A 52,467-nucleotide genomic window follows, 5' to 3' on the forward strand; every position below is an offset into this window, starting at 1 on the left:
GCGGTCGAGGCCACCGTGCGCGCCGCCATCGCGGCGCGCGCCGCCCTGCCCGTGGCGGCCTGAGCGGAACCCGCGCTCCACGAGGCGGGTGCCGCTCAGGGCGCCCGCCGGCGCGCGCCGAAGCGCTCGGCGACGACGATGCCGCCGAGGACGAGGCCGAGCGCGGCGGCATTGTCCAGGCGGAACGGCTCGCCGACCAGGGCCACGGCCAGGATCGCGCCGAAGACCGGGATCAGGTTCACGAACAGGCCGGCCCGGTTGGGACCGATCAGCTCCACGCCGCGCATGAAGCAGAGCTGCGAGACCAGCGAGGGACCGAGCCCGACATAGGCGACGATCATCCACCCCTGCGCGGTCGGCCAGATCAGACGGCCGCTGGCCCATTCGGCCGCCAGGAGCGGCAGCGAGGTCAGGAAGGCGGCCGCGGCCATCGCGGCGAAGACCGTGATCCCCGAAACCTGCGGCCGCGCCCGCAGGGCCACCGTGTAGCCGGCATAGAACAGGCAGGCGACCAGGATGAACAGGTCGCCCCGGTTGAAGGCCAGCGTGCGCAGAACCTCCAGATCGCCGTGGGTGGCCGCCACGGCGACGCCGAGGAGCGTGACCAGCACGCCCACGGCCTGCATCGGCCCGACGGGCGTGCGGTAGACGAGGAAGCTGCAGACGAGGACGATGACCGGGATCGCGCCCTGAATCAGCGCGAGGTTGGTCGCGCTGGTATAGGTGCCCGCCACGTAGAACAGGGCGTTGAAGGCCGTGTAGCCGCAGCCGCCCATGAGCAGGATCAGGCGCCAGCGCGGCAGCAGGCGGCGCCACTCGCGCGCCACCGGCCGCGCGGCCAGCGGTGCGAGGGCGAGGCAGGCGATCAGCCAGCGCAGGCTCGTCAGCGCGAGGGGCGACACCTGGCCGACCGCCCACTTGCCCGCGACGGCATTGCCGGCCCAGATCAGCGCGGTGAAAGTCAACAGAGCGTAGGCGCGCGTCACCGACCCTGCGGCCGGCTCTCTGGAAACGGTCGCGGGTGATTGTGTCTGCACCATGCCGGCACCCTACAGCCGGACCGTCCCGGGGACTCGGCCAAACCGCGCCCCACGCGTCCGATCGCCTGAGGGCGACGCCCGCACGCTGCGTGGCCGCGAGGCCGGATGCGCGGGGGGAGGGGGCAAACAAAAACCCCGCCAGATGCTGAGCGGGGTGTGATGAAATTGTGGTAGCGAGGGAGGGATTTGAACCCCCGACACAAGGATTATGATTCCTCGTGACGGGCGGTTTTGGGCTCCATCCGGGCGCATCGACATGCACGGGAAAACGACGAAGCCCAGGTATTTATCGTATTCGATCAAGGATCTGGCAAGGGAAGCTTGGTAGCGGAGGGGATGAGCCCGGGCGGCGATCCGCCCGAGAACGTCCGCCCGAGATCCGCCCGAGCCGCTCGCATGCCCGTCAAACTCACCGAGGCCCTGGTCAAGCAGGGGATCGCCGACGCCGTCCCCAAGGGCCGGGCGTACGACCTGATCGACGCCGGCTGCCCCGGGCTGCTGATGCGCGTCGGGCCCCGTGGGGTGAAGTACGCATTCAAGTTCGAATCCGGACATCGGACGCACAGGCTGACTCTCGGCTCGACCGACATGCTCCGGCTCGCCGATGCGCGCGCGATCGCCACGGAGGCCAGGCGCCGGCTCGTCGACCGGCTCGGGGTCCCGGACGACCGCTGGCTGGAGGGCCGGCTCCGGCAGATGCACAAGCTCCCCCCGAAGGAGCCGAACCCGGCGCCTCGGGACCCCGCCCTCGTCGAGGCTTGGGAGGACCAGATCCAGCGAGCCGGCGAGTGGACCTGGGAGGAGGCCCTTGCGGCGTTCCTGGCGGAGGTCGCGCGCACCAGGCGGTCGGCCACGTACACGGACTACCGGAAGCTGCTCCACTCGCCCGAGCTCGCGACCTTTGCCGGACGGCGGGTCCGGCGCATCACGATCGAGGACCTCGCGACGGTCGTCCACGCGGTGCATGCCAGCGGCCGAGAGCGACACGCCGAGCACTTGGCGTCCGTCCTGAGACCAATGTGGAGCTACCTGGCGCGGCATGAGCACCGAAAGCGCTCCGGCGTCGAGGCCGGTATCCCCACCCTGCGGGCGCCCGAGCGGACGCCGGGCGACAAGCTGCGGGCGAACGGTAAGGTCCCGGGCGGGTATACGGCCAAGCCCGGCGAGATCGGGCGCATCCTGGCGGTGGCCCGGACCGGCGTCCTCAATCCGACGGTCGCCTCGGCCCTTCAGCTTCTCGTCCTGACCGGGCAGCGGCGGCGTCCCGTCGTCGAGGCCCTGGTCAAGGATTTCGTCCCGTGGGAGGAAGTGCCCGGCTGGGGCGTTTGGTCGATGGGACCTGCGCACCGGAAGACCGCGGCCAAGCGCGGGGACAAGCATAGGCACGCCCTGCCGCTGCCCCCGGCCCTGTGGGATCTCGTGCAGCAGCAGATGGCTCGGGCCACGGCCGCCGGGAGCGCTTTCCTATTCCCGCAGGTCCGGGCGGCCCGGATCGGCGCCGCTTTCGGTGGCCACCTTTCCGATGCGGCGATCAATCACAGGATCCTCGACATGGGCATCGCCGCCTCACCGCACGACCTCCGCCGCGGGCTGTCGACGGTCTGTCAGGCGACGCTCAGGATCCCGCGCGACACGGTCAAGATGATCCTTGACCACAATGAGGGCTACAGGAGCGACGACGTCCTGGAGCGCCATTACACCGATGACGATCGTCTCGACATCAAGCAGCCCCTCATGGCGCGTTGGTGCGCGTGGGCGGATGAGCAGGCCGCGGCCGCCGCCTCGGCGCTCCCCCCGGCCATCGAGCTCGGCGCCGAGTTAGCCCGTCGGCGCCGGGAGCGCGAGCTCGCCGGCAAGGGCAAGCGGAGCAAGCCCGAGGCGGGGGAGGAGGACATACCCGAGGAGCTCGCCACCGCCGCGTAGCCCAGGGATAACCCCTATCCTGCCGGTCGCCCCCCCCTTGCCCGGCCGGTCCAGATGCCCGAGTTTGCCGCCATGAACACGCTCCTCCGCATAGGCAAACGCCCCTTGGCCTGAGGCCAGCCACCGCCGCCGGGACGCCCCGGCCGGCACGCGTTCCCCTATGCCCGGAGGCCGCCATGACGGTCTGGTTCACGTCCGATACCTATTTCGGCCACGTCGGTATCCTCGGATCGAGGATGGCCCGGCCCCGCCCCTTCAAGTCGATCGAGGAGCACGACGAGGTCCTCGTGGCGCGCTGGAACGGCCGCGTCCGCCCGGGCGACCAAGTCTGGCATCTCGGCGACTTCGCCTACGGCGCGTCAGCCGAGAGGTGCCGGGACATCTTCTCGCGCCTCGCCGGCAAGAAGCACCTGGTGTGGGGCAACCACGACAACGCGCGGGAGAAGGCACTGTCTTGGGCAAGCCAGCAGGAGCGGGCTCTCGTCACGGTCGACGGCGTCTCAATGGTCCTGGGGCACTACGCGCAGCGCGTGTGGTACGGCATGCACCGAGGCGACCTGCACCTCTACGGGCACTCGCACGGCAGCCTGCCCGGTACGTCGGCGAGCCTGGACGTCGGGGTCGATTGCTGGGCCTGGGCCCCCGTCCAGCTCAGCGAAATCCGGGAGGCCCTGGCGGAGACGGCCGCCCGGAAGGCGGGGGCAAAGGCGGCCGCCGCCCTTGCCGAAGCGGCGTAGATGAGGCGGTAAGGTCAGGCTGCCACGATGGGGCATGCCCTGGCGCACCCGCACCGCCCGACCCATCAGCCACCGGTTCCACGAGGCCGATCCCGACGGACGGCCGCCGATGAAGTTCGTCGCCCGCCGGATCCCGGCTGGGGAGAAATTTTACGACCGGCCGCTCTGGAAGCACGTCAAGCTCCCCCCGTTTGACAAGAAAACGCTGGTCGTCCTGGCGTCCACCTGCGATGCCTGGGAGGCCCGGCTGCCCGAGGAGACGGAGGTCTCGGCCTTCGTCCTCAATTTCTTTGCCTGGCCGGACGACATCGAGATCCGGCTGTCCGACGACAAGATGCACGGGGCAATCAACAGGTGCTTCTCCGTCGTCGCGCTCACGCGGCACACCGCATCGGCTGTGTGGGGCGGCTCCGAGAAGAACGGATTCGAGCAGCTCGCCGACGACATCTACGCCTGCCGAGAGGTCCGGGCCGCCCCGGACATCGACGCGCTCCACTCCCTGACGCCCCAGGCGCAAGAGCTCCGCTAGGGCCCGGGGCGGCCCGTCAGACTCGGGCGGGCAGGCGGATGAGCGCGAGCTGGAAGATCTCGCCCAGGGTGTAGTGCGGCCCCGCCACGGCCCGCTGCACGTCCTCGGCTAGGCGAGGGATTTCGGGCATTGTGGACGCAGAGACCTGCACCATCAGCCGGGCCCGGCGCCGGCGCAGATCGCGACGCTCGGGCACGCCATGGATGCGCGCCTTACGGAGCTGGCGGTCGAACTCGTCGATGATGATCCTGGTGGTCATGGGCCATCCTACGTCGTCGAGGTTGCGTGTAGGTGAATGGGTCAGTCCACGCCCTCGGCCAGCTCCTCGACGTCGGGCACGAACAGCCGGACGTCGGTGACGCCGGTGTAGCCCATGACGAGCGCCTTCTCGTAGACCTTCCGGGGGGTGTCGTGGATCACGACGGTTGCGCTGACGATCGTCTTCCAGTTCGCCCGGGATCCTCCGGACGTGACGTTCCCGGACAGGAGCACGATGCCGTCGCCCAGCTTGGCTCCGGAGTCGCGATCGAAGGCGCGGGCGATGAGGCGGCCCGCTACCTCGACCGGCGACCGCCAGCTGTCCTTGTCGATGTCGCACTGCATGGACACGGTGTCCGGCTCCCCGTGCCATCCCACCCGTAAGACCTCTTCAGGGCGGCTCGGACGATGGCCTCGTTGCGAGCGTCGACCCGCCATGCGCTGGCTTCCCACCGGCCGCCCATGTCCTTGATCCGGCGGTTAAAGTTGAGGTTCGCGTGCGGGGTCTGGACGATGAGGTTGATACCGTCATGCGTGATCTGAATGGCCATGTCGGCGTGCTCCGAGATCTGCCCGCGAGGTCGGGCGGTGGGTAGGCCCCTCGACGGGTCGCCCCGGATTGAGGCGGCCGGTGGAGGGGCCGGAGGCGTGGGCCTCCGGCGGTGCTCAGCTGCTGCAGGCGCAGTCGATGCAGACGAACAACCGCTCGGGGTGCCGTTCCAGGAAGACGCCCTCGCCTAGATCGAGGGCCTCGTTGCACCAGGGGCAGAGGAACTCGCGCACCTGTCCGTCGTCGTCGTCTCGATTGCGATCAAGGTCCTCGACGTAGCGGGGCATCACTCGTCCTCCCCGTCGTCGTAGGGCCCGTACATCCCCCAGATCTCCGCCACGTCATCCTCGGGCAGCATGTCGATGGCGGCCTTGAGGGCGGGCACTCCCTCCAGGATCCGGAGCTTGTCCACGGCCGCGTCGCTCTCGGCCCAAAGCTCCTCGTGTGAGCTCTCGTGTGTGTGCCGGACGTCGTGGTCGACCCTGGCGGTCGTCGCCCGGAGTTCCTGCCCGAGGTGGGCGGCGAATCGGGCGACCTGCTCGGCGAGGGGACCCTGCCCGGCGGCGACGGCGGCAGCATGGGCGTTCACCAGGGCCTGGGGATCGTCGATGTTGATGAGGCCCTGCATCAGGGCGGGGATGGCGGTGTCGGAGGCGGGCTCGATCATGGGGGCGATCTCCTGTGACGGGGGATCCGGGGCGACCGGGCGGCCGCTCCGGCGGGGGTCAGGCGGCCTTCTTGCGAGCCGGCTTCGGCGCGGGGGCCGCCTCGGCCGCCGGGGCCACCGCGTAGCCGACGGGCCGGATCTCGGGCGGCAGCCAGCCGGTCGGGACGACCCGGGCCAGCGCGACCGCGGCAATCTCGAGCTTCGTCGATCCGGCGATCCGGTCCGCCTCGGGCTGCCCCAGGGCCTCCGCGACGGCGCGCAGCGCCACGGCCTTGGGCGCCGACTTGAAGAAGTTGGCCGCGTCCCAGCGCTCCCGAGTCGCCTCCGCCATCCGCGTGGCGTCGAGGCGGGCCTCCAGGGCCTTGGCCCCCTTGGCGCTGGACGGGACGGCGCCGACCGAGTGGATCTGCAGGTCGAGCGCCTTCCCGGCCACGCCGGCGGCGACCGTCAGCAGCGCATCGAGCGGCAGGTCCGCCAGCCTCTGGAAGGCCGCCTCATACTTCTCAGCGTCGGAGGCTTGGCCGCCGGGCGCCTCGTTGTAGCCGTTGAGGGTGATGCGGACCGGAGAGCTGTAGGAGTCCTGGGAGATCGCCGTGGCGAGCAGCGCGGCGAGGGCGACCTGCGGCGAGGCCAGCATCGCGTCGCGCATCGCGAGCGTGCGCTGCTGCGACAGCCGGAGCGTCAGAGCCGCCGAGATCGCCACGGATTCGGGCTGCTCGGCCTGCGCCTGCTGCAGAGCCTTGGCGGCGTCCCCGCCCTCGATCTTGGCGAAAGCCTTCGCGACGGCAGCCGTTGCCGGGCGGACGACGCCAAAGGTCATGTCGATCTTGCCGTCCCGGCCGATCCGGAGGATCACGCCTGAGCGAGCCTTCTGCTCCGGCGTGTAGCCGTCCTGCTTCATGTCCGTCTCGATGTCCTCGGCCTCCTGCTCGGCCGCGGCGACGCCGACGGGGTCGCCGTCGGCGTCGATGATCGCCTGGAGCTCCTCAAGGCGGGCGGTCTCTGCGTCGGTGGCCGCGCGAGGCTCGGCGCGGATGACCTGCCAGGACCAGCGGCAGTTGTCCGGCAGGTGCTCGTCACTGGCCGCCCAAGACCACCCGTCGGCGACGAGCCACGTGACCTCGGCCGCGATCTTCTCGTCGACCAGCCGCTTCAGCAGCGCAGGATCTTGGACCCGGTGGTTCTCGCCGAACAGGTCTTCGACGATCCCGCCGCCCGCCGCGACGTAGGCGTCCCGGCCGACGAAGCCGAGGTTGCGGCTCAGGTCATGGTCCCCCACGCCGAGCTCTGTCCGCACGCAGTGAGCGTAGAGCCGGCCGGCGCCGCGCAGCCTCTCCAGGACTGCGCGCTGCTCGTCGAGCGACGACGCGAGCGTGAAAGCCCTCACGGTGTCGACAGGGTCCCGGCCGAAGTCGCCGGCACGCCAGGCATCCAGCACTTCGTCGGCGAGCTTGCCCAGGGCCAACATCCTCCGGACACGGACGGCGTCGATGCCGAAGCGGGCCGAGATGGTCGCTTCATCCATTCCCTCCTGCTGGAGGGCGTGGAATGCCCGGTACTCGTCGGCCTGGTGCATGCGGGACTGGGTGATGTTCGCGCTGAGCCCGCGCTCGCGGGCAGTCTCGGCGTCGCACTCGATGACGGCCACCGGCGCGTCCGTGCGGATTCGGCCGTCGCAGGCGAGCGTCCGGAGGGCCGCGAGACGGCGGTTGCCGTCGACGACGTAGTGGGCCTGGCCGGCGCCGGGGACGACCGTGAGCGGCAGGAGCAGGCCAAGGGCGTGGATCGAGGCGGCGAGCTGGTCGATGCCATCCTCGCGGCCGGCGAGGCGCACGTTGACGACGCCCTCGGGCGCCGAGGTGTCGTGGCCGTGCATGAGGATGTGGAGGGGGAGCGTCTTGAACATGATGCAGCACCATCAGTTTCGGGGCGGGTAGCGGGGTGGGGCGCCCTTGTCGCCGGGCGCGTCGGCGGGGGAGCCGGTCAGCTAGGCGGCTCCTCTCGGCCGAGGGCGGCCGACGCGAGGGCGATCGCGGCCGTCACGCCGGCAACGCCGGTCGCCTGCACGACGAGGATCTGCACCCGCGCCGGGCCGGGGTCGCCGACAAGGCGGACGTCGCCCTGGTCGTCCCGCCACATGCCCGCGGCGGCGAGGAGCGAATCCGGGACGTGGGCCCCGGACCGCAGGCTCTTCGAGACGCGGCTCTCGCTCATGCCGGCGGCGGTGGCCAAGGCTTTGGAGGTCCCGGCTTCCTGAGCGGCCGCAGCGATGCGGGCGCGGATCTGGCGAGCGGTCAGCTGCAAGGCGCGGCCTCCGGAGCGGGGACCGGGCGGGCGGGGGAGGCAGGCGTCCAGAGCGTCCGCATCGGATCCCCGACGAGGACGAGGTGCCGCTCGACGCCGACGAAATGCATCGCGCGCTCGCTCGGGAGCCGGCGGAGCTTGAGCCATTGGCCCAGGTCTCCCTCGTGGATCCCGCAGGCCTGCGCAAACGCGCGCTGGCTCCCGGCCTCGGCCACGCCAGCGCGCAGCAAGGCGACGATGTGCTCGTAGCTCACGACGGGCACGAGGCTCCCTGCACCTGAGAAGGGTGCGGCATTCATTCAAGTCATCCCTGATAAATTTATTGATATTCCTCTTATTAAGCCACTTGCGAATTTGCGCGCAAGAGCGAAAATGAGGGTACGCGCAGTTTTTTTCGGTTCGAGAAGCGAACTGCCGCTCGGTATCATTTGCAAAAGATCGGGGACGCCGATGCTTCAAAGGATAGATTGCCCGATCCTTGGCGCGAAGACCGCGTCAACTCTTGCGGAAACGCCCGAGTTGCTTGACCTCTCGTGGCGCCGGGCGGGCCACGGGCGCTGGATCGCTGGGCGCACCGAGCTGTCCGATCACCTCCTGCGCCGGTTCCCCAACGCCACCGCCAAGGCCGGCCTGCGCATCGAGGACCGCGTCGTCGTGTGGGACCTCGCATCCGCCGCGGGGGTGCCCGACCTCGCAAAGAGGATCTCCAGGTGGGAGCAGGACGTTCGGCAGGACCTAGCCCACCACGCCCGCGTCGCGCAGGCGAACCGCGGCGTGGAGGAGGACGCCCTCTCCGCCGTTCAAGACGCCCTCGCAGACGAGCTCGCCAGGCACGCGTGGGCATTCAGATCGAAGGGTCCCCTGGCTTGGGGGCTGGCCGGGGCCCGGCGGCTCACGCCCGGGCAGGTTCGCCTCGCTCACGCGCTCCTCGCCGAGGCCCGGGACGTCGTCGCGGCGGTGGATCGCCGGCTCGCCCAGCCTGCCGCGCCGGAGGACGTCGCCGCCGTCAGGGATCCTGACGTCCGGGCCGACCTGCTCGTGGCGTGCCGGCACCTGTCAGGGCTGGATGGGGACCAGGCCCGGGAGCGGAATGGGGTGGGCTGGAGCGCCGTGGCGTTGGCAGAGGGGCACCGCCTCGCCAGCACTGATTCGCTCGACGTCGTCGAGGCCGCGCATGCCCGGGCGCTCGTCTACGCGCACCGGAGGCAGCTCCCCCCGGCGCTGCGCGCCTGCCTTTTCGGAGAGTGACAATGACCACGCTGCGAAAGATCTTCGTCGCTATCCTTCGCTGGTACGGCCTGATGGCGCCGGCAGCCGTGCCTGAGCCGCCCCCACCGGCTGCGCCCCCACGGCAGCCGCTCAGGTCGACGGCCGCCCCGTTGGGCTACCTAATTCGCCGGCACGTGCGCACGATCCAGCGAGACCAGTACGAGCTGGCACTCGGGCCGCCGCCCCCGCTGCCGCCCGAGGTCCGGGCGTGGCTCGCGAAGATGGACGACAGCCAGCTGCGCCGCATCATCCGGACGGCCGACTGGCAAATCCAGGACCACGTCCTCGCCGGCACAGCTGGCCAATGCCACGACCTCGGATACGTCGTACCGCTCCGGCTCTCCTCGCTCACGGAGGGATCCGACGGTCGGGAAGGCCGGTCCGGCAAGGGTGGCCCGGGCCGGGCATGGGAGCAGCACGTCGAGGCCATCATGACGGAGGTTAACGCGCGCGGGTACGGCGGTCCGCGGCGCTGAGGCGTGACTTGTCCTGGTAACTTTCATGCCGCGGGGGGAGGCTCCGTTCGCGGCACAGGCCGTGATGGAGGTTGAGATGTCCGTTTCTGACAGGTTCGCCCGGATCGCCCGGGCCATCGCCGCGATGATCATGGCCGCGCTGCGCGCCATCTTCGGCGGCGTGAAAGAGGCCGGTGCCGCGATCGCGGCCGACGTCCGCATGGTCGGCCGAGGCGTGAGGGACGGCGCCAGCCACGTCGCCCACGTCGCCGGCCGGGGGCTGTCCGGTCCGGCGCAGGTGCTGGACTACGCAGCCGGCGCCTTCGGTGCGACGCTCGGCGCGCTACTGCCCCGCCGGCCCGTCGGACCCCGGGACGTCGCGGACGCTGCCGTCGGCCGGGACGACAGCATGGCGGCGCAGACGTTGACCCAGGTGCCTCCCGCCGCCCGAGCCGAGCTCCATGCCGCCGCCATGCTCGGCAACGCCGTACAGGCCTCCGCCGGGGCCCGGGCAGCCGGCGACGTCCGGATGATCCCGCTCCACGATGCCGACCTGCCGCCGCACTTGGTCCAGTGGCTGGGTGGCCTCTCGCCGAACCAGCTGCGTCACCTCGGTGAGTTGACCACGTGGGTCGTCGCCGCCCACGTCCAGGGCCGCACCCCGATCCCCGGGATTCCGCCGGCTCCAGCCGCGCCCGTGGCTGCCCCGGCCCGGGACGACATGCGGGCGATGCTGGCCCAGATCCGCAGGGCCGCGGCCAACGACCGGGCGGAGGTGGCGGCCATGGCGACGCGCGGCCCCCGCCCGGCGGTTCTGCCGACCGAGGACGACGACGAGGCCTATGACCGCCGCCGTGGGGGGGCGCGTCCCGCCTTCGGCTGAGGTCTGCGACAAGAACGGAAAGGGCCGCCGGCGATCCCGGCGGCCCCTCGCATCTCAGCGGGCGTCCTCAGGCGCCGATGATGTCGCGCAGGCCGGCCGAGAACTCCCGCTCCACGCTCAGAGCCTCACGCAGCGCGGCCGCTTCTGCAACGGCCCGGGCGAGGGCCCGCTCCACGACCTCGATGCGGGCCTCGGCAGCCACCGCGCGGACCTCGGCCTCGCGCTGGTCGGCGCGGGCGTCCTGCAGCCTGTAGGCCAGCCGGGTCACCGAATCGACTGCCTCGTCCCGCCGGGCCCTCCGCTCAGCCGCAGCGAGCTGCACGCCGAGGTGGATCGCGCTGCCGATCGAGGCGAGCCTCCCCCCGCAGTCCATCATGACCTCGGCGGCGATCGCGTTCATGGGGGCCTCCTTGGCGGCGGTGTGTACCCTCAAGATGGGCCTGGGCGGACTCCCTCGTCCAGAGGGCCGGCCCGCCTTTCGAGCGGTATCCCTGGCCTCCGGTTAACCGGGACGTGTCCAGCGAGCGGTTTTGGGGCCGAGGGGCTGTCCTACCGTTACTCCATTCCACGGAATCGGCTGTCGCGATCTTGGTAACGCGGATTTCGAGGGATCCTAGGCGGCCTTTGCAGGTCCTGGTGCGCCCCGTGGCGGGGTCAGCAGGCGGTCCTGGATCGCTGCGAGGACGGCCTCGGAGCGGTAGCGGACCGGCTCCCGGCCAGCCTCCTCCGCCCGCACGGACCGTAAGAGGAGATGCTCCTGCGTGAGCCTAAGCAGCGCCGCTGGAGTGACCGGGCGCGTCAAGGCGTCCCCGCCCCGGGATAGGATCGACCGGACGGCGTCCCCGAGGGCCCTGTCCAGCGTCGCCGCGTCGGGCCGCCCCATGTCGCGCAAGCGCTCCCGCTCACCGGCCTTCCGGCGCCGGCCGAGGTCTCGCTCGTGTGCGACGCGCTGGGCCTCGGACAGGGTGGAGATCTTCATGCGCATGGGGTGGCTCCTCGATGCTGGAGGATGCCCCGGGGCGATGCATACGTCCAAGACATGTCACGCCAGGATGCCCCCGAAACGTGAAATGTCCGCCAAACCTGAACATTTGTTAATTTTGAAGGGCGCACAGGGGGCGCACAGCGCCCGACGGTGGGCGCACGTCGGACTACGCTTCGGCGCGAACTCGCGGCCGGAGGGTCACGACGACTTCGTGGTCCAGCGAGGCCGCGGCGGCGCAGAGGCGGTCCCACCCCCAACCGGCGATGTCACCGGCCCGAAGCTGCGTGCGCGCGTGGCTGTCCCGCATGCCCTCGGGGAAGCCGGTCGCTCGGGTGAGGCGGCACGGCTTGGCTGAGGGGACAGCCGGCATGAGCCGGTCGAGGAATGCCTGGAGGGGGCCGGCGTGGGCCGCCGCGACCTGCGCGGCAAGGCCGTCCTTGGCTCGGGCGGCGTCGGCCTGGCCCCGGGGGCGTCGTAGCTGGCCATCAACTGGTTGCCGCGGATTCCTATCGCAAGCCGGCTGCCAAAAGCGGCCATTCCGCCTAGCGCCCAACACGGCCGTTCAGAACGCTCCGGCACCTTCTTCAAAGCGGACCATCCAGCAATTTCGTTTGTAGCTCTACGGGATACCCAGCTACCATTCACAATGCCGCTTTCACTGTCCTGGATGATAGCCTCATCATTCCGCGGATCTCACCCGCAGCCACGTCGCCAGGGGATTTGACGTCTTCGTATCAGGGGACGCCATTGTGGCCCGGTGCAAGCTCCAAGCTTGGCAAGCCGGATCAGAGCTGGTTTGAGCTCCACAACTTATCCTTAAGCTTGACTTAAGCTACAGGGTCCAACGGCGACGTCTCCGTCCGGCGTAAAAGGAAGGCGATTTCGATGCCTCAAATCAGGTTTCTCAGCCTTGCTTTGGGTTGCTGTTTACTTGTAGTTCAAGCCTCCCCGAGCCACGCGATCGATTCCCACGTAGGCCGGCTTCCCCCATGGCAAGCTGGGGCCAACAACCCTGCAGTCGACAAGGGGTTGGAATTCACGGTTAAGGAGGCCGACAACCTCGCCGACTTCCATGGCGACCTGACCAACGCGCGCCTCGTGCTCTACGTGGGCGGCAATTACTTCTTCGCGATGGCGCCGCTGGTGGCGGCCTTCGAGGCGAAGCACCCTGAGCTCAAGGGCCGGATCTACTACGAGACGATTCCGCCGGGTCTGCTCGTCCGCCAAATGAAGGCCGGCGGGCGCATTACCGTCGGCAACATGACTTGGACGGCCAAGCCCGATGCGTACTTCTCGGGCCTCATGGCGGTAAATCGGCTCATTGAGGCGGGCGATCTTCTCGGCCCCCCGACGATCTACGCGACAAATCAGCTTGCGATCATGGTGCCCAAGGGCAACCCGGCGGGCATCAAGGGCTTGGCCGATCTTGCGCGGCCGGGGCTGACCCTCGCCATGCCCAATCCCGAATTCGAAGGTGTCGCTCGCCAGATCAAGGCCTCCCTGGCCAAGGCGGGGGACGATGATTTGGTGAAGGCCGTCTACGAGACAAAGGTCGCCGACGGGACGACGCTTCTGACGCGGATGCATCATCGCCAGACGCCGGTCTGGCTAATGCAGGGACGCGCACAGGCCGGGGTCACGTGGCGTTCGGAAACCTTGTTCGAAGAGCAGGTTGGATTACCGACCGAGCGCATCGACATCCCGGACGAGCAGAACGCCACCGGCATCTATGCCGGAGCGGTCGTGAAGGACGCCGCGCATCCGGCCGAGGCGAAGCTCTGGCTGGATTTCCTCATGGGCGACGACGCGCGAGCGGTCTTCTCCCGTTATGGTTTTGGCCAATACCGGCCGTGAGGACTGCGGACTATCGTCGTGACGCCGGGCCGCTTCGCCTCATCGGCGGACCGGCGAGGCCTTCGGGCTGCGGGACAGGGCGCGGTTGAGCTTGCGCAAGGCGCGGTCGTCGCGGGTGCAGAGATCGTGGGCGAAGGCCTCCTCCAGATAGGCCGCCTCCGCCGATCGTTTCGTCCGGCCGGCGGCCTCGACCGCCGTCACCGCGCTGAGGACAAGGATTCCGACGAGACATCCGACACTCAGACCCTGCACTGTCGGCCTCACTTCGCGTAATGAAAGCCGGCCTGCTGCAACTCGGGCAGCGTGCCGACGGCGCCGGGGGTCAGGACGACGCCCGGAATGAGATGGTTCGTCAGCTCCGCCAGCGCATCGTGCGAGAGCTTGTCCGGGTTCAGATCGCGCCGGATGAGCGTCCCCGCCTGTTCCCAGATTGCGTTGTGACACGAGAGGAATACGACGCCCCGGGCCATCAGCGCCGGGATCGTGTTGTTCTCCGGCGAGAACATCCCCGCCGGGTCCTGGTAGTTCGCGGCCCCCGCCTGAGCCGCTTTCTTCCGCACGATCAGCGTGTTGGTCTTGAACGCCTCGCCCGCGAGCTTGGTGAGTTGGTACTTGTCCCACATCGCCTGGTCGTAGAGGGCGACATTCGCCGATCCGTGGGTCGCCGAGGCGGCCAGAAAATCGGGATGCTTGAATGACCAGACCTGATTGTTCAGGGCGTTGCGCATGAGGTTCAGCCACGGCCCGCCGATGTCGGTGTTGTCCCAGACCTGGCGGGGGCCTCCCTTGTAGGCGATCACCTCTGACAGGGCCTCGTGGTCCCAGAAATCTGGTCGGTCGAGGATCATCGGCACGATCTTAAAATCCCGCCGGCGCGGGGCCCTCGCCAGACGGTCTGTGAGGTCCCGCAGATTTCGGCTGCCCTCGGGTAGGTCGGCGGCGGTGGTCGCCCCGGCCGGGCGCGCGTCCGCCAAGCCTGCGGCGAGGCCGGCGCCCAGGGCAAGCAGGCTGCGGCGTTCGAGGGTCATGATCGTGCTCCCAGGGGGCCAGTTGCTGTTCAGTGCGGCACGGTCCCGGCAGGAGGTGCCCCCTCACCGAGCGTCACGCCGTCCACGGCCTGACCGTAGAAATCGTAAGGGCTGTCGTGATGGGCCTTGCGGGTCGCCGCGAGATCGCCGGTGAAGCGTGGGTCCTGCGGTCGCTCGCGACTGTCGATATAGGCGGCGACGTCCCAGGCTTCGGCATCGGTGAGGCTGTTGCCCTGGCTCAGCGGCATATTGGCCTTGATGAAGCCTGCCGCGTTGACGACCGAACTCATCCCCGCGCCCCAATTGTAGGAGCGGGCTCCCCACAGTGGCGGGAACACGATCGTCCCGTCCGGGCTCGCCTGCCCGGCACCGTCGCCACCGTGACAGAGGGCGCATTTCGCGGCGTAGACTTCTCGCCCATGGGCCAGATCGAGGCCTTTGGGCTTGGCGAGCTTCGGGTACCCCTGCCCGGGAAGCTTCATGCCTACGGGAGCCCCGTGGGCGAGGAAGGCGGCATAGGTCTCCAGCGCGACCAGGACGGGATCGCCCAGCGGGGGCGCCTTGCCGTTCATGCTGTAGCGGAAGCATCCCTGAAGCCGCTCCGCGAAGGTATTCACGTGACGGTTCTTCGCCCGGTAGGCCGGGTAGACGAGATAGGCCGCCCAGAGGGGAGCGGAATGGCCGAGGCGGCCCCGGTCGAGGTGACAGTTCGTGCAGCGCAGATCGTTGCCGACGAAGGCCCGCGCCTCGGCGCCCGTATCGCGAAAGATGCGCTCGCCCAGGCGAATGACTTGGCCGAAGTCGTCGTCGGAGATGGCGGAATCGGGCTGAGGCACGAAGGGCGGCGCGGTTGTCTCGGCCCCTACGGAACCGAGGGGCGTCAGGACCGCGAGGCCCCCCATCGCCGTTGCCAGCGCGAGGCGGGCTGCGGACCGTCCGGTGAAGCGCGTCATAAGGTTCATCGGCCGCCTCCAATCGCCGTGACAGGAAGAGCGGCGTAGTAGGCAGCGACGGCGGTGGCGTCGTCATCGCTCAGCCGGTCGGCGATCCCCTTCATCAGCCCGAGGGGATCGTTGTGGCGTGTCCCGGCTTTCCAGGCGGAGAGCTGCGCCGCGAGATAGGCGGCCGGCTGGCCGGCCAGCGGCGGGAAGGCGGCGCCGACGCCCTGCCCAGCTGGGCCGTGGCATTGTGCGCAAGCGGGCAATGCCTTCGTCCACTCACCAGTCTGCGCCAGCATTCGGCCGCGGTCGTATGCCGTGTCGTCCGGCTGGGGTGTCCCGTCGGGCGGCGGGGCGCGGAGCCCGGCATAAAAGACGGCCAACGCCCGCCGCTCCTCCGGTGCTAGGCCTTGGGCAATCGGACCCATGATCTCATGGTCCCGGCTGCCGTCGGCGAAGCTGTCGAGCTCGTGTGCGAGGTAGTCCTCCGCGAGGCCTGAAAGACGGGGAAAGCCGCCCTCGGCATTTCCGCCCCCGGAATCCCCGTGGCACGAGGCACAGGCCGGCACGCCGGCCTGTGTTCCGTTACGGGCGATTTCACCACCGTCCATGGCTCGTGCTGGGCAGACAGAAGCACACATCAACAGTCCGCCGAACGCGATGCGGACACTCCTGCTCGCCGCCAGAGCCAACCTGCGACTCATCGGAAGCACAGCGACGAGCGCAGAAAAGGCAAGGTGAGAAACTTTGACCGACGGTGCATGCATTCCGCCATCCTTGCCGTCCTGCTTAAGCCAGGCTTAAGGGGGGCTGCCCCCCGCCGAACAATGGAAAGGCACTCAGCACAAATATCCGTCATCGCGGCGGCGCGCTGGCATCCCGGGCTGGAGGATGCACTGTCGAGAACGTCGGCACGAACATTCCTCTGGTCGAACGCGCCAACGTCCGCTCGACCTTTTCCGGGAGCGCGACAGCCGCCGAACCGGCAGTGGCTCCGGCTTCGCTATGGCAAAGGTAGGTCTCGGCCCGACCTCGCAAGGGGACTTACCAAGGACCGAAGCATCCTGAAGGGGTGGCGTGCAGGATCACGGTTGCAATGGGCAGACCGACACCCTTCACACCCCCTTGAGTAGCCACCGCAGCGGCAGGGCGACAGCCGTGAGGCTCGCCACGCTCATCGCCCAGATCAGCACGAACCAGCCGAACCTGCGCATCAGTGGTACCCCGCTTCCGCCGTGACCTTGCCGCGGAACAGCCAGTACACGTAGGCTGTGTAGGCCAGGACCAGGGGCACCAGCACCGCCGCGCCGTAGAGCAGGAAGCCCTGCGATTTCGGATGCGTCGCCGCCTGCCAGATCGTGACGCTCGGCGGCACGATGTACGGCCACATGCTGATGCCGAGCCCGACATAGGACAGCAGGAAGAAACCGAGCGCGCAGAGGAAGGGCGTGACCTCCTCCCGCCGCCCTAGGGCCTGGGCGAAGCGCCACGCCAGGAGCCCGACCAGGATCGGCACCGGCGCGCCGACGAACAGGCCGGGCAGGCCGAGCCAGCGGGCGCGAAAGGGCGCGCTGATCGCCAGCGTCGTCGCCGAGACCACGGCGATGAGGACCAGCGTCGCCACCGCCAAGGGCTTGGCGAGGTTATACGCCCGGATCTGCAATTCGCCGCTGGTCTTCCAAATCAGCCAGCAGGCCCCGAGCAGGCCGTAGCCTACGACGAGCGCGAAGCCGGTCAGCACAGAGAACGGCGTCAGCCAGTCCCACCAGCCGCCCGCATAGGCCCGGCCCTCGATCCTGATGCCCTGGACGAAGGCGCCGAGCGCGATCCCCTGGCAGAAGGCGGCGACGAAGCTGCCCCAGGAGAAGGCACGGTCCCACCACAGCTGCCCGCGCGGCGTCGCCATGCGGAAGCGCATCTCGAAGGCGACGCCCCGGAACACCAGCGCCAGCAGCATCAGGATCAGTGGCATGTACAGGGCGGGCAGGATCGTGGCGTAGGCCAGCGGAAACACCGCAAACAACCCGCCGCCGCCCAGCACGAGCCAAGTCTCGTTGCCGTCCCAGACGGGGGCGACCGAGTTCACCATCACGTCCCGCTCGGCCTTGCCGCGCACCGCCGGGAACAGGATGCCGAGCCCGAGATCGAACCCGTCCATCGCCACGTAGAGAAACACGGCGGTGGCGATGAGGATCGCCCAGATGAGGGTTAGATCGAGGTCCATGACAGCCTCCCCTCACTCGGCCGGTTGCAGGTGCGCGTCACCGGCGAGTGCCGGCGCCGGAGTAATGCCCGCCGTGCGGACCGGCTGGCCGACGGGCGGGCCGGATTCGTGCGGTCGCGGGGTCTGGTTGAACAGGTGGAACAGGTACCAGATGCCCGCCCCGAACACCGCGAAGTAGACCAGCGCGAAGGCCGCGAGGGAGGCCGCCACGGCGGGGGCGGCGATGGGTGAGACGCTGTCGGCGGTGCGCAGCAGGCCGTAGACCGTGAAGGGCTGGCGGCCGGTTTCCGTCACCACCCAGCCCGCCGTCACCGCGATCAGCCCCGAGGGGCCCATCGCCACGGCGAAGCGGTGCAGCCAGGGCGTCTCGAACAGGCGGCCCTTGTACCGCAGAAACAGCGACCACAGGCCGAGGCCGATCATCAGCATGCCGAGCCCGACCATCACCCGGAAGGCCCAGAACACCAGCGGCAGGTTGGTCGGCCACGTGTCGCGCGGCAGGTCCTTCAGGCCCGTGACCTTCGCGTTCAGATCATGCGCGAGATAGAGGCTGGCGAGGCCCGGGATGCCGATCTCGTATTTGGTCTCGGCGGCCTGCGCGTCCGGCCAGCCGAACAGAATCGAGGGCGCGCGGGTCACGCTGTCGAAGTGGCCCTCCATCGCCGCGACCTTGGCGGGCTGGTGGTGGTAGCTGTTCCCGCCGTGCAGGTCGCCGAGCACCAGTTGCACCGGGGCGACGATCGCCGCCATCCACATCGCCATGGAGAACATCAGCCGGGCGCGGGGATTGGTCCGGTCGCGCAGCAGGTGCCACGCGCCGACCGCGCCGACGATCATCGCCGTCGTCAGATAGGCCGCCGTCACGGTGTGGGCGAAGCGGTAGGGGAAGGACGGGTTGAAGATCACCGCCGTCCAGCTCTCCGGCACGAACCGGCCGTCGGCATCGAGCGAGTAGCCCGCGGGCGTCTGCATCCAGGAATTGGCGGACAATATCCAGAAGGCCGAGAGCAGCGTGCCGCCCGCGACGAGGCAGGTCGCCAGGAAGTGCAGGCGGGGGCCCACCCGCTCCATCCCGAACAGCATCACCCCGAGGAAGCCCGCCTCCAGGAAGAAGGCGGTCAGCACCTCATAGCCGAGCAGCGGCCCGAGCACGGGAGCGGTCTTGTCCGAGAAGACCGACCAGTTGGTGCCGAACTGGTAGCTCATCACCAGCCCCGACACGACGCCCATGGCGAAGGCTACGGCGAAGACCTTCAGCCAGTAGCGGTAGGTGTCGAGATAGACTGGCTTGTCGGTGGCGAGCCAGAAGGCTTCCAGCACCGCGAGATAGCTCGCCAGCCCGATGGTGAAAGCCGGGAACAGGAAGTGCCAGACGACCGTGAAGGCGAACTGACTGCGGGCGAGGTCGAGCGCGCTCGGGAGATGGTTGGCCAGCATCCGTGGGCGCTGCCTTTGGCGGGAATGGGGACATCCGGGAGGCCCGCCATGGACCGTACCGAACCAAGCATGCCGCCGGAATGTCGCCCCGCCTTCATATGCCACAGCTCGGGCGTGTCAATACAAGTTTATGATGCGAAGACCTACTCGATATGAATTTGCATATTGACCGGCATCGTAGCGAGGTCCACGGTGCTGACCACACTGTTGAAACGTCGAGAGTTGTTCCATGAGTATCGAAACCGACACCGATCCGCCCGTGCCGCCGCCCGCCTGCCCGCCGATCATCGGCGACGTCGCGCCGAACTTTCGCGCGCGGACGACGATGGGCCCGCGGACGCTCGCCTCGTATCGCGGACGCTGGCTGGTGTTCTTCTCCCACCCGGCCGACTTCACCCCCGTCTGCACCAGCGAGTTCGTCGCGTTCGCCCAGGCCTACGAGGCCTTTCGGGACACCGACTGCGACCTGCTCGCCCTGTCCGTCGACAGCCTTTCCTCCCACTTGGCCTGGAAGCACAGCATCGAGCAGCGTTTCGGCGTGCGGGTGCCATTCCCTATCGTCGAAGATCCCGCCATGGGCATCGCCCGGGCCTACGGCATGCTGCCGGCTGGCTCGACGTCGAGCGCCACCGTCCGGACCACGTTCGTCATCGATCCTGAAGGCATCGTGCGGGCGCTGGTCGCCTACCCGCTGACGGTGGGCCGCAGCATCGCCGAGATCCTTCGGCTGGTGCAGGCGCTCCAAGCCTGCGACGCATCGGACGTCTCGACGCCGGAGGGATGGCAACCCGGCGACCAGGTGCTTGTGAACCCGCCTCTGACGAGCGACGAGATCGCCCAGCCAGGCGCTGCGGGGCAGGACTGGTACTACCGCTTGGGAAGCCTGTGATGGCCTCCGGCACGGACGAGGCGACGGCGATCCTGATCGCCGACCTGCTCAAGGTCGCCGCCAACCCGAACCGGCTGCGCATCCTGTATCTCCTGGCGGAGGGAGAGCGATCCGTCTCTGAGATCGAGCAGCAGCTCGGCATCCGCCAACCAACGCTGTCGCAGCAGCTCGGGGAGCTGCGCAACGCTGAGGTCGTGGCCACGCGGCGCGAGCACAAGGTGGTGTTCTACAGCCTGAGCGACGCCCGCATGCAGGCCCTCCTCGACGCGTTCGACGACATCCTGATCGCGGGTCGACCGCGGAGAAGCTTGCCTGCGCGCAGCCCGGATGCGCGAGCGCGGGCGCTCGGCCAAGCGGCGATGTTCGGTCAGGTCGGAGAACCTTGACGGACGCTGTCGCTCCGTTCCTAGCGCCGCTCGCTGGCGCTGGCGCGCCGCTCCGAACACGTGCCTCACGGTCCGGAACCCTAGCTGTCGGCTGAGGGCATGCGATTGAGCCCGCATCGTCGACGCACAGCGAGCGGCGCCGGGACAAAGCCGGCGCCGCTTAGCTTCAGGCGGCTGCCTTCTCCGGCTTAGCCATCCATTCGCGTCCCTTGAGCATGGCCTTCCAGTAGATTGGAGGCAGCATCCGCTCCTTCAGGAGCCATGCGAGGTGGCTCGGCTTCGTCCCGTCGATCAGCCATGCGGGGAAGCTCGGCATGAGCTTGCCGCCGTAGCCGAACTCCGCGAGCAGGATCTTACCTCGCTCGACCGTGAGCGGACACGAGCCGTAGCCGTCGTAGGCGACCTCGGCCCCGCGCAGGTGGCCCATCTCGACGAGGAGGTTGTGGGCCACCACGGGCGCCTGCTTGCGCGCGGCGGCGGCGGTCTTGGCGTTGGGCGCGTTGCAGGCGTCGCCGAGCGCGTAGACCTCGGGGAAGCGACGGTGTCGCAGGCTCCCGGGGTCCACATCGACCCAGCCGGCGGCATCGGCCAGGGGCGAGACGCGGACGAAGTCGGGCGCCTGCTGCGGCGGGACGACGTGGATCATGTCGAAGCCGGTCTCAACCGTCTCGCTGCCGCCCTCCTCCGTCTTGCGCGAGAACCACGCGCGCCGAGCCGGACCGTCGATCCGGGTCAGGGTGTGATTGAAATTCAGGTTCGCGTCGTAGCGCTTCACGTAATTCATCAGGGCCGGGACGTATTCCTTCACGCCGAACAGGACTGGACCGGCATTGTAGAGCTCGACCGCGATGTCCCCGAGCCGCCCCTGCCGCAGCCAGTGGTCGGCGGAAAGGTACATCGCCTTCTGCGGGGCGCCGGCGCACTTGATCGGCATCGGCGGCTGCGTGAAGACGGCGCGGCCCGCCCGCAGGTTCCGCACGAGGTCCCAGGTGTAGGGGGCGAGGTCGTAGCGGTAGTTCGAGGTGACCCCGTTCCGCCCGAGGGTTTCGGCGAGCCCCTCGATGCCGGCCCAGTTCAGCTTGAGGCCGGGCGCGACCACGAGGCGGTCGTAGCGCACCACCCGGCACCCTTCCAAGATTACCGCCTTGCGCTCGGGCTCGAAGGCCGCAACCGCCGCCTTGATCCAGCGCACGCCGTTCGGGATCAGGGAAGCCATGGTCCTGGCCGTGGCGGCGGGCTCGAACACTCCGCCGCCGACCATCGTCCAGCCCGGCTGGTAATAGTGCACGTCCGCCGGATCGATGACGGCGATGTCGAGGTCGGGTTTGCGCGCCTTCAGGCTCGCCGCGACGGCGATGCCGCCGGCCCCGCCGCCGACGACGACCACACTGTGGAACTGGTCGGCGTGCTCAGTAGGAACCCGGCCGCCTGCCGCGATGCGCCGGACGACGCCGCTCAGTTCGTATCCGGCCGCCTTGGTGGCAGCCAGGATGTCCGGAAGCGGCCGCGCAGCTGCCGCCTCGCCGAGCGCCCACAGCGTCGCGGAGCGGGTTCCGGTGCGGCAGAAGGCGAGCACCGGCTTCGGCAGGGCCGCGAGCTCGCCGCGGAAGGCCATCACATCCCCATCCGTCACCTTGCCCGACGTGACGGGTAGGTACCGCGCCTCCAGGCCGGCCGCACGCGCGGCGGCCTCCAACTCCGAGAAGCCCGGCTGGTCGCCGCCCTCGCCATCGGGGCGGTTGCAGATCACCGCCCGGAAGCCCGACTCGGCCGCCGCCGCGAGATCGGAGGGAGCGAGCTGACCCGTCACCGACAGGTCCGGGGAGAGGCGTTTGACGTCCATGGCTAGATCCTCATCTGATAGATTTATATTATGAGTTGCGATTTCTATAAATCATACGTTGACCTCCACCGCAAGAAGGTCCACCAGTGACGAAAGCGACGATCCTTTCATTTTGTTTTTTTATTAAATGAATGACAGTCGGGATCGGGGCTTGCCGGCCGCCGACCGGCTCGACCGGTCGTCGACAAGGCCCCTGGACGCGGAGGTCACCGCCGATGAATGCGCTTCCCGCCATCTTGTCCGGCTCAGGGGTCGGCTTCACGCTCGGACTCATCGGCGGCGGCGGCTCGATCCTGGCGACGCCGCTTCTGCTGTACGTGGTCGGCATGGCCCAGCCGCACCTCGCCATTGGAACCGGCGCTCTGGCGGTCGCGGCCAACGCGTTCCTGACCCTCGTCGGGCACGCCAGGTCCGGCAACGTGCGTTGGCGCTGCGCCGTCGTGTTCGCCGGAGTCGGCATCCTTGGCGCCCTCGTCGGCTCGACGTTCGGCAAGGCGGTCGACGGCCAGCGCCTGCTCTTCCTCTTCGCGATGCTGATGGTCGTCGTGGGCATCCACATGCTGCGGGGTCGCAAGGTTCAGAGTGGAACCTCGGAGCCTGTCGGATGCGGTCCGGTACCGAGTTGGAAGGTCGTGGCCGTCGCCTTCGCGGTCGGGGTCCTGTCGGGCTTCTTCGGGATCGGCGGCGGGTTCCTGATCGTGCCGGGCCTCGTCTTCGCCACCGGCATGCCGCTGATCACTGCGGTCGGCACCTCGCTGCTCGCCGTTGGTGCCTTCGGCCTCGCCACAGCAACGAATTACGCCCTGTCCGGAATGGTCGATTGGGCCGTCGCCGGGGAATTCATCGCCGGCGGCCTCGTCGGCGGTTTCTTGGGTATGCGGCTGGCCAACCGGCTCTCTGGCTACAAGGGCGCGCTCGACACGGTATTCGCCACCGTCATCTTCGGTGTCGCCGGCTACATGCTCTACCGCAACGCCGGCGCTTTCGCCGCGACGCCTTGACCGTCGCCGAGGCGGGCGCCCGGTGCCGCACCCGCTTCGATGACCACCGGACGGCACCTTTCAGGAAAACCGCCATGACCCCCAATGTCGGTAGCATCGATCGCATCCTGCGCCTCGTCGTCGGCCTTCTGATCGCAGGCCTGGGCTACACGATGCTCGCCGGAGTCTGGGCCCTTGCCGCCGTCGGCATCGGCGCCGTGATGGCGTTGACCGCCCTCGTCGGGTTCTGCCCAGCCTACACGATCCTAGGGATCAACACCTGCCGACGCCGGCTTCCCGGCGCGTGACCCCACCCGTCCAAGGACGACCGACAGGAGACAAGCAATGACCGAAGCCCGTGGCCCCGAACCCGTCATCCAAGCCTTCTTCGACGAGCCCACCAACACGGTGAGCTACATCGTGGCCGATCCCGAGACGAAGCAGGCGGCCTTCATCGATCCGGTGCTCGACTACGATCACAACGGCGGCAGCGTCGACACTCGCTCCGTTGAGGCGATGCTGACGGCCGCCGACGAGGCGGGCTACACGGTGGTCTGGACGCTGGAAACCCACGCGCACGCCGACCACCTCTCCGGCTCGCCCTACGTGAAGGCCAAGACCGGCACGAAGATCGGCATCGGCGAGCACATCAAGGAGGTCCAGAAGATCTTCCGCCCGGTCTTCAACGCCACCGACCTAAAGACCGACGGCAGCGATTTCGACCACCTCTTCGTGGACGGCGAGACGTTTGCCATCGGCAATCTCGCCGTCGAGGTGCTGTACACGCCAGGCCATACGCCGGCTGACATCTGCTACCGCATCGGCGGCCACGTCTTCGTCGGCGATACGCTGTTCATGCCCGATTTCGGTACCGCGCGGGCCGACTTCCCCGGCGGCGACGTGCGCACCCTCTATCGCTCGATCCGCAAGTTGCTGGCCCTGCCTCCGGCGACGGTGCTTCACCTCTGCCACGACTACAAGGCGCCGGGCCGCGACGTGTACGCCTGGGAGACCACGGTCGGCGAGCAGCGCGAGCGCAACGTTCATGTGAAGGAGGGCGTGAGCGAGGAGGAGTTCACCGCCATGCGCACCGCCCGGGACGCGACGCTGGCTGCGCCGCGCCTTCTGCTGCCGTCGATCCAGGTCAATATCCGCGCCGGCAAGTTCCCCCCGGCCGAGGCGAACGGCGTTCGTTACCTGACCATTCCGGTCAAACTGAAAGGCGGAGCGGAATTGGGCGTTTGACAGGGCTCATCGGTATTGGGCGTACCTGAGCCGATGATGGACCTCCTGCCTGCGCATCTCCTCCGGGCGGCCCTCGGCCTCGTGCTGGGTGCCGTGCTCGGGATGGTCGCGCGCCGGGGGCGGTTCTGCACGTTGGGCGCCATCGAAGATGCCGTCTATGCGCGCGACACGCGCCGCGCCCGGGCATGGTTGCTGGCCACCGGCATCGCCGTGGTGGGCACGCAGCTTTTGGAATCCGAATTCGGTCTCGACCTCGCCCGGTCGATCTATGCGGGGCCGCGCTTCGAATGGGGCGCGATGATCCTCGGCGGAACGATGTTCGGCTTCGGCATGGCGCTCGTCGGCACCTGCAGCTTCGGCGCGTTGCTGCGGCTCGGCGGGGGAGATCTGCGCGCCCTCCTCGTCCTCCTCGTGCTCGGCCTCTCGGCCTACATGGCGATCAGCGGCGTGACAGCCTTTCTGCGCGTGACGCTCACCGCACCGCTCAGCCTCGATCTCGGTAGCCAGCGGCTCGGGGCCTTGTTGAAGCTGGATCAGACCGGCCGCGTGGCCTTCAGCGTCATTGCAGGCATCGGCTTCTGCCTCGTGGCGCTGACGGGCAAAGACTTCCGTCGGACTCAGCGGCTCCTCATCGGCGCCATCGCCATCGGGCTCGTCATCGTCGCCGGGTGGTGGACGAACGGGAGCGCGGGTTTCGACGAGTTCGAAACCCGGGCGGTCGGCTCCTTCAGCTTCGCACGGCCGGTCGGCGATACCCTCCTCTATGCCATGCTCGCGAGCGGCACGCGGATCGATTTCGGCGTGGCCTCGGTCCTCGGCGTCGTGCTCGGGTCCTTCGCGGCGGCGCGCGCTGCGGGTGAATTTCACTGGGAGGCGCCCGATGATGCCCGCGAGGTGAAGCGCCACCTGCTCGGCGCCTTCCTGATGGGCACCGGCGGCGTCACGGCGCTGGGCTGCACCATCGGCCAGGGATTGAGCGGGCTTTCGACGCTGTCGGTCGGCTCGATTCTCGCCCTCGGCGCGATCCTCGTCGGGGCTCGCGCGGGGCTCTACTACCTCGTGGACCGGCACACTTGAGGGTTTCGCCGGTTACGGTGTCCGTCCGTTGCAGAATGCGCGGTGCAGGGCGGCGATGATCTCGCGAACCTCGGGCCGGGCCAGCGCATAATAGATGTTCTTGCCGTCACGGCGGGCCTCGACGAGATCGTCGGCCCGTAACCGAGCCAGTTGCTGGGACACGGCCGGTTGCCGCAGATTCAGCAATTGCTCCAGTTCCGAGACCGAGCGCTCGCCCTCGACCAGCAGACAGAGGATGACGAGGCGCGCCTCGTGCCCGAGGGCTTTGAGCAGTTCGCTGGCATCGCGGGCATTGGCCAGCAACAGATCCAGGTCGAGGCTGCCCGGGGCCTCGACGCTCGTCACCGGTTGCGCCTGTTGCAACGGCATCATCCCACCCTTTTCCTCGCCGCCCGAAGCCCGTTACGGGGATCCGGGGAGCCGTTCGAGCAACCGCTCGGCCCGTCCCCAGAAGAAATCCTCACCCGGATAGCCCTCGATCCGGTCGAGCTCGGACCCGTCTTCGACGAGGACGAATGTCGGTGTGTAGCGGATCGGGCGCTTGAGCGTGAGTCCGGGAGGGAGGCCTGCGTCGAGATCGACACGGCGCAACGGCGCCCGCTTCCCGATATCCGTCTTCGGGTAGATCGGCCCGATCTCCTTGTCCCAGGCCTTGCACCACGGGCAGCCGCGCCGCTCGAACTTGATCAGCTCGGCGGCCTCAACGATGCCGGGCCATAGGGCGAACCCCCACGCCCCCGCCATGACGGCTCGCCTCGTTCCCCGCATCGGTCTTCCCAAGCCCAGGACCACTGATCCTTATATAGCAAAAGACGAATGTGTTCGAGGGGCATCGGCGCAGCCGCCGGGATCGTGATCGCCCTCGGCGCGGAGCCGCCGTCGTCCGCGCGGCTTCAATGGCAGCCGGATGTCAGGAGGACTAGATTGCCAGGGGCAGGACAATCGCTCTACACATGCAGAAACTAGAATATTTGGAGGGGACGCCATGTCGACCCGGCGCCGGTTCCTGGCGGGTGCCCTCGCGCTCGGCCTGCCCTCCAGGGCCATGGCCCAAGCGATCCAGGGCGATGACGGCCTCTACCGGGAGCCCTGGTTCCTCGAAAGCTTCCTCGATCTCCCCGACGATCTGAAGTCCGCGCGGGAGCACGGCAAGCGCCTCGCCATCCTGTGGGAGCTGAAGGGCTGTCCCTTCTGCAAACAGATCCACCTCGTGAACTTCGCAGATCCGGCGACGAGCGCCTTCATCCGCGAGCGTTTCGAGATCCTGCAACTGAATTTCATCGGTTCGCGGGAGGTCACCGATTTCGACGGTCAGATCCTTCCCGAGAAGGCTTTCGCGGAGAAGTACGGCATCCGGTCCACGCCGACCATTCAGTTCTTTCCGGTGGAGGAGACGGCACTCGCGGGCAAGACGCCCCAGCAGCGCGAGGTCCTGCGAGTGCGGGGCTACGTGCCGCCGGAGGAGTTCCGCCGGACTTTCGCCTTCGTGGCCGAGCGTGCCGACGAGCGGACGACCCTGCAGGATTACCTCCGCTCGCCGGAGGCGGCGCAGCGGGGCTGACAGTCCCGCCGCGATAGTCAGCGGCCTCGCAATTCCAGCTTGACTTGAGAGCGATCCACGTCAAACTTGCAATAATTCGCATATGTCGATGGGTTTGCCCGCCGGCAGAGCGAGCGGTTCGAGACGACCGCACTCGCCGCAAAGACGGCGCACCGAGGAAACGCCAGATGCGCAGGCCGATCACAGCCTTTGCGCTCGCGGGACTTTGCGTCCTCGCGACCGCCGCCGGAGCCGAGACGGCTTCCACCGGGCTCGCCCCGTTCAAGATCGTCGCCATCGATGGCAGCGACTCAATCCCCGAGCCGCTCACCGACAAGCCGGGGGATGCGGCGGCCGGCGCGAAGGTCGTCGTGAACCGGCGCCAGGGCAATTGCCTCGGCTGCCATCAGGTCTCGTCGCTCAAGGGCGAATCTTTCCACGGCGAGGTCGGGCCCTCCCTCGATGGCGTCGCGGGCCGGTGGGACGCGGCCCACCTGCGGATGATCGTCGTCAACCCGAAGCACGTCTTCACCGAGGCGACCGTGATGCCGGCCTTCTACCGGATCGACGGCCTCAACCGCGTGCGCGCCGAATTCCAGGGCAAGCCGATCCTGACCGCGCAGCAGGTCGAGGACGTCGTCGCCTACCTCACGACCTTGAAGTGATCTCGCGGGCTGAAGGAGCCGCTTGCCATGACCTCTGCCAAGATCCCCGCAATGAGCCGCCGCCAAGCCCTGGCCTTCGGCACCGGCGCCATGGTGGCCACCGCCTTCGCTTTCCGCGCCGGCCCGGCCCTGGCGGCGAAGCCCGCGACCGATGAGGCCATCAAGGCCTTCACCCGCGGCAAGGAGCCGGTGAAGGGCAGGGTCAAGCTCGAACTCCCCGAGATCGCCGAGAACGGCAACACGGTGCCGATGACGGTGAGCGTCGACGGGCCGATGACGGCGGAAAGCTACGTCGAGGAGGTGATGATCGTCGCCGAGGGCAATCCGAACCCCGGCGTCATCAGCTTCCACTTCACGCCGTCGAGCGTCGCGGAGGCGAACACCCGGATCCGTCTCGCAGAGACCCAGAACGTCATCGCGGTCGCCCGCATGAACGACGGCTCGGTGTTCAGCGACGTCCGCCAGGTGAAGGTCACCATCGGCGGCTGCGGCGGCTAACCCATACGCGACAGCATCGAACGAGGACGGGAGGACCACATGGCCGACGTGAAGCCGCGGATCAAACTGGACAAGAAGGAGGTCGCCAAGGGCGGCATCATCGAGGTGAAGACGCTCGTCTCCCACACGATGGAGTCCGGCCAGCGCAAGGACAAGGACGGGAAGACGATCCCGCGCAAGATCCTGAACAAGTTCACCTGTGACCTGAACGGCAAGACGATCTTCAGCGCCGATATCGAGAGCGCAGTCTCCGCCAATCCCTACTTCCAGTTCAAGATCAAGCCCGAAGAATCCGGAGCGCTGACTTTTACCTGGGTCGATGACGACGGGTCGAAGATCCAGGCCACCGAGCAGATCAAGGTCGCCTGACGCGCGCCCGGGGCCGTTCGCCCCGGAGCGCCTCCCCCCGCCGCGCCGGAGCCCTCACCATGGTCCGCCCAACTCTCGCCTTTACAGCGCTCGCGCTCGTCGCGTTGGCCGTCGCGCCGCACGCGCAGGACATGCCGTCGGCGCCCGCCGCGAAGGAGCCGTCCGAGCGCCCGGCGTGGCAGGCGCACGGCATGAAGCCCCAGAACCCGAATTCTCCGTTCGAGGAAGTCGTCTCGGGCCTGTATTTCCGTTCCAAGGAAACGCAGGAGATGCAGGCCGACGACTTCAACAATCCGGGCTTCCTCGCCGTCGAGCAGGGCGAGGAACTCTGGTCGAAGGTCGATGGCACGGCCGGCAAGTCCTGCGCGAGCTGCCACAACGAGGCCTCGACCTCGATGAAGGGCGTCGCGGCTGCCTATCCGAAGTGGAACGAGAAGCTCGGGAAGCCAATCAATCTGGAGCAGCGGATCAACATCTGCCGCAGCGGCGCCCTGAAGGCCGAGCCTTTCGTCTTCGGCTCGCCCGAACTCACGGCCATGACCACCTACATCCGCAACCAGTCCCGGGGGATGCCGGTCGCCGTGAAGGTGGACGGGCCGATGACGCCCTGGTTCGAGCGCGGCAAATCGCTGTACTACCAGCGGAACGGCCAGCTCGATCTCGCCTGCGCGAGCTGCCACGAAAAGAACCACGGCAAGTATCTCCGGGCCGATTTCCTCAGCCAGGGGCAGAGCAACGGCTTCCCCGTCTACCGCCTACGTGACCAGCGGCTGGTGCCGCTGCACGAGCGCATGGAGGGCTGCATGCAGGACGTCCGGGCCACGCCGTTCAAGCCGCTCTCCGACGAGTTCCTCGCCCTGGAGACCTACGTCGCGTGGCGCGGCCTCGGCCTTCCGGTCGAGACGCCCGCCGTGCGCAACTGAGGGTCGGATCGTCCCATGACCTCACGCCGCGACTTCCTGCAGATCGCCGCCGCCACCGCGGCCCTGGTGCCGACGGGCTGGATCCGCGCCTTCGCCCAGCAGCGCCTGACCCAGTACGACCTCCTGGCCTTCGAGCCGATGGGCAACGTCACCCTGGTCCACCTGACCGACATCCACGCGCAGTTGCGGCCCGTGCTGTTCCGCGAGCCCTCGACCAATCTCGGGGTGGGCGAGGCGCGCGGTCAGGTCCCCCACGTCACCGGACGCGCCTACCTCGACCTCTACGGCATCCCCGGCGGCTCGCCGCTGGCCTATGCGCTGACGCCGGAGGACTACGTCGCGCTCGCCCGCAGCTACGGCCGGATGGGCGGCCTCGACCGGATCGCCACGGTGCTCGACGCGATCCGCGCCGAGCGCGGCGACAAGGTGCTGTTCCTCGACGGCGGCGACACTTGGCAGAACAGCTACACCTCGATGGTGAGCAAGGGCCAGGACATGGTCGACTGCATGGCGCTGCTGAAGCCCGACGCCATGACCGGCCACTGGGAGTTCACCCTCGGCACCGAGCGGGTGAAGGAGATCGTGGACGGGCTCGGCTGCCCGTTCCTCGGCCAGAACGTCCGCGACGCGGAGTGGAACGAGCCAGCCTTCGAGTCCACGAAGATGTTCGAGCGCGGCGGCGCGAAGGTCGCGGTGATCGGGCAGGCCTTCCCCTACACGCCCATCGCCAACCCGCGCTGGATGATCCCGAACTGGTCCTTCGGCATCCGCGAGGAGGATGTGCAGGCGAGCGTCGACAACGCCCGGAAAGAGGGCGCCGACCTCGTCGTGCTGCTCTCTCACAACGGGTTCGACGTCGACCGCAAGCTCGCCTCGCGGGTGAAGGGAATCGACGTCGTCCTGACCGGTCACACGCACGATGCGCTGCCGCAGGCGGTAAAGGTCGGCAACACCCTGCTCATCGCCTCGGGCAGCCACGGCAAGTTCCTCACCCGCGTCGACCTCGACGTGCGGGACGGCGCCGTGAAGGGCTACCGCTCGAAGCTCATCCCGATCTTCTCCGATGTCATCGCCCCGCAGAAGGCGATGGCGGCCAAGATCCAGGCGATCCGCGCGCCCCACGAGGCGATGCTGAGCCAGGAACTTGGGCGGACCGAGGCCCTGCTCTACCGGCGCGGCAACTTCAACGGCACCCTCGACGACCTGATCTGCGACGCGCTCCTGTCCGAGCGCGAGGCCGACATCGCCCTCTCGCCCGGCTTCCGCTGGGGCACGACCCTCCTGCCCGGGCAAGCGATCACCCACGAGGACGTCTACAACGCCACCGCCATCACCTACCCGGCGGCCTACCGGATGCCCATGACCGGCGCCCGGCTGAAGGAGGTGCTGGAGGACGTGGCCGACAACCTGTTCAACGCCGATCCCTACTACCAGCAGGGGGGCGACATGGTGCGGGTGGGGGGCGTGTCCTACGCCATCGATGTCGCCCGCCCGGCCGGAAGCCGCATCTCCGACCTGACCCTGCTGCGCACCGGCAAACCCATCGAGGCCGGCAGCAGCTACACCGTGGCGGGCTGGGCGAGCGTCAACGAGGGGACCGAGGGTCCGCCGATCTGGGACGTCGTCGCCTCGCACATCAAGGCCAAGAAGACGGTGAACCCGACGCCCGCGCAGGTCACCGTCCGTGGCGCCTAGTCGTCTTCAAGATATTCACACATTGCCATACTTGAAACAGTTCGGAGAGACCGATGTCTGAACCGAAGCCGCGCCCCGATCCGTCCGGGCCGACCTCCCGCCGATCCTTCCTGCGCACCGGCCTCGCCTTGGGCGGAGCGGTCGGCGCCGGGGTGGGAACCGGCGCTTTCGCGGGCCGTGCGGCCGCCGCCGCGCCGGAGGCCAAGAACCTGCCGCCGAACGTGCCGGAATGGTCGCAATCCCTCGGTGACGGTGTCGTGAGCCGGCCCTATGGCCGCCCCTCGAAGTTCGAGGCGGACGTGATCCGCCGCGACGTTGAATGGCTGACCGCCTCTCGCCAGAGCTCGGTGAGCTTCACGCCGCTGCACCAGCTTGAGGGGATCATCACCCCCAACGGTCTCGGCTTCGAGCGCCACCATGGCGGCATCGCCGAGATCGACCCGGCCGAGCACCGGTTGATGATCCACGGCCTCGTTGAGAAGCCGCTGATGCTGACGCTGGAGGACATCAAGCGCTTCCCCCGCGTCAACCGGATCGCCTTCCTCGAATGCGCGGCCAATTCCGGCATGGAGTGGAAGGGCGCGCAGCTCAACGGCTGCCAGTTCACCCACGGCATGATCCACTGCGTCATGTACACGGGCGTGCCGCTCAAGCGCCTCCTCGAAGAGGCGGGTCTCAAGACGAACGCCAAGTGGCTGCTGCCGGAGGGGGCGGACGCCGCGGCGATGACCCGCTCGGTGCCGATCGAGAAGGCGCTCGACGACGCCATCGTCGCCTACGCCATGAACGGCGAGGCGCTCTATCCCGAGCACGGCTACCCGCTGCGCCTCGTCCTGCCCGGCTGGCAGGGCAATATGTGGGTGAAGTGGCTGCGCCGGATCAAGGTCGGCGACGAGCCCTGGCACACCCGCGAGGAGACCTCGAAGTACACGGCCCTCATGCCGGACGGACAGGCGCGGCGCTTCACCTGGGCCATGGACGCGAAGTCCGTGATCACCAATCCAAGCCCGCAGGCGCCGATCCACGGCAAGGGCTTCACCGTGCTCTCGGGCCTCGCTTGGTCGGGACGCGGGGCGATCAAGGGCGTGGACGTCTCCCTCGATGGCGGCCGCAACTGGCGCGCCGCCCGCCTCGACGGTCCGGTCCTCGATAAGGCGCTGACGCGCTTTTATTACGAGTTCGACTGGAACGGTGAGCCGCTGCTGCTCCAGTCCCGCGCCAGGGACGAGACCGGCTATGTGCAGCCGACCAAGGCGGCTTTGCGCCAGCATCGCGGCCTGAACTCGATCTACCACAACAACGGCATTCAGACCTGGCACGTGCTGCCCAGCGGGGAGATCGAGAATGTCGAGGTCGCGTAACCTCATTCCGGCCGCGCTCGCAGCCGCCCTCCTGGCCGCGACGCCGGTGGCGGCCGAGCGCCTAAACATCGGCCGCGCGGCAACGCCCGAGGAAATCAAGGGCTGGGACATCGACGTGCGGCCGGACGGCCAGGGGCTTCCGGTCGGCAAGGGCACGGCGGCGCTGGGCGAGACCATCTTCCAGGAGCGCTGCGCCAGCTGCCACGGCGAGTTCGGCGAAGGCGCGGGCCGGTGGCCGGAACTCGCGGGCGGATCCGGGACCTTGAAGTCGGAAAACCCGGTCAAGACCATCGGGTCCTACTGGCCCTATGTCTCGACGGTCTTCGACTTCGTGCACCGGGCGATGCCGTTCGGCGCGGCCCAGACCCTGACGCCGGATGAGACCTACTCGGTCACGGCCTATCTCCTCTATCTCAACGACATCCTGAAGGATCAGGATTTCGAGGTGAACGAGAAGAACCTCGCCAGCATCCGCCTGCCGAACGAGAAGAACTTCTTCATGGACGACCGCCAGACGGCGGAGAAGGAGTTCTGGACGGCCAAGCCCTGCATGACGAACTGCCTGCCCAAAGAGGCGACGATTACGAGCCATGCGCGCATCCTCGACGTGACGCCCGACAAGGCCCCCGACTCCGCGAAGAAGGCGCCGCCAGTCCAATGACGACTGGCGCCGCCGTCCCCGGATCGCGCTGCGACAGGCGTCTCTTCATGGCGGGGCTCGCGGCGGGTCTCGCGGGCGCGTGGCCGACCGGCCGCGCGTCCGCCAACCCGGCGGCGGCGTTGACGGTCGGCGGCGCCTCCGTGGAGACGGCGAGCGACGGCACGCTGTCCTCCTCCCTCGCCTTCATGCTGCCCGATACGCCGCGCGACGAGATGCAGGCCGTCTTCAGGGCCGAGGGCCAGCGCGCGGAGGCCGCGCCGATCCCGACGAACGCGAGCCTCGTGCGGATCGGCTCTGAGATCATCCTGATCGATGCCGGCTCGGGCAACTCCTTCCAGCCGACGGCGGGCAAGCTCGGAGAGACATTGGAGAGCCGGAACATTTCGCGCGAGGCGATCACCCAGGTCGTGTTCACGCACGCCCATCCCGATCATCTCTGGGGCGCGATCGACGATTTCGACGACAGCGAACGGTTTCCCAATGCCCGCTACGTGGTGCCGGCGGCGGAATGGGATTTTTGGACCCGCGACGACGTCGAGACCCTGGTGCCCGACTGGCTGAAGGGTCTCTCCGTGGGCTCGCGACGGACCCTGCGCCGCCTTGAGGCGAAGGTGGAGCGCCGCAGGCCCGGCGAGAGCATCGCCCCCGGCCTCACTTACGTCGCGACGCCGGGGCATACACCCGGCCACGCCTCCGTACTCGTCGAAGCGGGACGGGATCAGGTACTGATCGGCGGAGATGCCCTGAGCCATGCAGTTCTGTCGTTCCGGCGTCCCGCCTGGGCGTTCGGAAGCGATCTCGACCGCGACCTCGCTTCCTGCACCCGCCTGACCCTGCTGGACCGGTTGGCGAACGAGCGGATGACGCTCGTTGGCTTTCATCTCCCGGGCTCGGGCGTCGGACATGTCGAGCGTGCCGGCGACAGCTATCGATTCTTGCAGACCTGACGAGACGGCTCCAAGAGGAGCGCGCGTCTCGGATCAGGATCGTTCGACAACGGAGGGGACGAGATGATGCTGTCGCGCAGGGGCGTGTCCGGATTGGCCGCACTGCTGGCTGGGCTCGGAGCGAGCAGGGCCACGGCGGCTCCGGCAACCGGCCCGAAGACCCACCGGGTCGCGATGCAGGTCAGTTCCCGCGAGGGCGGCGTGTTCGATCTCGCCCTCAACAATGCGGTCAACCTCGCGCGCGAATACAGCGAGCAGGCCGAGGAACTGGAAGTCGAGATCGTCGCCTATGGCCCAGGCCTGCACATGCTGCGGGCCGACACATCGCCCGTCACGGCGAGGATCCATTCCATCAGCGAGAGCGTGCCGGGGATCGTCCTCTCGGCCTGCGGCAACACCGTCAAGGCCATGGAGAAGGCCGAGGGGCATTCGCTGGAATTGCTGCCCCACGTCGGCATCGTTCCGGCGGGGGCGGTCCGTCTCGTGACCCTTCAGGAAGCAGGATGGAGCTACCTGCGCGTTTAACTGGGTCCGGTGGGGCGACGAACTCGTCTCAGCGGATGACGAGCGCCTCGATCCAGCGGGCGCCTGGAACAATGTCCGCACGGGCAGCCTGATCGAACGGGGGCACGGAGGGATCCTGAGGCGGGGCCGCGATGTCGTTGAGATCCACCGCCATCGGCCTTCCAACCAGCCCGTCCTCCGTTTTCTGAAGAGCGTAGTAGAGGCCGTTGCTCAACTTGGCTCCGTAGTCGGCCGGCGCCTTGTAGAGGAAGAGCAGGGCGTGCTCCAGCCACGCATAATCGCCCGGCCGGACCGTTCCCGGGTTCGCGTAGGGATAGGGAACGTGGCACTGGACCTCGGGCCCCTCGACGCATTTGAACTCGCGCATCGACAGGAAGAAGTCCTTGAACTTCGTCCGGTCGAGGGTGACGACGAACCGCGTGGCGTCCGGCCCTGGGGTGAACGTCACGGTGCCGATTGGAATGGACGTACCGTCGCGAGTGCGTAGCTCAAGCTGCTTCGTGCCGACCAATTCCCAAGCCTGCGCCGGACCTGCAATCCCGAGAAGGATGGCAGCGTAGAGCAGGCAGGTTCGAAGACGGTAGGGTCGCATGGGGCGGGCTTTGGAGGCAGACGCTATCGAGGTCACAGGCGGGTCGTCAGGTTGGTGAGCCAAGCCGGCGAAGCGTTGACCAGGACGGTCTCCGCGGCCTTGTCGTAGCCCGTGGCGATCATCAGGCCGGTGGCCACGAGGATGGCGCCCAGGGCGACCTTCAGCCCTTTGCCGAGCCCCATCATCCGGTCGCGCCAGCGTATCAGCACCTCGCGGGACAGCGTGCCGAGGAGCAGGAGTGGCAGGGCGGCGCCGAGGCCGAACAGAAGCATCGTCGTTGCCACCGAACCCAGGTCTCGCCCCTGCGAGGCGAGGAGGGACGCGGCCCCGAGGGTCGGCCCGACGCAGGGGCTCCAGACCGCGCCGAGCAGCAGCCCGACGCCGAACTGTCCCAGAAGCCCGGTGGTCGAGAAGCCACCGAACCGGCTCTCGGTCCAGTTGCTCACCGGGCCGGCGGCCACAGCAAGCCGGGTCTGGGCGGCCGGAACCATCAGGACGAGCCCGATCAGGACCAGCATGATGGCCGCCACGGTGCGGAAGACATCGGCGTCGAGGCCGAGGGCGAACCCTACGGTCGCTACGAACAGCCCGATGGCCACGAAGGACACCGCGAGGCCGGCGGCCAGGGCAGCGGGGCCGAGCCTGTGTTCCGATGCCGCCGCGCCCAGGACCAGCGGCAGCAAGGGCAACACGCAGGGCGACATCACCGAGAGGATGCCGGCGAGGAACGCGAGGCCGAACGTCGTGGCCATGGCCGACCTACAAAGCCTTCTCGACAGCGCCCTCGATCCACTCCGGCTGGGTGTCGCCGACCGAGCGCCCCGTCTCCTTCTCACCCTTGAAGGTGATCAGGGTGCTCTGCGTCGTCACACCGAACCGCTTCAGCACGTCTTTGCGGCTGTCGAAATCGACGTCGAACACCTGCAGGTCCTTGAACCGGGGTTGGGCTTCCAGCTTAGCGAGGATCGGCTTCTGCGACGCGCAGACGGTGCACCAGGGCGCGGTGACATGGACGAGGATCGGCTTGCCCGCCTTCTGGGCCGCCTCAAAGGCTTCAGGGGTGAAGACGGCCTCGGCGGCATTCGCAGCGGTACCGAACAGCAGGGGAGCGGCGGCCAGGGCGCCGAGCAGGAAGCGACGGGTGGTCATGGGCTGTCTGGGTCCTTGTGATGGGTCGAGGCTTACGGGCGGCTCAATTGGTTGCCTGGGTGACGGCGCGGTCTACGTTCACGCGCTCGGCCCAGTCCTTGGCCTCGGACTGACCCTTGAGGTCGATCAGCCGGGCACCGCTGACGTCGACGTTCTTAAAGTCTGCTCCTGTGACCGTCGCGCCGGTCAGGTTGGCCCCGGACAGGTCCGAGCCCATCAACACCACGTCGGTGAGGTTGGCATCCTTCAAGTTGGCGTATTCGAGCCGCGACCGGCCGAGGTTGGCACCCTTCAGGTTGGCGCCGGAGAGGTTCACCGACACGAACACGGCCCGCATCAGGCCCATGGACTGGTTCTTGATGTCGGCGCCCCCCCTGAGGTCGACCAGCGTGGCGCCGCTCATGTTGGCGCCCTTGAAGTCGCCAATGGGCATGGACCGGCTGAGGTCCGCGCCGCTGAGGTTGGCGTCGCGGGCGGTGATGCCGAACATTTTCGTGTCCACGAGCTTGGCGCCGGACAGGTCGGCCTTCAGCAGCCATGCCTGTTCGAGGTTCGCGCCGCTGAGGTCGGCGCCGCGCAAATTGACCTTGTTCAGGCGGGCGGTCCGCAGGTTTGCGCCCCGGAGGTACAGCCCGGAGAGGTCGAGGCCAGACAGGGACTTGTCGTGCAGGTCGACCGGCTTGCCGTCCGCGGCCTTGATCAGCGCCTCGACGTCGGCGCGGCTCATCTCGGCCTTGATCATGGCGGGCGAGGACATGTCGGCCCCGAGCAGGAGGTCCTGTTCGGCCGCGGCGGGGCCGGCGGCGAGTACGGCGAGCATGAAGCTCAGGGCGAGGCGGTGCATCGGTTCACTCCCGGTGGGCGCCGCGCATGGCGGATGCCCTTATCGTGTTCTTTGTGATGCGATGCTATGCCGGGCCGCTGCACCCGGTCGGTGACCCAGGTCACACAAGTCCGGCGCGGCGGGAGAAAAACGCAACGCGAGCCGGACGATCAGCCCGTCGTCATGGCCGGGGGGACTACGCCGCCATGACGGATGCCCAGAAGGTCGAGCGATGGATCGACCGGTTTCCGCTCCTGCAGGCGCTCAGCCCAGCGCACCTCCAGATCGCCCGGGGAACTGTGCATTTTCCGGTACTGGACGCGGGCGCCATCGCCTACGAACTCGATGGCGAGTGCGCCAACTACCTGATGTGTCTGGAGGGCCGTACGCGCATCTTCCGGATGTCTGAAGGCGGGCGCGAGGTGCTGATCTACAAAGTCGGGCCGGGCGGCACCTGCGCCCTGACCACACAGTGCCTCCTCTCCGGCGGCAACTTTCCGGCGCAAAGCATCGCCGAGGAGCGGACCGAACTGGCGGCTCTGCCGGTGAGCACGTTCCAACACCTGATGGGCGAGAGCGCCGCGTTCCGCAGCTTCGTCATGGATGACTATACGCGGTTGATGTCCGGCCTATTCACGCTGATCGACGAGGTCGCGTTTGCCCCGCTCAAGCAGCGCCTCGCGCAACGGCTTCTGGCCGAGGCGGACCCGCGTGGGGTGGCCTCGGTAACCCATCAGAAGCTCGCGGATGACATCGGCAGCGTGCGCGAGGTCGTGAGCCGCATCCTGGGGCAATGGGCCGAGGCCGGCCTGATCGAGGTCCGGCGCGGCGCGGTCGAGATCGTCGACCGCCCAAACTTGGAGGCCGCCGGTCGCAAGTGACCTGCGGCCTGTCGGCTTGCCAGTCCCGATCAGGCTGGCTCGACGGTGCCGCCGGCCTTCGCCATCGCGGGGAAGCCGCCCGCGACATGGGCGACCGGTCCGAGGCCCATGTCGTTCAGGGTCTTGGCTGCCAGGGCCGAACGGTTGCCGGAGCCGCAGTAGAGCACCAGGCACTTGCCTTCGCCGAGCTCGGCCCGGTGGGTCGGGCTCGCGGGGTCGGCCTGGAACTCCAGGAAGCCGCGGGGCACGTGGACGGCGCCGGCGATCCTGCCGGTCTTGGCCAACTCCTCGCCCTCGCGCACGTCGACGAGCACCGAGCCCGGCTGGCCCAGGCGCGCCAGCGCCTCCGCGGCCGACAGGGTCTCCACCTCCCGGTTGGCCTGCGCCACCAGGTCCTTCGCGCTGATCGTGGTCATGGTCACCTCCGTCAATCGCCCCACGCCGCACCGTCGAGGGAGTCGAGCGGGATCTTCAGGTAGCGGCGGCCGTTCGCCTCGGGCTCGGGCAGGCGCCCGCCGCGGATGTTCACCTGCAGGGAGTGCAGGATGAGCTTCGGCATCGGCAGTTCGCGGTCCCGGGCCTCGCGCATCGCCACGAACGCCTCCTCGGTCGGTGTCTCGACGAGGTGCGGGTTCTCGCTCCGCTGCCGGGCGACCGTGCTCTCCCAGGCCGCCGCCCGGCCGCCCGGGCGGTAGTCGTGCCCGGTGAACAGCCGCGTGTCGTCCGGCAGGGCCATGATGCGCCGGATGCTGCGCCACAGCGCGTGCGCGTTGCCGCCGGGGAAGTCGGCCCGCGCCGAGCCGCTGTCGGGCATGAACAGGGTGTCGTGGATGAAGGCGGCGTCGCCGATCCGATAGGCGATGGAGGCCAGGGTGTGGCCCGGCGTGAACATCACCTCGACTTCGAGGTCGCCGATCCGGAAGCGCTCGCCGTCGGCGAAGAGCCGGGACCACTGCGAACCGTCCGTCCGGAACGTGTCCGGCAGGTTGTACAGCCCCTTCCAGAGCCGCTGCACGTCGATGACCTTCTCGCCGATGGCGGTCGGGACGCCCGTCCGGTCGTGGAGGTAACCTGCCGCCGAGAAGTGGTCGGCGTGCGGGTGCGTGTCGAGGATCCACTCCAACTCGTAGCCCTCCCGCTCGATATGGGCGAGCAGGGCATCGGCGGAGCGGGTCGCGGTCGCGCCGGACTTCGGGTCGAAGTCGAGGACCGGGTCGATGATCGCGCAGCGCTTCGTCGCGGGGTCCGCGACGACGTACTGGATGCTCCCGGTCGGCTCGTCGTGGAAGCCGGTCACGATGGGATGCCCGCGCAGGGCTCCGGCGGTCTGGTTCGACATGGATCTCCTCCTGTCCGGGATCAGGCGCTCAGGCCGAGGAGCGGCAGGGCCCCGCGGGCGACGACGTACAGGCCGACCAGGATGACGAGGCCGGCGAAGGTGACGGTCAGGGCGCGCTTGCGCCCGGCGAGGCGCTGGCCGAGCCTCGATCCGACGAGGCCCCCGAGCACGCCCCCCAGGATGAACAGCCCGGCGAGCGGCCAGTCGATCAGGCCGGAGGCGGCGTAGCTCGCTGCGGTCGCCGCCCCGAAGGCGCTGACCGCGACCAGCGAGGTGCCGATGGCCATGGGCAGCGGCATCGCCGTCGCCAGCATCAGGCCCGGCACGATCAGGAATCCCCCGCCGATGCCGAAGAAGCCGGAGAACAGGCCGACCGCGAGGCCGATGCCGAGGAGCCAAGGCAGGAGCACCGGCGCGCTGGCCTTGGTCAGGCGCACGTCCGGGTCGCCCTCGCCGCGTCGCTTGCGCAGCATCAGGCCCCCGACCACGAGCATGACGACCCCGAACAGGGCGAGCAGGCTCTTCCCGTCGACCGCCTTGGCGGCCGCCGAGCCGACGAGCGCGCCAAGGACCCCGGCGAGCGAGAACGCCGCCGCGCAACGCCACTTCACGTTCCCGGCTCGCCATTGCGGGACCAGGTTGCCCGCCGCGCTGACCGAGACCGCCAGGGCGCTGGTCCCGATGGCGACGTGGGGCGAGGACACGCCGACCACGTAGGTCAGCAGTGGGACCGCGAGGATCGAGCCGCCCCCGCCGACGAGGCCGAGGATCACGCCCACGACCCCGCCCGAGCCGGCGGCGAGGCCGGATGTGAGGGGGCCGGGCATCATGCGTCGGCTCCCAGCGCGGCGGTCGGCTTCAGGCGCGCCGCCGGCACCAGGCGGAACAGCAGCATGCCGGCGACCATCGCCGCCACGAAGGTCACGGCCTCGGCCGGGGCCACCGTCAGGATGGTGAGGGCGGGCCCGGGGCAGAGGCCGGCCAAGCCCCATCCGAGGCCGAAGATCGCGGCCCCGGCGAACAGGCGTCCGTCGAGGTCGCGCCGGGTCGGGACGTCGAGCCTGGGCGCGAGCAAAGGCCGTCCGCGCCGCCTCGCCAAGCGGTAGCCGGCGGCCGAGATTGCGACGGCGCCCGCCATGACGAGGGCGAGGCTCGGGTCCCAGCGTCCGGTCACGTCGAGGAAGGCGAGGACCTTGGCCGGGTCGGCCATGCCCGAGACGAGGAGGCCGAGGCCGAACAGGAGGCCGACGGCGAAGGCGGAGGCGGTCTTGGCCATGGCTCAGGCTCCGACGAGATGGCGCATGACGAGGACGGTCAGGACGGCGACGGTCATGAAGATGCCGGTCGCGGCCAGCGAGCGGGGCGAGCCGCGGCCGATGCCGCAGACTCCGTGGCCGCTGGTGCAGCCTGAGCCGAGGCGCGCGCCGAACCCGACCAGCAGGCCCGCGAGGATCAGCAGCGGGAATGACGCCTCGACCGTCACCGGCGGAAGGCTGCCCCCCAGGCCGGCATAGGCGAGTGGTGCGAGGACGAGGCCTGCCACGAAGGCCGCCCGCCAAGCGGTCTCACCCGAGGGCGGGGCCAGGATGCCGCCGAGGATGCCGCTGATGCCGGCGATGCGTCCGTTGAGGATGAGCAGCAGCGAGGCGGACCCGCCGATCATCGCTCCGCCGAGAATTGCGCTGACGGGGGTGAAGCCTTCCATCTCAATCTGTCCCAAAGTGCGGTCCGGGAAGCGCCCGGTCCGGCCGCGGGGACTACTGCCCCACGCAAAACATTAGATGACACTCAATTAGCATCTTCTAATGTAATGACAAGCGGAAAGATGGTCCGGCGGACAAGCGCCCTAGAGTCAGGTGCGGCGGCACACGATCAGGTCTTCGCGGTCGATTGCCGAAGCGGTGTAAGGCCTCAGGGGTGGATGTATGCGAACCCCATGGCCTGCAGGCGCGCCAGTTCGGCGACGCCGCTCGGCACGAGGTCGTCCTCGCCGACGCCGTACAGGGTGGTGCGGTCTATCTTCCGCTCGCGCAGGGTGTTGGCGCAGACCAGGAACCGCACACCCATCCCCTTGAGGGCGTCGATGCGGCCGGCGAGTTCTTTGTCGTTCGCGGCCGACTGGAAGAGGCCGACGCCGTAACCGAGGCTCACCACGCGGATCTCGACATGCGCCTTGCCCACGGCCTCGACGTGGTTGCGCAGGTTGGCGAGCAGGCGCTTGAAGTAGGCTGCTTCGTCCGGACCGCTTCCGCCATTGTGGTAGACCACCTTCTGGTCGGCGTAGTAGCCGGCCGGCGCCTCCGAGCCGGCACGAACCGTTCCGATGCCCATCGTCGCGAGGACGACCGCCAGCGCCAGGCTCCTAAAGACCGTCGTCATCCGCCACTCCGTCGTCCGTCAGGGGTTCGGGCGCCTCCGAGGCGCCGCGGGATAGGTCGTCGAGGCGCGCACGGTCGAGGCTGCCGGTCGTCTCCGGCGCGGCCGGCCGCGCGGCCTGGGCGGTGCCGTGCGACCCAAGCACGACGACCTTCGTGCCCGTAGGTACGCGGCGGTGCAGGTCGATGACGTCCTGGTTGAGCATGCGGATGCACCCCGAGGACACCGCCTCGCCGATGCTCCAGGGCTCGGTGGTGCCGTGGATGCGGTAGAGCGTATCCTTGCCGTCCTTGAACAGGTAGAGCGCGCGGGCCCCGAGGGGATTGCGTGCGCCACCTGGCATCCCGCCGGCCCAGCGCCCGTTCCGCTCCGGGTCACGCCTGAGCATGTCGGGGGTCGGCGTCCAGCGCGGCCAGGACGCCTTGCGGGCGACAGTCGCCTCCCCGGTGAACTCGAAGCCGGCCTTGCCCACGCCGACCCCGTAGCGCATGGCCTTGCCGCCCTCCATGACGAGGTAGAGGAAGCGCCGGTAGGGGTCGACCACGAGCGTGCCCGGTGGCTGCTTGGTCGGATAGTCGACAACCTGGCGGACGTTGCGGGCCTTCAGGTCGCGTGGCTCGACCGCATCGACCGGGAACGGCTCGTCGGTGATGGCCGCGTAGCGACGAACGGCATCGGCCGGAAGGCGCGCCCCCGCCCCGGCGACCGGGCCGGGGGCGCCCATCGAGGCCGAGCAGGCTCCGACCCCCGCGGCGAGCGCGAGGAGCGCCGTTAGGCGCATCACCCGCCGCATCACGAGCGGCCCTTGGCGCGTGCCTGGGCCACCGCCTGCTTGAAGCCGTCGTAGTCGAGGGCGGCCGCGACCTTGAGCGGGCCGATCAGGAAGACCGGCGTCCCCTGCAGGCCGAGGGCGTCCGCCTGGTCGAGGTTGCGCTGGAGCAGGGCGGCGATCTCGCCCTGGTGGGACGTCCGATCCGCCTCCAGGCGGGCCATGTCGACGCCCGAGGCGGAGACCGCCTCCAGCATCCGCTCCTTCGGGATCTTACGGCCGGGGATGCCCATCAGCGCGCGATGCACGTCGTCGTAGCGGCCCTGGTACCGCGCCGCGAGGGCGAGCTGGGCGCCGTAGACGGAGGCGTCGCCGAGAATCGGCCAATCCTTGTGGACGAGGCGGATGCGCCCGTCCGACTTCACCAGCCGGAGAAGGTCGGGCTCAGCCTTCTTGCAGAAGGGGCAGTTGTAATCGAGGAAGGCGACGATGGTCAGGTCGCCCTTCGGGTTGCCCGAGACCGGCGCCTCCGGGTCATTGAGGATGGCGTTCTGGTCGATGCCCTGGGCGAAGGCCTCTTCCGTGTGCGGCGATAGCAGGGCGGGCGCGAGGGCGATGGCGGGGATTAGGGCGAGCAGGGTCCGGCGGTGCATGACGGTCTCCGTGGGTATGGGTGGCTCGGAAGAGGCAGTTCAGGCTCCGACGAGGGCGAGGCGGCGCTTCAGGTCCTCGACCGTGAGTTCGCCCTCGGTGCGGGCCTCCCGGACCTCGCCGCCGTCGGGACGCATCAGGATGAGGGTCGGCGGACCGACCACCTCGAAGCGACGCATCAGGGCGCGGGTGGCGTCGTCGTCACGGGTGACGTCGGCCCGGATGACCGAGACGGCCTTGAGCCTCTCCCGGATGCCGGCGTCCGCCAGGACCGTCCGCTCGTTCGTCTTGCAGACGGTGCACCAGTCGGCGGCGAACTCGACAAGCACCGGCTTGCCCTCAGCTCGGGCCGCCAGGAGGGCCGCCTCGAAGGCGGTGAGCGTGGAGACCGTCCGCGCCTCGGCGATGTGGCCCGGATGCGACGGGGCGAGGCCGGCAAGCGGCCGCAGCGGGTCGTCCGCGCCCGTGGCAGCCCCGAGGAGGAGGAGGCCGCCATAGGCGACGGCGACCAAGCCCGCCGCGCGACCGGCGGGTGACGGGCGACCGTTCGTGGTCAGCACCGCGAGCGCCATGCCGGTGCCGATGGCGAGCGCCGCCCAAATCAGGAGGGACAACACGTCCGGCAGCAAGCGTGTCACGAGCGAGGCCGCAAGAGCCAGGAACACGAGGCCGAATGCTTGCTTCGCCCGCACCAGCCAGGGGCCGGACCGGGGCAGGATGCCGGCGCCGAACGCGCCGACGAGCACCAGCGGCGCACCCATCCCGAGGCCGAGGGCGAAGAGGGCCAGCGCCCCGCGCAGGACATCCCCCGTTTGGGCGACGTAGAGCAGGGCGGCAGCAAGGGGTGGCGTCACGCAGGGACCGACGACGAGGGCCGAGCTGAAGCCGAGGAACGCGGCCCCGGCGACCGACCCACCTTCCGCCGCCGGGGCGCCGAAGCGGTCCCGCCACCAGCGCGGCGCCTGCAGGTCGAACAGGCCGAACATCGACAGTGCCAGCGCGACGAAGGCGGTGGCCATCAGGCCGAGGGCGAGAGGGGTCTGGAGGGCGACCTGCAGGTTGCGGCCGAGCCACGCCGCCGCGACGCCGAAGCTGGCATAGGCCGCCGCCATGGCGAGGACGTAGCTTCCGGACAGCGCCAGGCCCCGCCCCGGCGTGAGGCCCTGGCCCGAGCGGACGATCATGCCCGACAGAATCGGCACCATCGGCAGCACGCAGGGGGTGAACGCCAGCAGGAGGCCGAGCCCGAACATGCCCGCCAGGACGCCGACGAGGTTGCCGACGAGGAGGGCGGCCGGCCCGGCGGGGAAGACGTCCTGGCGGGAGGCGGCGGCGACCGTCGCGTCTGCCGGCTCGGCGGCGGGGGCGGCTCCGCCGGCCGGTGATGCGCCGGCGTTCGCCAGGGAGGCCAGGTCCAGCCGCTTCGTGACCGGCGGGTAGCAGATGCCCCGCTCGGCGCAGCCCTGGTAGATGACCCGGATCTCCCGCAGGCTGGCCAGCGCCGCGCCGGGCACGATGGCCTCCACGGAGTCGTGGTAGACCTCCGTCGGCCCGAAGTTCAGGTCGTCCTTTGTCTCGGCGGTCGGCGTGGTGACGGGAAGCTCCGCGCCGGCACCGGCCTCGGCGCGGATCCTGTCGCGATAGAGATAGGTGCCGGGCGCGATGGTCCAGCGGAGGTGGAGCGAGAGGTGCGCGTCCCGTGTCGCGACGAGAGTGAAGGGCGACTGCCGCCCGGCGAGGTCCTGCGACCATACCGGCAACCAGGGCGATGCGCCCGCCCAGACAAGGGCGGCGAGGAAGAGGTGGGCTAATACGTTCGGCATGGGCGGGGTCCGGATCGGCCCGCCGCAGGTCGGAAACGCAGCTTAAGCCAGGCTTAAGCCGGGCCCGGAGGATGCGGGACGGTCAGGGGAGACACGCATGCGCATCCTCGTCGTCGAGGACGATCCCATCCTCTCGGACGGGCTCAGGGCGGGGCTCGGCCTCGGCGGGGCGACGGTCGATTGCGTCGGGACCTGCGTTGACGCCGAGGCGGCGCTGGCCACGAGCGCGTTCTCTGCCATCGTGCTCGACCTGATGCTGCCCGATGGCTCCGGCCTCGACGTGCTGCGCGGCCTGCGCGGCCGGAAGGACCGCACGCCCGTCGTCCTGCTCACCGCTCGCGACGCGGTGGCCGACCGGATCGCCGGGCTCGACGGCGGCGCCGACGACTATCTCGGCAAGCCCTTCGACCTCGACGAACTCTCGGCCCGCATCCGCGCCGTCGTCCGCCGGGCCTCGGGGCGGGCCGCCGCCGTCCTGGAGCACGGGGGCATCCGGCTCGATCCCGGCAGCCTCGCCGTGACGGTCGACGGCGTGCCGGTCGGCCTGTCCCGGCGCGAGGTCATGGTGCTGGCGGCGCTGATGGAACGCCCGGACGTGCTCCGCTCCAAGGCCGAGTTGGAGGAACGCCTCTACGGCTGGCAGGAGGAGGTCGAGAGCAATGCCGTCGAGGTCCACGTGCACAACCTGCGCGCCAAGATCGGCAAGCATGCCATCGAGACGGTGCGCGGCCTCGGCTACCGGATGAGGGCGTCGGCATGACATCCCTGCGCGTCAGGCTCTTCGCGATCCTGCTCCTCGCGACCGGGCTGATCTGGCTCAGTGCGGTCGCCTGGATCTACCTCGGCTCCAAGCGCGAGGTGGAGCAGGTCCTCGACACCCGACTGCAGGAGGCCGCGCGTATGGTCGGCTCCCTGGTGGGCGCGGTCGGCGGCACGACTTCCGACGGAACACCATCCACCTTCCCGGGGCCGACGGCCTACGAGCGGCAGCTGTCCTGCCAGATCTGGTCGCTCGACGGGCGCATGGTGGCGCGGTCGAGCGGAGCCCCGGAGCGGCGCCTGACCGACGCGCCGGCCGGCTTCTCCGAGCGCGAGGTCGACGGCGAGACGTGGCGGGTCTTCACGGTCGAGGACGCCGAGAAGGGCGTGCGGGTCATGGTCGGAGACCGCCTGGGCCTGCGTGAGCGCCTCGTGACCGATCTCATCATGGGCCTCGTCACCCCTGCGCTCCTCGTCGTCCCGTTCCTCGGCATGCTGATCTGGGCGAGCCTCGGGCGGGGCCTGCGCCCCTTGCGCTTGATGGCCCGGGACCTCGCGGGCCGTGACGCCGACGACATGAGCGCCATCGACGCCGGGCGGACCCCCGCCGAGGTCCGGCCGTTGGCCGACGCCCTCAACGGGCTGTTCCTCAAGGTCGAGGCTGCGCGCCGGCACGAACGAGAGGTGACGGCCTTCGCGGCGCACGAGCTGCGCACGCCATTGGCCGGGCTGAAGACCCAGGCCCAGGTCGCCATGGCCACCACCGACCCGGACGTTGCCAAGGCGGCGCTGCGCCAGATCCTGGCGGCCGTGGACCGTACCACCCGCCTCGTCCGGCAACTGCTCGACGCGGCCCGGCTCGACGCCGCCGGGGAGTCGCCGACCCTGGCGGAGGTCGACGTAGGGGCGCTGGTCGCCGAGACCGTGGATGGCATGCGGATGCCCGCGGGGGTCCGAACCCTGATCGACCCAGGGCTGCGCGGCTACACCCTGCGGGCCGATGCCGAGAGCCTGCGCCTGGCGGTCCGCAACCTGCACGAGAACGCCGTGCACCACATGGACGCTGGCACGGTGGAATGGCTGGCCCGTCCCGATGGGGAGGGCATGCTCGTGCGCGACGAGGGGCCGGGGATCCCCGCCGAGGAACTGCCGCACGTCACGACGCGCTTCTTCCGCGGCCGCCACAAGAGCGCCACCGGGAGCGGGCTTGGGCTCGCCATCGCCGAGATGGCGTCCCGCAGGAGCGGTCTGAGCCTGCGGCTGCGCAACCGGCCGGATCGCCCGGGGCTTGAGGTGGAGATCCTTCGCGCCTGATGCGGTCAGCCGAGTTCCGGGCAGAAGATGTCCTTGAGCGTCGCCAGCACCCGGGCGGCGCGGGGGTCCTCGAGCCGGTAGTGGAGCGTCTGGCTCTCGCGGCGGTACGCGACCAGCCCGTCTTCGCGCAGCTTGGCGAGATGCTGCGAGAGCGCCGACTGACTGAGCTCGACCGCCTCGGCGAGGCTCGTCACGTCCATCTCGCCGCGGGCGACAAGCAGGCAAAGAATGAGCAGGCGCTTCTCGTTGGCGAGGAGCCGAAGCAGGCGCGCCGCGTCGCTGGCCTTGTCCTGGAGCCGCATCAGGTCGTTCGGCGTGACGGCGTCCATTCGCGGTGCTCCTGAATCAGACATTCGAGATTATTTAGAGACTCCTAATATAGCGTGTCTAGTCCGTCTGGCCATAACGGTACATACCGGCAAGGTCACCGGTTCGGGCCAGGAACTCTCGTTCCAATGAAGTGCACCACCCGCGCGGAAGGCGCCCATCATCACCGAAGCAGACCGGTACCTTTCGGTTTAGCTGGGTCGAGAGAAGGCCGTCCGCTTTTTAAGCGCCCCCACTTGGAAGCAACCATTCCGCTTTCGGCCAGACTGAGTCCTGCCGGATCTCGATCGCGCGCAGAACCGGACATTCGGCTTGGCGCCCACCCCAGTCATTCAGGCGGCCTCGCCCGCTCCCCAATAACGGACATTCACCGTCACTGCTGCGGCGGCCCATTTGCATAAGGGCAGGTTACGACGCGACGCGGCGTCCCGTGGGCTCTGGAGTCCCAGTGTGGATCCTGAGAAAGGAACGCGGCGCGGAACCGCTCCATGGTCATCCGGTCGTACGGGAAGGCCGCCGTCGCCCCGGGCGCGCCGTCGCCGGCCTCCCGCTGCGTCGCGCTGAACTGCACCGTCTCGCCGGCCACCGTTCCAACCGTTTCCCGCCCTCCACCGATCCGCGGTCCCATGATGCCGCCGTCGGGGGATGAGCGCAGAACGCGGCGTCAGGACGTTCGTTGCTCGGTCACGCGCGTTCGATGCCCGGACCGGAGCCCGAGGACCTGGTGCAGGATGCGGCCCAACTGCTCGGCCGAGTACGGCTTGTGCAATAGCTCGAACCCGTGCGTGCCCTCCTGGGCGAGCACGTGGCTGTAGCCCGAGGCCAGCACCACCGGCAGGCCGGGCAGCCGACGCTGCAGCTCCTTGGCAAGGGCCATGCCGCCCATGCCGGGCATGACCACGTCCGAGAACACCAGGTCGAACCCGTTGCCGGTCCGCCCGAGCCGATCCAGCGCCTCCTCGGCGTTGGCCGCCCAGGTCGTGCTGTAGCCAAGGTCCTCCAGGATCTGGGTGGCGAACTGGCCGACCCCGACGTTGTCCTCCACCACCAGGACGCACTGCCCAGCGCCGAGGGGAGCCATTCCGTCGTCCGGGCGCGAGGCATTCGCCGGCCGCTCCTCCGGCGTGACCTCCGGAAGGTAGAGCGTGAACGTCGCGCCTTCTCCGACCGTGCTGCGCACGTCGACGTCGCCGCCGGACTGCTTGGCGAAGCCGAACACCTGGGACAGACCGAGGCCAGTGCCCTTGCCGACCTCCTTGGTCGTGAAGAACGGCTCGAAGATCTGACCGAGCCGCTCCGGTGGGATTCCCAGGCCCGTATCGGTCAGCGATACGGCCGCGAACGCTTGGTCCGAGCCGGCGTGACCGCGGATGGCGGGCAGGGCCGCGCCGCGCACGAGGCGCAGGGTCAGCGTACCCTCACCGTCCATGGCGTCCCTGGCATTGACGGCCATGTTCACCAACGCGGTCTCGAACTGGCTCAGGTCGGCCCTGATGAAGCAGGGCTCGTCCGGCACCTCGGTGAGGACGCGAACCCTGGCGCCGGTGACCGTATCGAGCATGTCGGCGATGCCGCGCACCCGCTGGCCCACGTCGAACACCTCGGGCTTGAGCGCCTGCCGCCGCGCGAAGGCCAGGAGCTGGCCGGTCAGCTTGGCGGCCCGTTCGACGGTTTCGGAGACCGCGTCGAGGTAGCGGCCCTTGCGTTCCTCCGGTAGGTCGGGCCTTCGAAGGAAGTCCACCGAGGAACGGATGATGGTCAGCAGGTTGTTGAAGTCGTGCGCCACGCCCCCGGTCAACTGCCCGACCGCCTCCAGCTTCTGGGACTGGCGCAGCGCCTCCTGCGCCTGCGCGAGCTCGGCCTGGTCGCGCAACCTCTCTGTGACGTCCGTCACGAACTGGTAGCAGCCGATGCGCTCGCCCCGTTCGTTGCGCAGGGTCCGGAAGCTGATCTCGTAGTACGGACGGACACGGTCGGGATCGCCGTAATCCTCGATGATCGTGACCTCCTCCCCGGCCAGGCCACGGCCCCAACCGGCACGGACCTGGGCCTGGTGCTCTGGCTGGTCGGCGAGCAGGTCGAGCATGTTGTCGCCGACCCTGGGCCGGACGCCGTAGATGCGCTCGAACTCGTCCGCGTTGGCCTTGTTGATGGCCAGGATGGTGTAGTCGAGGTCCGCCGCCATCACCATCACGTCGGTGCGCTCGACGATGGTGGCGAGGAGGTCGCGCTCAGCCGTGCGCTCGGAGACCTGTTGCTCAAGCCTGGCGTTCAGGACGCGCAGCGCCTCCTCCATGCGCTTGCGTTCGGAGATGTCGGTGAAGAAGACGGCGACCCGGTGGGCCGCGGGGTCGCCCACGCGCAGCGCGCGCACGTCGAACCAACGCCCGAACACCTCGGCCCAGCTCTCAAGGTGCGCGGGCTGGCCGGTCAGCGCGACGCGTCCGTATGTCTCCAGCCATTGGGGCTCAAGGTTCGGTGCGAACTCGCTGACCCAGCGCCCGGTCACGTTCGCGCCGGTCTGCCGCTCGAAGGCCGGATTGGCCTCGGTGATGCGATAGTCGACGGCCCGGTTCGTCTCGTCGAACTTCATCGCGATGATGCAGAACCCGACGTCGATGGTCTCGAACAGGGTGCGGTAACGGCTTTCGCTCTCGGCGAGTGCGGCCCGCGAGCGCACCTCCTCGGTGACCTCGTAACCGCCCACGAAGATGCCGGTGACCGTCCCCGCTTCATCGCGGATGGGCTGGTATAGGAAGTCGAGGTACCGGTCGTCATCCTCGACGAAGCGGATCGGGACGGTCCGAGCCGCGAAGGCCTCGCCGGTCGCATAGACCCGGTCGAGCAGCTCGAAGAAGCCTTGGTCGCGCAACTCCGGGAACACATCCTGGACTGGTCGACCGATGTAGTCCCGCTGGCCTGCGACGGCGATGTAGGCGTCGTTGACGTACTCGAAGACATGCTTCCGGCCGCCCAGGACGGCGACGAACCCGGGCATCTGCTGGAGCAACGCCTGCTGCCGCTGCCGCTCGGACGCGGCCTCGCGCTCGGTCAGGACCTGCCGGGTCGTCTCCGTGCAGGCGCAGAACAGGCCGACGGTCCGGCCATCGTCCCCAGGCACCGGCGTGTAGGAGAAGGAGAAGTGGGCCTCCTCCGGGTAACCGTTCCGGTGCAGCGTGAGTTGCAGGTCGTCCATGTGCACGGGCTCGCCCGCGAACACGCGGTCCATCAGCGCGCCGACTTCGTCGCGGACCTCCGGCCAGGTCTCGAAGAACGGGCGGCCCAGGGCCGCGGGATGCCGTGCGCCCAGCATGGGCGCGTAGGAGTCGTTGTAGACCAGCGTGCGGTCGGACCCCCAGGCGATGAACATCGGCTGGCGCGAGTTGAGCATGACACGCATCAGGGTCACGAGCGATTGCGGCCAGTGCCGCGGCGGCCCGAGCGAGGTGGTCGCCCAGTCGTGGCCGCCCATCAGCGCGCCCATGGAGCCGCCTGCCGCGAACAGCGAAGCCCTCGTGGTCATCGGTTCAGGCTCGGTCCCGGCGTCGTGACGGCCGAACCGTCGAGCCGGGCTGCCCGGGTGCCTCCGCACGAAGGCGGAACGTTCGCACGGCCGTGCGCGTCGGCTCGCCCGTGCGGGTGTGCATCCGCTTGGCCGATGGGCTGCCGTTGCGGGCGGCGACGGGGGCGGTCAAGGCAGTGGGGCGGTCGCGTCGGGCGGGCATGCCACACACCTAGCACAGGTGGCCCTCGCGTGTTGTTCTCCGCGACACCGTCGCCCGTGGTGCCCGGACGCAGGCATGGGAGCGTCCTCATGGTCGATAGGGAGGGAGCGGCTGAGGCGAGGGGAGACCGGTGTGGGGTGGGCCAGGATGCCGAAGTCCGCCACTTGCGCCTGGCGACGTTCCGACGGCCGCCGCGCTTCCCTCACCGCACGCGCGGCAGCGGGACGGCGGCGCTCACCCTGAGGCCGTCCGGGTCGAAGGCGACGTCGACCTTCGCCTTGAGACGGTACGTCAGCAACCCGTCGAGCAATTCCATGCCGAACCCCTCCCGGCTCGGCAGCGCCACGGGCGGCCCGTCATGCTCGTCCCAGGTCCAGCGCAGGACCGGTCCGGCGGGGCTCTCGTCGATCGTCCAGGTCACCTCCAGGCGACCGTCCGGGTCGGCAAGCGCGCCGTGCCGGATGGCGTTGATGGTCAACTCGTGCAGCGCCATCCCGACCGGGACCGCCAGTTCGGACGCGAGCGGAACCGGGGGGCCCTGCAGCGACACGCGCGAGCGGCCCGGCTCCAGGTAAGCCTCAAGCTCCGTCCGGAGCAGTCCCTCGAACGACACGGTCTGCGTCCGCGCGTCGGTGATCAGGGTGTGGGTCTTGGCCAATGAGGCGATGCGGCCGGCGAACACCTGCCGGAAGTCCGCCAGCCCCATCGACGAGCGCAGGCTCGCGTTGAGCACCGCCTGGACGGTCGCGAGGGTGTTCCTGACGCGGTGATGGAGTTCGCGGACGAGCAGGCCCTGGTTTTCCTCCGCCGCGTGCCGTTCGGTGACGTCGCGCTGCGCCGAGACCCAGTGGGCGATCCGCCCGTCGGGGTCGCGCACGGGCGTCATCAGCCATTCGACCGTGTAGGTCGAGCCGTCCTTGCGGTAGTTTACGGCCTCGCCCTGGAACGGCTCGCCGGCCGCAAGCGCCGCGCGCATCCGGTCGAGGACGGCGCGGCCCGTCCCCGAGCCTTGGAGGAGGCGGGGGTTCTAGCCCAGGACCTCTTCTGCGGATTCCGACGGAAGCCGGCCACCCATTCCGACGCGAAGCCGGCCAACGTTCCGATTTGATGTCGGCCACCATTCCGAGATGAAGCCGGCCACTCGGTAGCCGGCATCGGCTATGGCGCATCCCCGCGGGTCAGCAACCGCGGCATCCCAGTCCTCGACCACGAGGAGGATGGGATGCCGGCCAGGAGAGAGCTGACCATGCGACA

62 protein-coding genes and 2 pseudogenes (1 of these 64 only partly in view) are annotated in these 52,467 nt (G+C 69.1%); 27 read left to right on the forward strand and 37 right to left on the reverse strand.

From position 1 onward, the window contains the following. Positions 1 to 95: 95 nt before the first annotated feature. The gene (locus MET9862_RS07160) at positions 96 to 1,040 is read right to left on the reverse strand and encodes a DMT family transporter (RefSeq protein WP_142582425.1); all 945 of its coding nucleotides are present in this window, start codon (positions 1,038 to 1,040) and stop codon (positions 96 to 98) included. 231 nt (positions 1,041 to 1,271) lie between these two features. Here MET9862_RS07160 and MET9862_RS07165 point away from each other — a divergent pair, with 231 nt between their 5' ends. The 3 genes from MET9862_RS07165 to MET9862_RS07175 all read left to right on the forward strand — a co-directional run bounded on the left by MET9862_RS07165 (position 1,272) and on the right by MET9862_RS07175 (position 4,229). Beyond that, on the forward strand, positions 1,272 to 2,963 hold the full coding sequence (locus MET9862_RS07165) for an integrase family protein (RefSeq protein ID WP_142582426.1): 1,692 nt from the start codon (positions 1,272 to 1,274) through the stop codon (positions 2,961 to 2,963). A gap of 176 nt (positions 2,964 to 3,139) precedes the next feature. After that, positions 3,140 to 3,700, forward strand: a complete 561-nt coding sequence (locus tag MET9862_RS07170; RefSeq protein WP_059407893.1) for a metallophosphoesterase family protein — start codon at positions 3,140 to 3,142, stop codon at positions 3,698 to 3,700. Between the two features lie 34 nt (positions 3,701 to 3,734). Then, complete coding sequence (locus MET9862_RS07175) at positions 3,735 to 4,229, forward strand: hypothetical protein (protein WP_059407891.1); 495 nt, start codon at positions 3,735 to 3,737, stop codon at positions 4,227 to 4,229. 16 nt (positions 4,230 to 4,245) lie between these two features. On the opposite strand, the gene MET9862_RS07180 is transcribed toward MET9862_RS07175, so the two are convergent. The 7 genes from MET9862_RS07180 to MET9862_RS07205 form a co-directional block, all read right to left on the reverse strand. After that, positions 4,246 to 4,488, reverse strand: coding sequence for a hypothetical protein (locus tag MET9862_RS07180; protein WP_059407890.1), 243 nt, complete (start codon positions 4,486 to 4,488; stop codon positions 4,246 to 4,248). A 41-nt stretch (positions 4,489 to 4,529) separates the two neighbouring features. Continuing rightward, the gene (locus MET9862_RS07185; protein WP_059407888.1) at positions 4,530 to 4,832 is read right to left on the reverse strand and encodes a hypothetical protein; all 303 of its coding nucleotides are present in this window, start codon (positions 4,830 to 4,832) and stop codon (positions 4,530 to 4,532) included. 321 nt (positions 4,833 to 5,153) lie between these two features. Continuing rightward, entirely contained in the window at positions 5,154 to 5,324 is a 171-nt protein-coding gene (locus MET9862_RS29215) for a hypothetical protein (RefSeq protein WP_159392710.1), read from the reverse strand. Further along, a complete protein-coding gene (locus tag MET9862_RS07190; protein ID WP_059407886.1) occupies positions 5,324 to 5,704 on the reverse strand; it encodes a hypothetical protein in 381 nt (126 codons plus the stop codon). The genes MET9862_RS29215 and MET9862_RS07190 overlap by 1 nt, the downstream gene beginning before the upstream one ends. Positions 5,705 to 5,762: 58 nt before the next feature. After that, the gene (locus MET9862_RS07195; RefSeq protein WP_059407884.1) at positions 5,763 to 7,610 is read right to left on the reverse strand and encodes a ParB/RepB/Spo0J family partition protein; all 1,848 of its coding nucleotides are present in this window, start codon (positions 7,608 to 7,610) and stop codon (positions 5,763 to 5,765) included. 77 nt (positions 7,611 to 7,687) lie between these two features. Continuing rightward, a complete protein-coding gene (locus tag MET9862_RS07200; RefSeq protein ID WP_059407882.1) occupies positions 7,688 to 8,008 on the reverse strand; it encodes a hypothetical protein in 321 nt (106 codons plus the stop codon). Next, positions 7,999 to 8,307, reverse strand: coding sequence for a helix-turn-helix domain-containing protein (locus tag MET9862_RS07205; protein WP_142582427.1), 309 nt, complete (start codon positions 8,305 to 8,307; stop codon positions 7,999 to 8,001). The genes MET9862_RS07200 and MET9862_RS07205 overlap by 10 nt, the downstream gene beginning before the upstream one ends. A 220-nt stretch (positions 8,308 to 8,527) precedes the next feature. On the opposite strand from MET9862_RS07205, the gene MET9862_RS07210 reads away from it, so the two are divergent. From MET9862_RS07210 to MET9862_RS07220, 3 genes are all read left to right on the forward strand, one after another. Beyond that, the gene (locus MET9862_RS07210) at positions 8,528 to 9,256 is read left to right on the forward strand and encodes a hypothetical protein (protein ID WP_142582428.1); all 729 of its coding nucleotides are present in this window, start codon (positions 8,528 to 8,530) and stop codon (positions 9,254 to 9,256) included. Positions 9,257 to 9,258: 2 nt separating this feature from the next. Then, positions 9,259 to 9,753, forward strand: a complete 495-nt coding sequence (locus MET9862_RS07215) for a hypothetical protein (RefSeq protein ID WP_059407876.1) — start codon at positions 9,259 to 9,261, stop codon at positions 9,751 to 9,753. 76 nt (positions 9,754 to 9,829) lie between these two features. Then, positions 9,830 to 10,615, forward strand: a complete 786-nt coding sequence (locus MET9862_RS07220) for a hypothetical protein (RefSeq protein WP_142582429.1) — start codon at positions 9,830 to 9,832, stop codon at positions 10,613 to 10,615. A gap of 67 nt (positions 10,616 to 10,682) precedes the next feature. Here the strand turns inward: MET9862_RS07220 and MET9862_RS07225 are convergent, their stop codons facing one another. Together MET9862_RS07225 and MET9862_RS29220 are read right to left on the reverse strand one after the other, a co-directional pair. Beyond that, on the reverse strand, positions 10,683 to 11,015 hold the full coding sequence (locus MET9862_RS07225; RefSeq protein ID WP_059407872.1) for a hypothetical protein: 333 nt from the start codon (positions 11,013 to 11,015) through the stop codon (positions 10,683 to 10,685). Between the two features lie 213 nt (positions 11,016 to 11,228). Then, complete coding sequence (locus MET9862_RS29220) at positions 11,229 to 11,600, reverse strand: hypothetical protein (RefSeq protein WP_059407870.1); 372 nt, start codon at positions 11,598 to 11,600, stop codon at positions 11,229 to 11,231. A gap of 885 nt (positions 11,601 to 12,485) precedes the next feature. On the opposite strand from MET9862_RS29220, the gene MET9862_RS07230 reads away from it, so the two are divergent. Beyond that, on the forward strand, positions 12,486 to 13,454 hold the full coding sequence (locus MET9862_RS07230) for a molybdate ABC transporter substrate-binding protein (RefSeq protein WP_059407868.1): 969 nt from the start codon (positions 12,486 to 12,488) through the stop codon (positions 13,452 to 13,454). A 39-nt stretch (positions 13,455 to 13,493) separates the two neighbouring features. On the opposite strand, the gene MET9862_RS07235 is transcribed toward MET9862_RS07230, so the two are convergent. The 7 genes from MET9862_RS07235 to MET9862_RS07265 all read right to left on the reverse strand — a co-directional run bounded on the left by MET9862_RS07235 (position 13,494) and on the right by MET9862_RS07265 (position 19,081). Further along, on the reverse strand, positions 13,494 to 13,706 hold the full coding sequence (locus MET9862_RS07235; RefSeq protein WP_142582430.1) for a hypothetical protein: 213 nt from the start codon (positions 13,704 to 13,706) through the stop codon (positions 13,494 to 13,496). 8 nt (positions 13,707 to 13,714) lie between these two features. Next, positions 13,715 to 14,482 (reverse strand): thiosulfate dehydrogenase, encoded by a 768-nt coding sequence (tetH, locus tag MET9862_RS07240; RefSeq protein WP_059407866.1) that lies wholly within the window; start codon positions 14,480 to 14,482, stop codon positions 13,715 to 13,717. 29 nt (positions 14,483 to 14,511) lie between these two features. Further along, entirely contained in the window at positions 14,512 to 15,444 is a 933-nt protein-coding gene (locus MET9862_RS07245; protein ID WP_244612611.1) for a c-type cytochrome, read from the reverse strand. Then, entirely contained in the window at positions 15,441 to 16,187 is a 747-nt protein-coding gene (locus tag MET9862_RS07250; RefSeq protein ID WP_083374276.1) for a c-type cytochrome, read from the reverse strand. The genes MET9862_RS07245 and MET9862_RS07250 overlap by 4 nt, the downstream gene beginning before the upstream one ends. A gap of 348 nt (positions 16,188 to 16,535) precedes the next feature. Next, positions 16,536 to 16,634 carry a DUF2474 family protein gene (locus MET9862_RS30605; protein WP_083374277.1) on the reverse strand — a complete coding sequence of 33 codons (99 nt, stop codon included), beginning with the start codon at positions 16,632 to 16,634 and terminating at the stop codon, positions 16,536 to 16,538. Further along, entirely contained in the window at positions 16,634 to 17,644 is a 1,011-nt protein-coding gene (cydB, locus tag MET9862_RS07260) for a cytochrome d ubiquinol oxidase subunit II (protein ID WP_059407862.1), read from the reverse strand. The genes MET9862_RS30605 and cydB overlap by 1 nt, the downstream gene beginning before the upstream one ends. Before the next feature lie 12 nt (positions 17,645 to 17,656). After that, positions 17,657 to 19,081 carry a cytochrome ubiquinol oxidase subunit I gene (locus MET9862_RS07265; protein ID WP_059407860.1) on the reverse strand — a complete coding sequence of 475 codons (1,425 nt, stop codon included), beginning with the start codon at positions 19,079 to 19,081 and terminating at the stop codon, positions 17,657 to 17,659. A gap of 229 nt (positions 19,082 to 19,310) precedes the next feature. Between MET9862_RS07265 and MET9862_RS07270 the strand changes: the two genes are divergently transcribed. Next, the gene (locus MET9862_RS07270; RefSeq protein ID WP_059407858.1) at positions 19,311 to 19,970 is read left to right on the forward strand and encodes a peroxiredoxin; all 660 of its coding nucleotides are present in this window, start codon (positions 19,311 to 19,313) and stop codon (positions 19,968 to 19,970) included. Next, positions 19,970 to 20,239, forward strand: a pseudogene (locus tag MET9862_RS07275) (ArsR/SmtB family transcription factor); the annotation flags it as partial. The gene MET9862_RS07270 and the pseudogene MET9862_RS07275, both read left to right, overlap by 1 nt. Before the next feature lie 283 nt (positions 20,240 to 20,522). On the opposite strand, the gene MET9862_RS07280 reads toward MET9862_RS07275, so the two are convergent. Continuing rightward, entirely contained in the window at positions 20,523 to 22,199 is a 1,677-nt protein-coding gene (locus MET9862_RS07280) for a bifunctional protein tyrosine phosphatase family protein/NAD(P)/FAD-dependent oxidoreductase (protein ID WP_059407854.1), read from the reverse strand. Between the two features lie 215 nt (positions 22,200 to 22,414). Between MET9862_RS07280 and MET9862_RS07285 the strand changes: the two genes are divergently transcribed. The 4 genes from MET9862_RS07285 to MET9862_RS07300 all read left to right on the forward strand — a co-directional run bounded on the left by MET9862_RS07285 (position 22,415) and on the right by MET9862_RS07300 (position 25,501). Continuing rightward, positions 22,415 to 23,200, forward strand: a complete 786-nt coding sequence (locus tag MET9862_RS07285) for a sulfite exporter TauE/SafE family protein (protein WP_059407852.1) — start codon at positions 22,415 to 22,417, stop codon at positions 23,198 to 23,200. A gap of 74 nt (positions 23,201 to 23,274) precedes the next feature. Then, positions 23,275 to 23,487: a YgaP family membrane protein gene (locus tag MET9862_RS07290; protein ID WP_059407847.1), complete on the forward strand. Its 213-nt coding sequence runs from the start codon at positions 23,275 to 23,277 to the stop codon at positions 23,485 to 23,487. Positions 23,488 to 23,524: 37 nt separating this feature from the next. Beyond that, complete coding sequence (locus MET9862_RS07295) at positions 23,525 to 24,424, forward strand: MBL fold metallo-hydrolase (RefSeq protein WP_059407845.1); 900 nt, start codon at positions 23,525 to 23,527, stop codon at positions 24,422 to 24,424. A gap of 33 nt (positions 24,425 to 24,457) precedes the next feature. After that, positions 24,458 to 25,501 carry a YeeE/YedE family protein gene (locus MET9862_RS07300; protein ID WP_059407843.1) on the forward strand — a complete coding sequence of 348 codons (1,044 nt, stop codon included), beginning with the start codon at positions 24,458 to 24,460 and terminating at the stop codon, positions 25,499 to 25,501. A 12-nt stretch (positions 25,502 to 25,513) separates the two neighbouring features. On the opposite strand, the gene MET9862_RS07305 is transcribed toward MET9862_RS07300, so the two are convergent. Continuing rightward, positions 25,514 to 25,870 carry an ArsR/SmtB family transcription factor gene (locus MET9862_RS07305; protein ID WP_043379005.1) on the reverse strand — a complete coding sequence of 119 codons (357 nt, stop codon included), beginning with the start codon at positions 25,868 to 25,870 and terminating at the stop codon, positions 25,514 to 25,516. A 33-nt stretch (positions 25,871 to 25,903) separates the two neighbouring features. Continuing rightward, complete coding sequence (locus tag MET9862_RS07310) at positions 25,904 to 26,245, reverse strand: thioredoxin domain-containing protein (RefSeq protein ID WP_185156780.1); 342 nt, start codon at positions 26,243 to 26,245, stop codon at positions 25,904 to 25,906. Positions 26,246 to 26,486: 241 nt separating this feature from the next. On the opposite strand from MET9862_RS07310, the gene MET9862_RS07315 reads away from it, so the two are divergent. The 10 genes from MET9862_RS07315 (at position 26,487) to MET9862_RS07360 (ending at position 34,685) form a co-directional block, all read left to right on the forward strand. Then, complete coding sequence (locus MET9862_RS07315) at positions 26,487 to 27,062, forward strand: thioredoxin family protein (RefSeq protein WP_059407841.1); 576 nt, start codon at positions 26,487 to 26,489, stop codon at positions 27,060 to 27,062. A 167-nt stretch (positions 27,063 to 27,229) separates the two neighbouring features. Next, positions 27,230 to 27,706, forward strand: a complete 477-nt coding sequence (soxX, locus tag MET9862_RS07320) for a sulfur oxidation c-type cytochrome SoxX (protein WP_059407839.1) — start codon at positions 27,230 to 27,232, stop codon at positions 27,704 to 27,706. A 27-nt stretch (positions 27,707 to 27,733) separates the two neighbouring features. Further along, positions 27,734 to 28,204: a thiosulfate oxidation carrier protein SoxY gene (gene soxY / locus MET9862_RS07325; RefSeq protein ID WP_059407837.1), complete on the forward strand. Its 471-nt coding sequence runs from the start codon at positions 27,734 to 27,736 to the stop codon at positions 28,202 to 28,204. 39 nt (positions 28,205 to 28,243) lie between these two features. Then, on the forward strand, positions 28,244 to 28,573 hold the full coding sequence (gene soxZ, locus MET9862_RS07330) for a thiosulfate oxidation carrier complex protein SoxZ (protein WP_010682137.1): 330 nt from the start codon (positions 28,244 to 28,246) through the stop codon (positions 28,571 to 28,573). Positions 28,574 to 28,632: 59 nt separating this feature from the next. After that, positions 28,633 to 29,496: a sulfur oxidation c-type cytochrome SoxA gene (gene soxA / locus MET9862_RS07335; protein WP_059407835.1), complete on the forward strand. Its 864-nt coding sequence runs from the start codon at positions 28,633 to 28,635 to the stop codon at positions 29,494 to 29,496. Between the two features lie 15 nt (positions 29,497 to 29,511). Continuing rightward, positions 29,512 to 31,191 carry a thiosulfohydrolase SoxB gene (gene soxB, locus MET9862_RS07340; RefSeq protein ID WP_059407833.1) on the forward strand — a complete coding sequence of 560 codons (1,680 nt, stop codon included), beginning with the start codon at positions 29,512 to 29,514 and terminating at the stop codon, positions 31,189 to 31,191. Positions 31,192 to 31,244: 53 nt separating this feature from the next. Then, positions 31,245 to 32,552 (forward strand): sulfite dehydrogenase, encoded by a 1,308-nt coding sequence (soxC, locus tag MET9862_RS07345; RefSeq protein WP_059407832.1) that lies wholly within the window; start codon positions 31,245 to 31,247, stop codon positions 32,550 to 32,552. Continuing rightward, the gene (locus MET9862_RS07350) at positions 32,536 to 33,213 is read left to right on the forward strand and encodes a c-type cytochrome (protein ID WP_059407830.1); all 678 of its coding nucleotides are present in this window, start codon (positions 32,536 to 32,538) and stop codon (positions 33,211 to 33,213) included. The genes soxC and MET9862_RS07350 overlap by 17 nt, the downstream gene beginning before the upstream one ends. Positions 33,214 to 33,260: 47 nt before the next feature. Continuing rightward, complete coding sequence (locus tag MET9862_RS07355; RefSeq protein ID WP_244612612.1) at positions 33,261 to 34,160, forward strand: MBL fold metallo-hydrolase; 900 nt, start codon at positions 33,261 to 33,263, stop codon at positions 34,158 to 34,160. A gap of 63 nt (positions 34,161 to 34,223) precedes the next feature. Next, on the forward strand, positions 34,224 to 34,685 hold the full coding sequence (locus MET9862_RS07360; RefSeq protein WP_059407826.1) for a DsrE family protein: 462 nt from the start codon (positions 34,224 to 34,226) through the stop codon (positions 34,683 to 34,685). Positions 34,686 to 34,713: 28 nt separating this feature from the next. Here the strand turns inward: MET9862_RS07360 and MET9862_RS07365 are convergent, their stop codons facing one another. The 4 genes from MET9862_RS07365 to MET9862_RS07380 form a co-directional block, all read right to left on the reverse strand. Then, positions 34,714 to 35,133 (reverse strand): hypothetical protein, encoded by a 420-nt coding sequence (locus tag MET9862_RS07365; RefSeq protein WP_244507391.1) that lies wholly within the window; start codon positions 35,131 to 35,133, stop codon positions 34,714 to 34,716. Positions 35,134 to 35,309: 176 nt separating this feature from the next. Beyond that, on the reverse strand, positions 35,310 to 36,029 hold the full coding sequence (locus tag MET9862_RS07370) for a cytochrome c biogenesis CcdA family protein (RefSeq protein ID WP_059407818.1): 720 nt from the start codon (positions 36,027 to 36,029) through the stop codon (positions 35,310 to 35,312). A 7-nt stretch (positions 36,030 to 36,036) separates the two neighbouring features. Then, positions 36,037 to 36,426 (reverse strand): thioredoxin family protein, encoded by a 390-nt coding sequence (locus MET9862_RS07375; RefSeq protein ID WP_059407815.1) that lies wholly within the window; start codon positions 36,424 to 36,426, stop codon positions 36,037 to 36,039. Between the two features lie 43 nt (positions 36,427 to 36,469). After that, on the reverse strand, positions 36,470 to 37,270 hold the full coding sequence (locus tag MET9862_RS07380; protein ID WP_059407813.1) for a pentapeptide repeat-containing protein: 801 nt from the start codon (positions 37,268 to 37,270) through the stop codon (positions 36,470 to 36,472). 185 nt (positions 37,271 to 37,455) lie between these two features. Here MET9862_RS07380 and MET9862_RS07385 point away from each other — a divergent pair, with 185 nt between their 5' ends. Further along, entirely contained in the window at positions 37,456 to 38,130 is a 675-nt protein-coding gene (locus tag MET9862_RS07385) for a Crp/Fnr family transcriptional regulator (RefSeq protein ID WP_059407811.1), read from the forward strand. 29 nt (positions 38,131 to 38,159) lie between these two features. Here the strand turns inward: MET9862_RS07385 and MET9862_RS07390 are convergent, their stop codons facing one another. The 9 genes from MET9862_RS07390 to dsbD all read right to left on the reverse strand — a co-directional run bounded on the left by MET9862_RS07390 (position 38,160) and on the right by dsbD (position 45,088). Continuing rightward, entirely contained in the window at positions 38,160 to 38,546 is a 387-nt protein-coding gene (locus MET9862_RS07390; RefSeq protein ID WP_059407809.1) for a rhodanese-like domain-containing protein, read from the reverse strand. Between the two features lie 11 nt (positions 38,547 to 38,557). Next, on the reverse strand, positions 38,558 to 39,469 hold the full coding sequence (locus MET9862_RS07395; protein WP_059407807.1) for an MBL fold metallo-hydrolase: 912 nt from the start codon (positions 39,467 to 39,469) through the stop codon (positions 38,558 to 38,560). Positions 39,470 to 39,489: 20 nt separating this feature from the next. Further along, entirely contained in the window at positions 39,490 to 40,299 is an 810-nt protein-coding gene (locus tag MET9862_RS07400; protein ID WP_185156781.1) for a sulfite exporter TauE/SafE family protein, read from the reverse strand. Further along, a complete protein-coding gene (locus tag MET9862_RS07405; protein WP_059407805.1) occupies positions 40,296 to 40,745 on the reverse strand; it encodes a DUF6691 family protein in 450 nt (149 codons plus the stop codon). The genes MET9862_RS07400 and MET9862_RS07405 overlap by 4 nt, the downstream gene beginning before the upstream one ends. A 3-nt stretch (positions 40,746 to 40,748) precedes the next feature. Continuing rightward, positions 40,749 to 41,174 carry a YeeE/YedE family protein gene (locus MET9862_RS07410; RefSeq protein WP_059407803.1) on the reverse strand — a complete coding sequence of 142 codons (426 nt, stop codon included), beginning with the start codon at positions 41,172 to 41,174 and terminating at the stop codon, positions 40,749 to 40,751. A 206-nt stretch (positions 41,175 to 41,380) separates the two neighbouring features. Further along, positions 41,381 to 41,848 (reverse strand): DsrE family protein, encoded by a 468-nt coding sequence (locus MET9862_RS07415; protein ID WP_059407801.1) that lies wholly within the window; start codon positions 41,846 to 41,848, stop codon positions 41,381 to 41,383. After that, positions 41,832 to 42,638, reverse strand: coding sequence for a L,D-transpeptidase (locus MET9862_RS07420; protein WP_059407799.1), 807 nt, complete (start codon positions 42,636 to 42,638; stop codon positions 41,832 to 41,834). The genes MET9862_RS07415 and MET9862_RS07420 overlap by 17 nt, the downstream gene beginning before the upstream one ends. Beyond that, positions 42,638 to 43,267, reverse strand: coding sequence for a DsbA family protein (locus tag MET9862_RS07425; RefSeq protein ID WP_059407797.1), 630 nt, complete (start codon positions 43,265 to 43,267; stop codon positions 42,638 to 42,640). The genes MET9862_RS07420 and MET9862_RS07425 overlap by 1 nt, the downstream gene beginning before the upstream one ends. A gap of 39 nt (positions 43,268 to 43,306) precedes the next feature. Then, on the reverse strand, positions 43,307 to 45,088 hold the full coding sequence (gene dsbD / locus MET9862_RS07430; RefSeq protein ID WP_059407795.1) for a protein-disulfide reductase DsbD: 1,782 nt from the start codon (positions 45,086 to 45,088) through the stop codon (positions 43,307 to 43,309). A 97-nt stretch (positions 45,089 to 45,185) separates the two neighbouring features. Between dsbD and MET9862_RS07435 the strand changes: the two genes are divergently transcribed. Further along, on the forward strand, positions 45,186 to 45,848 hold the full coding sequence (locus MET9862_RS07435) for a response regulator (RefSeq protein ID WP_059407793.1): 663 nt from the start codon (positions 45,186 to 45,188) through the stop codon (positions 45,846 to 45,848). Next, the gene (locus MET9862_RS07440) at positions 45,845 to 47,161 is read left to right on the forward strand and encodes an ATP-binding protein (protein ID WP_059407792.1); all 1,317 of its coding nucleotides are present in this window, start codon (positions 45,845 to 45,847) and stop codon (positions 47,159 to 47,161) included. The genes MET9862_RS07435 and MET9862_RS07440 overlap by 4 nt, the downstream gene beginning before the upstream one ends. Positions 47,162 to 47,166: 5 nt before the next feature. On the opposite strand, the gene MET9862_RS07445 is transcribed toward MET9862_RS07440, so the two are convergent. The 4 genes and pseudogenes from MET9862_RS07445 to MET9862_RS30420 form a co-directional block, all read right to left on the reverse strand. After that, positions 47,167 to 47,490, reverse strand: a complete 324-nt coding sequence (locus MET9862_RS07445) for an ArsR/SmtB family transcription factor (protein WP_059407790.1) — start codon at positions 47,488 to 47,490, stop codon at positions 47,167 to 47,169. Between the two features lie 662 nt (positions 47,491 to 48,152). Next, positions 48,153 to 51,011, reverse strand: a complete 2,859-nt coding sequence (locus tag MET9862_RS07455) for a PAS domain-containing protein (protein ID WP_059407786.1) — start codon at positions 51,009 to 51,011, stop codon at positions 48,153 to 48,155. A 404-nt stretch (positions 51,012 to 51,415) separates the two neighbouring features. Next, on the reverse strand, positions 51,416 to 52,003 hold the full coding sequence (locus MET9862_RS07460) for a sensor histidine kinase (RefSeq protein WP_280178955.1): 588 nt from the start codon (positions 52,001 to 52,003) through the stop codon (positions 51,416 to 51,418). An 18-nt stretch (positions 52,004 to 52,021) separates the two neighbouring features. Next, positions 52,022 to 52,198: pseudogene (locus MET9862_RS30420) on the reverse strand (PAS domain-containing protein); the annotation flags it as partial. A 237-nt stretch (positions 52,199 to 52,435) separates the two neighbouring features. On the opposite strand from MET9862_RS30420, the gene istA reads away from it, so the two are divergent. Beyond that, positions 52,436 to 52,467 carry the 5' portion of an IS21 family transposase gene (gene istA, locus MET9862_RS07465; RefSeq protein WP_012606267.1) on the forward strand. It continues 1,507 nt past the right edge of the window, so only the first 32 of its 1,539 coding nucleotides appear in the window; the start codon lies at positions 52,436 to 52,438; its stop codon lies off the right edge, out of view.

The sequence above is a fragment of the Methylobacterium symbioticum genome, from assembly GCF_902141845.1.
Taxonomy (GTDB): domain Bacteria; phylum Pseudomonadota; class Alphaproteobacteria; order Rhizobiales; family Beijerinckiaceae; genus Methylobacterium; species Methylobacterium symbioticum.

Excerpts from the sequence above, each read along its gene's own strand:
- MET9862_RS07160 (WP_142582425.1), bottom strand. The coding sequence starts at position 1,040 with ATGGTGCAGACACAATCACCCGCGACCGTTTCCAGAGAGCCGGCCGCA.
- MET9862_RS07170 (WP_059407893.1), top strand. The coding sequence starts at position 3,140 with ATGACGGTCTGGTTCACGTCCGATACCTATTTCGGCCACGTCGGTATC.
- MET9862_RS07175 (WP_059407891.1), top strand. The coding sequence starts at position 3,735 with ATGCCCTGGCGCACCCGCACCGCCCGACCCATCAGCCACCGGTTCCAC.
- MET9862_RS07180 (WP_059407890.1), bottom strand. The coding sequence starts at position 4,488 with ATGACCACCAGGATCATCATCGACGAGTTCGACCGCCAGCTCCGTAAG.
- MET9862_RS07185 (WP_059407888.1), bottom strand. The coding sequence starts at position 4,832 with ATGCAGTGCGACATCGACAAGGACAGCTGGCGGTCGCCGGTCGAGGTA.
- MET9862_RS29215 (WP_159392710.1), bottom strand. The coding sequence starts at position 5,324 with ATGCCCCGCTACGTCGAGGACCTTGATCGCAATCGAGACGACGACGAC.
- MET9862_RS07190 (WP_059407886.1), bottom strand. The coding sequence starts at position 5,704 with ATGATCGAGCCCGCCTCCGACACCGCCATCCCCGCCCTGATGCAGGGC.
- MET9862_RS07195 (WP_059407884.1), bottom strand. The coding sequence starts at position 7,610 with ATGTTCAAGACGCTCCCCCTCCACATCCTCATGCACGGCCACGACACC.
- MET9862_RS07205 (WP_142582427.1), bottom strand. The coding sequence starts at position 8,307 with ATGAATGCCGCACCCTTCTCAGGTGCAGGGAGCCTCGTGCCCGTCGTG.
- MET9862_RS07215 (WP_059407876.1), top strand. The coding sequence starts at position 9,259 with ATGACCACGCTGCGAAAGATCTTCGTCGCTATCCTTCGCTGGTACGGC.
- MET9862_RS07220 (WP_142582429.1), top strand. The coding sequence starts at position 9,830 with ATGTCCGTTTCTGACAGGTTCGCCCGGATCGCCCGGGCCATCGCCGCG.
- MET9862_RS07225 (WP_059407872.1), bottom strand. The coding sequence starts at position 11,015 with ATGAACGCGATCGCCGCCGAGGTCATGATGGACTGCGGGGGGAGGCTC.
- MET9862_RS29220 (WP_059407870.1), bottom strand. The coding sequence starts at position 11,600 with ATGCGCATGAAGATCTCCACCCTGTCCGAGGCCCAGCGCGTCGCACAC.
- MET9862_RS07230 (WP_059407868.1), top strand. The coding sequence starts at position 12,486 with ATGCCTCAAATCAGGTTTCTCAGCCTTGCTTTGGGTTGCTGTTTACTT.
- tetH (WP_059407866.1), bottom strand. The coding sequence starts at position 14,482 with ATGACCCTCGAACGCCGCAGCCTGCTTGCCCTGGGCGCCGGCCTCGCC.
- MET9862_RS07245 (WP_244612611.1), bottom strand. The coding sequence starts at position 15,444 with ATGAACCTTATGACGCGCTTCACCGGACGGTCCGCAGCCCGCCTCGCG.
- MET9862_RS07250 (WP_083374276.1), bottom strand. The coding sequence starts at position 16,187 with ATGCATGCACCGTCGGTCAAAGTTTCTCACCTTGCCTTTTCTGCGCTC.
- MET9862_RS30605 (WP_083374277.1), bottom strand. The coding sequence starts at position 16,634 with ATGCGCAGGTTCGGCTGGTTCGTGCTGATCTGGGCGATGAGCGTGGCG.
- cydB (WP_059407862.1), bottom strand. The coding sequence starts at position 17,644 with ATGGACCTCGATCTAACCCTCATCTGGGCGATCCTCATCGCCACCGCC.
- MET9862_RS07265 (WP_059407860.1), bottom strand. The coding sequence starts at position 19,081 with ATGCTGGCCAACCATCTCCCGAGCGCGCTCGACCTCGCCCGCAGTCAG.
- MET9862_RS07270 (WP_059407858.1), top strand. The coding sequence starts at position 19,311 with ATGAGTATCGAAACCGACACCGATCCGCCCGTGCCGCCGCCCGCCTGC.
- MET9862_RS07280 (WP_059407854.1), bottom strand. The coding sequence starts at position 22,199 with ATGGACGTCAAACGCCTCTCCCCGGACCTGTCGGTGACGGGTCAGCTC.
- MET9862_RS07285 (WP_059407852.1), top strand. The coding sequence starts at position 22,415 with ATGAATGCGCTTCCCGCCATCTTGTCCGGCTCAGGGGTCGGCTTCACG.
- MET9862_RS07290 (WP_059407847.1), top strand. The coding sequence starts at position 23,275 with ATGACCCCCAATGTCGGTAGCATCGATCGCATCCTGCGCCTCGTCGTC.
- MET9862_RS07295 (WP_059407845.1), top strand. The coding sequence starts at position 23,525 with ATGACCGAAGCCCGTGGCCCCGAACCCGTCATCCAAGCCTTCTTCGAC.
- MET9862_RS07300 (WP_059407843.1), top strand. The coding sequence starts at position 24,458 with ATGATGGACCTCCTGCCTGCGCATCTCCTCCGGGCGGCCCTCGGCCTC.
- MET9862_RS07305 (WP_043379005.1), bottom strand. The coding sequence starts at position 25,870 with ATGCCGTTGCAACAGGCGCAACCGGTGACGAGCGTCGAGGCCCCGGGC.
- MET9862_RS07310 (WP_185156780.1), bottom strand. The coding sequence starts at position 26,245 with ATGGCGGGGGCGTGGGGGTTCGCCCTATGGCCCGGCATCGTTGAGGCC.
- MET9862_RS07315 (WP_059407841.1), top strand. The coding sequence starts at position 26,487 with ATGTCGACCCGGCGCCGGTTCCTGGCGGGTGCCCTCGCGCTCGGCCTG.
- soxX (WP_059407839.1), top strand. The coding sequence starts at position 27,230 with ATGCGCAGGCCGATCACAGCCTTTGCGCTCGCGGGACTTTGCGTCCTC.
- soxY (WP_059407837.1), top strand. The coding sequence starts at position 27,734 with ATGACCTCTGCCAAGATCCCCGCAATGAGCCGCCGCCAAGCCCTGGCC.
- soxZ (WP_010682137.1), top strand. The coding sequence starts at position 28,244 with ATGGCCGACGTGAAGCCGCGGATCAAACTGGACAAGAAGGAGGTCGCC.
- soxA (WP_059407835.1), top strand. The coding sequence starts at position 28,633 with ATGGTCCGCCCAACTCTCGCCTTTACAGCGCTCGCGCTCGTCGCGTTG.
- soxB (WP_059407833.1), top strand. The coding sequence starts at position 29,512 with ATGACCTCACGCCGCGACTTCCTGCAGATCGCCGCCGCCACCGCGGCC.
- soxC (WP_059407832.1), top strand. The coding sequence starts at position 31,245 with ATGTCTGAACCGAAGCCGCGCCCCGATCCGTCCGGGCCGACCTCCCGC.
- MET9862_RS07350 (WP_059407830.1), top strand. The coding sequence starts at position 32,536 with ATGTCGAGGTCGCGTAACCTCATTCCGGCCGCGCTCGCAGCCGCCCTC.
- MET9862_RS07355 (WP_244612612.1), top strand. The coding sequence starts at position 33,261 with ATGGCGGGGCTCGCGGCGGGTCTCGCGGGCGCGTGGCCGACCGGCCGC.
- MET9862_RS07360 (WP_059407826.1), top strand. The coding sequence starts at position 34,224 with ATGATGCTGTCGCGCAGGGGCGTGTCCGGATTGGCCGCACTGCTGGCT.
- MET9862_RS07370 (WP_059407818.1), bottom strand. The coding sequence starts at position 36,029 with ATGGCCACGACGTTCGGCCTCGCGTTCCTCGCCGGCATCCTCTCGGTG.
- MET9862_RS07375 (WP_059407815.1), bottom strand. The coding sequence starts at position 36,426 with ATGACCACCCGTCGCTTCCTGCTCGGCGCCCTGGCCGCCGCTCCCCTG.
- MET9862_RS07380 (WP_059407813.1), bottom strand. The coding sequence starts at position 37,270 with ATGCACCGCCTCGCCCTGAGCTTCATGCTCGCCGTACTCGCCGCCGGC.
- MET9862_RS07385 (WP_059407811.1), top strand. The coding sequence starts at position 37,456 with ATGACGGATGCCCAGAAGGTCGAGCGATGGATCGACCGGTTTCCGCTC.
- MET9862_RS07390 (WP_059407809.1), bottom strand. The coding sequence starts at position 38,546 with ATGACCACGATCAGCGCGAAGGACCTGGTGGCGCAGGCCAACCGGGAG.
- MET9862_RS07395 (WP_059407807.1), bottom strand. The coding sequence starts at position 39,469 with ATGTCGAACCAGACCGCCGGAGCCCTGCGCGGGCATCCCATCGTGACC.
- MET9862_RS07400 (WP_185156781.1), bottom strand. The coding sequence starts at position 40,299 with ATGATGCCCGGCCCCCTCACATCCGGCCTCGCCGCCGGCTCGGGCGGG.
- MET9862_RS07405 (WP_059407805.1), bottom strand. The coding sequence starts at position 40,745 with ATGGCCAAGACCGCCTCCGCCTTCGCCGTCGGCCTCCTGTTCGGCCTC.
- MET9862_RS07410 (WP_059407803.1), bottom strand. The coding sequence starts at position 41,174 with ATGGAAGGCTTCACCCCCGTCAGCGCAATTCTCGGCGGAGCGATGATC.
- MET9862_RS07415 (WP_059407801.1), bottom strand. The coding sequence starts at position 41,848 with ATGACGACGGTCTTTAGGAGCCTGGCGCTGGCGGTCGTCCTCGCGACG.
- MET9862_RS07420 (WP_059407799.1), bottom strand. The coding sequence starts at position 42,638 with ATGCGGCGGGTGATGCGCCTAACGGCGCTCCTCGCGCTCGCCGCGGGG.
- MET9862_RS07425 (WP_059407797.1), bottom strand. The coding sequence starts at position 43,267 with ATGCACCGCCGGACCCTGCTCGCCCTAATCCCCGCCATCGCCCTCGCG.
- dsbD (WP_059407795.1), bottom strand. The coding sequence starts at position 45,088 with ATGCCGAACGTATTAGCCCACCTCTTCCTCGCCGCCCTTGTCTGGGCG.
- MET9862_RS07435 (WP_059407793.1), top strand. The coding sequence starts at position 45,186 with ATGCGCATCCTCGTCGTCGAGGACGATCCCATCCTCTCGGACGGGCTC.
- MET9862_RS07440 (WP_059407792.1), top strand. The coding sequence starts at position 45,845 with ATGACATCCCTGCGCGTCAGGCTCTTCGCGATCCTGCTCCTCGCGACC.
- MET9862_RS07445 (WP_059407790.1), bottom strand. The coding sequence starts at position 47,490 with ATGGACGCCGTCACGCCGAACGACCTGATGCGGCTCCAGGACAAGGCC.
- MET9862_RS07455 (WP_059407786.1), bottom strand. The coding sequence starts at position 51,011 with ATGACCACGAGGGCTTCGCTGTTCGCGGCAGGCGGCTCCATGGGCGCG.